This window comes from Bacillus sp. FSL R5-0576 (genome assembly GCF_038004765.1).
Classification (GTDB): domain Bacteria; phylum Bacillota; class Bacilli; order Bacillales; family Bacillaceae; genus Bacillus; species Bacillus subtilis.
In genome coordinates, this window is sequence record NZ_JBBORU010000001.1 from 1,862,718 (window position 1) to 1,920,388 (window position 57,671).

Below are 57,671 nucleotides of genomic sequence, written 5' to 3' on the forward strand. Positions count from 1 at the left end.
CTTAGCAAGATCTCCTGTTCGGTATAATCTGTCTCCCGGAAGATAAGGATTGGATACAAAACGGTCAGCGGTCAGCTCATCTCTGTTGAGATATCCCCGTGCCACACCTTCGCCGCCTATATACAGCTCCCCTGGAACTCCGATAGGCTGCAGATTCATATGAGCATCCATCACATAAGCCTGCAGAGTTGAAAGCGGCCGGCCGATATTGCTTTTATTTTTTGCAATGTCTGCTGCGGACAATTTTTTGAATGTTACATGGACTGTTGTTTCTGTAATACCGTACATATTAATCAAATCAGTGTGAGGATATTTTTCATTCCAGCTTTGAAGCAATCCGGGCTGTAAGGCTTCGCCGCCAAAAATCACGTAGCGGATGCTTAAATGATCTGTATGATTTTGATCTTCAAGCATCAAGCCGTAAAAAGCAGTCGGGGTCTGATTGAGTACAGTGACGCGCTCTTTTTTTAACAATAAACGGAATGCATAGGGGTCACGGGCTGTTTCTTTAGAGACCACGACTAATGTACCTCCGTTCAATAACGCACCGAACATCTCCCATACAGAGAAATCAAAGCAATAAGAATGAAATAACGTCCAGATGTCTTCATGGTTAAATTCAAAAGGCAGGTTTTGATGCTTCAAGAGACTGATCACATTGCGGTGCTCGACAATGACTCCCTTTGGCTGACCAGTCGTTCCAGATGTGTATATCACGTATGCGGGCTGATCCGTTACTATTTCTTGAATGTTTACATCAGCCGGAATTGAGTCGTTTTCACATTCATCGATATGCATAATATGCCCGGTGTAGTCTGCAGGTTTGTTTTGACCGCGCTCTGTCAGCAGCAGTTTTGCTCCGCTGTCATTGAGCATAAAGCTAATACGCTCCTGAGGATATTCAGGATCAATCGGCAAATAGGCCCCGCCAGCTTTTAAAATCGATAAAATGCCAATGATCATATCAGGTGACCGATCGAGCATCAGACCGACGATATCGCCAGTTCTGACCCCTTGTTTGATCAGCATAGCAGCTGCCCGCTCGGCTTTTTCATTCAGGTCTCGATACGTAAGCTGAGAATGGCCGCACACCACTGCGATATGCTCCGGATACTGAGCGGCTTGCTTTTCAAATAAGCTTACTATGTTTTCATTTCTCGGATAAGCCGCATACTGCCCCATTTTTTCAAGGAGCAACCTACGCTCTGCAGCAGGAAGCAATTGCACGTCCGAAATTCTCATCTCGGTATCCGCCATTACCCCTTTCACCAATTCAATAAAATAGGATGCCCACCGCGTAATGGTTTCTTCTTCAAAAAGAGCAGTGCTGTATTCAAAACGGCAGCGTATTCCACTCGGGTGCTCTTCAGCGTGTAATGTTAAATCGAATTTGGATATATCATGTTTAGGAGTGACAGACGAAATCGACAGACCAGGCACTTCGAACCGGAAATCTTCACTGCTGTGAAGCACAAGCATCGCATCGAACAGCGGGTTGCGATTTACCTCTCGATTTGTATCGAGCTTATCTGCCAGCTCCTCAAAAGGATAATCCTGATGCTCGTAAGCGGTCAGAGCCAGGTGGCGAATGTCCTGCAAATAGGAGCTGAACGTTTTGTGGCCCTCGGGCTTGCTTCGCATCGCCAATGTATTGACGAACATCCCGATGACGCGCTCCAGATCAGCGTGCGGTCTTCCGGCAGCAGGCGAACCGACAACAATATCCTCTTGCCCGCTTAGCTTAGATAACAAAATAGAATAGACAGCCAGAAGAATCATATACAATGTTGTTCCCGTTTCAGCCATTAAACGGTGCAGCTCATCAGCCGTGTCTTTATCAATGTTGACTTCAATTGTTCCACCGCTGAAATCAGGGAGACGCGGCCTTGTTTTATCAAGCGGTAATTCTAGTGTAGGAAGACTCCCGCCAAGCTGACCGAGCCAGTAGGCCTCCTGTTTTTTGTATAGCTCTTTCGGGTACTTCTCTTGCTGCCAAACAGCAAAATCCTTATAATGCAGGTTTAAAGCTGGCAACTCTTTTCCGCAATATAAGTCAGTAAATTCTTGGACAAGAGTGCTCATCGAGACACCGTCGGCAATAATATGGTGCATATCGAGCAGCAAAAAGCCGCGGTGATTGCCGATTGTAATGACACATGCTCTAAAAAGCGGACCGGATGATAGATCAAACGGTTTGATAAAGGTCTCGATTGCAGACTCAAGCATTTGTTCTGATTCCATTTCAAGCTCTTTTAGATCAAAAGCTATCTCTGGATAAATGATCTGTACAGGCTCGTCTCTGTCAAGCACAAAAACAGTCCGTAATGCTTCATGCCGATTCACAAGTTCTGTGAGAACGCTTCTCAACCGCTGGCGATTCAGATTTCCGCGTAATTCAAGTACAGCTGGCATGTTATAACCTGTGCTGGCATCTGCCAGCTGATGAAGAGCATATAATCGTTTTTGCGAGAAAGACAGCGGATAGACATCTCTTTGATCCGCAGGTTCAATCTGTGTAAAAGCGTGTTCTTTTAAGCTCATCAATTTGACCGCCATGCTTTCAACCGTCGGATAAGAAAACACCTCACTGAGCGGCAGCTCGACATTAAGCTTTTTATGTATTCTTGATACCAGTGCGGCCGCTTTTAAGGACTGTCCGCCTAACTGAAAGAAATCATCACGAATGCCGATGTGCTGTTTATTCAGCACATCTTCCCAAATATGTGCGAGATCAGCTTCGATTAAGGTTCGGGGCGCCATATATGTGACACTCGTATTGTTTTCTGGTTCAGGAAGCGCAAACCTGTCAAGCTTGCCGCTGGATGTTAATGGCATCCGGCTGATGTTGATAATACTTGCTGGGATCATATAGGACGGCAATGTCCCGGCAAGATGCTGATACAAATCTGGGAGGCTGTTTCCCTTTTCGGGAACGATATAAGCAATGAGCTCCTTTTCCTCAGCAGAAACATCACGGGCCAGTACCGCGGCTTCCTTTACCCCCGGTGCTTGTCGAAGAACTGTTTCAATCTCTCTCAGTTCAATACGGTAACCCCTAATTTTTACTTGATCATCAAAACGTCCAATATATTCAATCGTTCCATCAGGCAAAAAGCGGCCTGCATCACCTGTTCGGTATAAACGCTCCCCTTCAAGGAATGGATGATCGGAGAATGCTTTCTGTGTCAGCTCTTGCTGTTTGTAGTATCCTCTCGCAAGACCCACGCCGGAAATACACAGTTCACCCGCCGCGCCGATCGGCTGCATTTGATTTCCGTGCAAAACAAATACTTTTGTGTTTCTGATCGGGTGTCCGATCGTGATCCTCTCTTTTTCATTCAGATGCCGCAATATTGTTGTTGCCACACTGTTTTCTGTGGGCCCGTATTCATTTGCCAGTTCAGCAGAAGGACAAATTATTTGACTCAACTCAAGCAGATCAGGCGTGACCGCTTCACCCGCAAATGTCACAATACGAAGACTTTTTGCATCGTCAGCAGTCATCACTTCCAATAACACCCGGTACAGGGAAGGAACAATGATCATGTGGCTGACCTTATAACGGGCTATTTTTCGCTTAAGGGCCAGCACATCCTTCGCTTCGTCATCTGTTGTCAGCAGTACGCACGCACCAGATAAAAGCGGAGTAAATAAGCTCGTTACACAGCCGTCAAACACGTACGAAAACAAATGGAGGGATATATCCTGTTCGGTCATGCCATACTCTTCCCGTCTCCATTGCAATGTATTGGCAATACCGTGATGATCAACTAAAACCCCTTTAGGGCGCCCCGTCGTTCCCGAGGTATAGATCAAGTAGGCTAGGTCACCTGGCGGCATATTTGGAGCTTCTGTTTGGTAACTTTCTGTATGTTCTATCATTATTGTATTTCCTTCATAGGACGGAGGGATCAAGGAAATAAGGTCTTCTTCTATCAGCAATTGAGCCGCTTGACTGTCCTTCAGCAGGAAAGAAAGACGTTCTGCTGGAAAATGTGGATCAAGCGGCATATAAGCGCCGCCTGCTTTCCAAATCCCAAGCAGAGCTGCAGGCATTTCCATTGACCGGCCCATCATTACAGCAACGATATCTCCAGATCCAACGCCTTTTTCTATCAGAGCGTGCGCAATCTGATTGGCTCTTACTTGTAACTGGCGATAGGTCCAGCATTCGTCTCCCATTTTCAATGCAGCAGCTTCAGGTGTTTTGTGAGCTTGTTCCTCGAACAATTGGGGTATCGTTTTGTTCACATAAGGACGCTCAGTTTCGTTAAACAATTGGATAACCTGTTGCTCCTCCGGCGGCACGATATTGATGTCACTGACGGCAACATCGGGATTTGTCAAAATGCAATCCAGTGCTTGCTTTAGATGCCCCTGAATCCTCAGCATCTCCTCCCGCTCGTAAACGTCTGCGTTGTAGCTGAATTTGATATAAAATGATTCTCCCGGAACGATAACGATATTAAAGTCGTAATTGGTTTGTTCCGACATTGAAATGTCACTCAGCTTCAGAGCGCCTTCATCATTTTCACTCTCCACGCTTAACGCCTGATGAAGCTGTACAGGGTAATTTTCAAAAACAAAAATATGATCGATCAACCCTTGCTTCAATGGACTATGGTTTTGAATCTCATAAAGCGGATAATACCCATGCTGTTCAGATGATAAAATATCCTCCTGCACGGCTTTGACCAGCGAAGAAAACGTTATGCCTTCCGCAGATCGGATTCGCACTGGAACAGTATTGATAAACAAGCCGACCATTGATTCAATCCCGTCAATCGCTGACGGGCGTCCCGAAATGACGGAGCCAAAAACGGCATCATCTGCAGCATTATATCGATGGAGCAGCACGCCCCAAATACTCATAAACAGCGTGTTTAATGTCACTCCCCAGTTTTGGGCAGCCTCTGTCAGTTTCTCAACCATATCCGGCGCTAATGAAAAGCTGACCTGGTCGGCTTTATAATTCCCGTCTGCCGTGCGGCGCTTTATTCGGGGAATAGAAGCAGTATTGCCGTACTCCTTCAAATATTCGCTCCAGTAGGCAGCAGTCTCTTCTTGATCTTGTTCTCCGAGCCATTCAATATAACGGCTGTACGGCACCGTGCTGCCAAGCTGTACAGGTGAGTTATTTTTGAGCGAATCATACATGCTGAAAAACTCTTTAAGAATAATGCCGAGACACCACCCATCCATGATGATATGGTGATGTGTCCAGACACATGTATATTGGCTGTCTCCTCTATCAAAAAGGGCAAGACGCATTAAAGGATCTTTTTGCAAATCAAATCCTTTTTCCCGATCCTTAGTCATAAAAGCATCAATCAGCGTCTGCTGTTCTTGATCAGCCAGGCGAGAAATATCTTCTCTATATACTGTCAATTCACGGTTTGATAGAACTACCTGCTGCGGACCTGTAAGATCTGGTACTTCTTTAATGAAAATCGTTCTGAAAATATCATATCTAGAAACAAGAAGGTTTAAGCTCTTTTGAAACGAGTCGACGCATAGATTCCCTGTGATCGTAAACGAGGTCTGTTCGATATATGCTTTCGAGCTGAAATCCATTAGTGAATGAAACAGCATTCCTTCCTGCATGTGCGATAACGGATAAATATCTTGAATTTGTGCCGATTGTGCCATCAATTCCACACACCTTTTCAAAAGTTAAAGATCTTTCACCAGATCTTCGATGCTAGATAATGCAGACAACGTTAATTCTTTATTGCTGAAATCGCTCAATGTTTTTTCGCGTGCTTTTTTCTGCGAACAATGCTCAATCGTCTCGATAAGATGCCTGTGAAAACGATCCATAAAGCACTCAATTGAGTGTTTGCTGAACACTTGGGTGTATACCGCTTTTACGTGAAGCCGTCCGTCCGTAATGAGAGCATTGATGTCCAGCTCATACTCTCGTTCTCTCTCACCCGCTATTTCGTAACGGGGCTGGTAATATGATAATTGAAACGTTTCAACTTCCTTCTCTTCGCTAAATTGACCGAGATAATTAAAGCTGACCTCAGGCTCTTTATGCCGCAGTTCTCCTATGTGTGTTAACAATCCGTATCCAGTTCCTTTGTTCGGTACTCTTCTCAGCATATCTTTTGTCGTCTTAATTCGGTATGCGAGCTGATCCTCGAAAGGCTCGGGAATACCCATGTCTAGCAGAATAGGATAAATGGAAGTAAACCATCCAACTGTCCTTGAAATATCAATGTTTGGCACATGCCCTTCTCTGCCGTGTCCCTCAGTGCTGATCACGATTTGGTCATGCCCAGTCCATTCAGAAAGCGCCATTCCTAAAGCCGTAAGCAAAAGTTCGTTGGCATCAGTACCATAGGCTTGCTGGGTTTCCAACAGCAATTTTTCAGTCCAGTCCCCGGATAGTACAAACGCTGCTGCGTCGCTATTCATTTGGAGTCTGTCTGGCACATTTTCTATGTCCTTAGGAAGAAAAGCAGTGTGAGCGTCTAAAATCGTTTGCCAATACGTTTTCTCTGAAAGCAATTGGTTACTTTCAGCTATTTGGGTAAGACCATCGGCGTAGGATAAATAAGAATCCGTTTTTGGCGGTAATTGGATTTCTTTCTTTTCTAAAGCCTGTTGATATGCTGCAGCTAAATCCTCAAGCAGAATTCTCCAAGAAACGCCATCTATCACAAGATGATGAAGTGCAATCAGCAAATGATCCCCTTCTGCCGTTTTAAACAAACCTGCTTGCAGCAAAGGCCCTTTTTCTACATTCATTTTGCTTTGAATGACGGTTTCCTCAGCGGCAAGTTTTTCATCAAGGTGAGTCCTTTCCAGCGATGCTTTTGTCCAATCTGAAATATAAAGGCCAAACAGTTCATGATCCTTGTGATTGATTCCGCGATTAAACTGAATGACATGGCCGTTTTGGTCACGTTGGAAAATCATGCGAATGCCATCATGATGCTCGGTTATTTTACGCAGCGCTAGATGAAGCGCGTTAGCATTGAATCCTTTTTCACTGAAAAGCATGACGGACTGGTTGTAATGATAGTGAAAAGCATATACCTGTCCGAAAAATCTTCGCTGAATCGGGGTGAGTTCAGCTTCACCTTCCGCAGGCCCCTGATCCGCTTGAGATGCCAATGGTGTGATATGTCCGCATAGTTCCTGAATCGTTGAATAACGGAATAAGTCGCGTATTGTCATGCTCCAGCCTTCAGCTGCCAGACGTGCTGCCACTTGTAATGCTTTAATTGAGTCTCCGCCAAGCTCAAAAAAGGAATCGTGAATGCCGACTCGTGGTATGCTCAGTACATCTTCCCATATATACGCCATCGTTTTTTGTATGTCGTTAACTGGTGCGGTATATGGACGCGATAACACATTATTTGGAGCCGGCAAGGCATTTCTGTCCAGCTTTCCGTTTAGGGTCAGCGGCATGTTTTCTAAAGGAATCAGATGTGCAGGAATCATATACGCTGGCAGCTCCTTTGTTAAAGCAGCACGGAGAGCATTCGTATTGACGTCTGAAGGCACAATATATGCAGCCAAACCAGCCTGTCCATTCTTATCATGCTGAACGGCAACAGCAGCTTCTCTGACAAGCCCAGTTTGAAGCAGAACACTTTCAATTTCTTCTGTTTCAATTCTGTATCCATTTATCTTTACTTGATAATCCATTCGGCCAAGAAGCCGGATCGTTCCGTTTGGAAGCCAGCATGCTCGATCACCGGTTCTGTACAGCCTTTCTCCAGAGACAAATGGATTTTCTGTAAATTTCATTTGCGTTAAGTCAGGTTTATGATGATAGCCTTTCGCAACACCTGCCCCGCCGATGCACAGCTCGCCGGCAACACCGATCGGCTGAATTTGATCAGTCTGGCTGAGTACGTACATGTGTACATTCGGCAGCGGGCTGCCGATTGGCACGTTATCTCCCGTACACTCTCCACCCACACTGGTTTCATAGAAGCTCGAATCAATGGTTGCCTCTGTGACACCATAGCTATTAATGATGCGCATGCTTTGGCCAAAGCGATCTGTCAATGTTTTGAAATCTTGAGCTTTCACCATGTCGGAACCAAGAATCAGTATGTCTAAGTCAGGAAGCTTGAACTGGTTACGGTATACATACTCCATCACCGGGATAATGAGAGCCGGTGTCGACTCCATCACCGTGATTCTCTGAGAGTTCATGATTTTATATATTTCAGCAGGTTCCAGCCGTGTTTCATCTGGGCAAACGATTAGAGTCCCGCCGTTGGTCAATGTTCTCGCCAAATCTCCTGAGAAGACATCGAATGAAAAGCTCGCGATTTGAAGCAGTCTGACAGGCTTCCGATCCAGCTCATATATTTGACGCCAAGCAAGAGCAGCATGAGTAAAGTTCCGATAGGTGACAATGACGCCTTTAGGCGCACCCGTCGTTCCTGACGTATAAATGATATATACCGGCTCTTCAGGAGCAGGAGATAAGTTAAGGTTGCAGTTACTTTCTTCATAAGTGCTTTCATCGTCAAGGCAGATATGAGACATCTCAGATTCAGGCAAGTTTGAAATCAAATGCTTCAACTCCTGCTGTAAAAGAAGAATATCTGCCCCGCTATCACGAAGAATGTATTCAATACGAGCTTTTGGATAATGTGAATCGATTGGGATATACACTCCGCCAGCTTTCATCACTGCCAGCACGCCAACAATTGCATCGATGGACCGCTTGGCTAAAACAGCCACAGTTGGCTTCGGTCCTTTTCTGTTTTGCAATGTTCGTGCCAGACGATTGGCTCTTTCATTTAGAAGCCGATAGCTAATCTCTGTTTCGTTATCAATAACAGCTATATGTTCTGGAATTTCTTCAGCTTTCGCTTCAAATATGTGATGAAAAGGAACATCTTTTTGAGCAAATTCAACCTGAGTTTTGTTAAATCCAAAGACTATTTTTTGTTTTTCTTTATCACTAAGTATGTTTATTTGTGCAAGGCTTGTTTCAGGAGTTGAAAGTGCCGCATGCAGAAATTCGGTAAAATGATCGGCCCAGCGTTCAATTGTAGCTTTCAGGAATACTTCTGTACTGAATTCCATTTCACAGCAAATAGATCCATTTATTTCCGTAGCTATTAATGTGATATCAAATAAGGAAATGTGATGTGCGAAATTGGCAGGCCGGACTTTTATTTCTCTCAGATCTATGTCTTGTTTTTCCACATTTTGAAGGATAAACATCGCATCAAACACTGGATTCCGGCTCATATCCCGTGTCAATTCAAGCTTATCGACAAGTTCTTCGAACGGATAATCCTGGTGCTCAAAGGCTTCCAATGCTGTCTCACGCACTTCCTGCAAATACTGTGCGAATGGCTTCCCGCCCTCCGGGCGTGTCCGAAGCGCCAGCGTGTTCACAAACATGCCGAGTATCGGCTCAAGATCCTTGTGCGGCCGGCCGGCAATTGGCGAGCCGACGATGATATCTTCCTGTCCGCTTAAGCGTGACAAGAACGCGGTGTAAGCCGCAAGAAGCACCATGTACAGTGTGCTTCCGTTTTCTCGTGCCAGCTTGTGAAGGCCTGATGTAACCTCTGGTTCCAGCGTAAATGAGACCTTGTCACCCGCGAAGCTTCGCACCGGCGGGCGGACATGATCAGCCGGAAGATCCAGCACAGGCAGCTCGCCCTCGAGCTGCTTCAGCCAGTACGCCTCCTGCGTTTTGTACGCGTCTCCTGTTTTGAATCCTTCTTGCCATACGGCATAGTCTTTATATTGAATGCGCAGTGCCGGAAGCTTCCGATTATTGTACAGCTCGCCGAATTCCCGAATCAGAATGTTGACGGAAACACCGTCTGAAATGATGTGATGCATATCAACCAGCAACAGGTGCCGCTCATCTGATACCTTTACGATTTGGGCACGGAACAGCGGCGCTTGGCTGAGATCAAACGGTTTGATAAATGCGGCTGCGGCCTCCTCTTCGGTTCGTGCGCCGAGAACTGTAGTCTGTAACGTAAACGGCGCCTCGTCATGGATGCGCTGCACCGGATCGCCTCCTGCGTCCTGTTCGAAGGAGGTCCGAAGCGACTCGTGGCGCTTGATCAGCTCTTTGAAAGCTCTGTCCATCCTTTCAGGGTTGAGCTTCCCTTCGAGCTCTAACACAGCCGGCATATTGTAGCCTGTCCCTCCGTCCTCCAGCTGCTGAAGGACATAAATCCGCTTTTGGGCAGAGGAAACCGGATAGGTTTCCTGTTTTTCAGCGGGCTTAATCGCTTCATATGGACTGTCCGTTCCTTCACGGATAACGGTAGCCAGCCCTTCTACTGTCGGATGGGCAAACACCTCTTTTAGCGGCACCTGTACATCGAATTCTTTTGAGATCCGTGAGACAAGCGCCGTTGCTTTTAAGGAATGTCCCCCGCGGTCAAAAAAGTTGTCGTGAATCCCGACAGGGCCATTTTTCAGCACGTCCTCCCACAGCTGAGAAAGCTTCATCTCAGTCACGTTTCTCGGCGCCGTGTAGGTCTCCGCATCTGCCGCTCCGTCAGGAGCTGGCAGGGCGTTTCGGTCGAGCTTTCCGCTTGGCGTAACCGGCCACTGTTCCATCTCTATCATATAGGCTGGGACCATGTAGCCCGGCAACAGTCTCTCAAGCTGTGCCCGCACTTCGTTTCTTTGGAGCCCTTCTACATAAGCGCATAATTCCGGCTCGCCGCTGTCTGTCCGTACGGTAACGGCCGCCTCCCTTACGCCTTTTATGCTTCTTAGTGCCGTTTCAATTTCTCCCGGCTCAATCCGGTAGCCGCGGATTTTCACCTGATCATCCAACCGCCCGAGGAATTCAATATTCCCGTCAGGGAGCCAGCGCGCAACGTCTCCTGTTTTGTACATGCGTTCCCCCGGGTAAAACGGGTCTTCAAGAAAACGCTCCTCCGTTAATGCCGGCCGATTCAAATAACCTCTGGCAACACCCGCTCCGGCAATGTACAGTTCGCCGGCGACACCGGAAGGCTGTACGGCTAAATGCGGATCTAAAACATACAAACGCGCACCGGGTACGGGCTTCCCAATCGGAATCCGCAAGCGGTCCCTGTCCCGTTCTGGATCCAATACGTAAAATGCCGCGTCTACCGTTGCTTCTGTCGGCCCGTAGCCATGGATTAATGAGACCTGCGGCAATACAGAAGCAAAATGGGCTGCCGTACGCGGCGCAAGCGGTTCACCTCCGGCGAAAACACGCTTCAGGCTTGTCTCGTCACCGAGCGCTAACATTTCCGCTTGATCGAGAAAGCTGTTCAGCATAGCCGGAATAAAATGAGCCGTTGTCACGTTTTCCTGATGAATGGCTTGTACGATCAACGCGGGGTCGTTTTCCCAGCCGGGCGGAAGCAGATACGCCGAAGCACCGGAAAGAGTCCACCAAAACAGCTGCCAGACAGACGCATCAAAGGAAAAAGAGGTTTTCACCATGACAATGTCATCTTCCGAAAGCGGAAACTGGTGCTGCATGCCGGTCAGAAAAGAAACAGCCTGGCGGTGCTCAACGGCCACTCCTTTCGGCTGCCCGGTGGATCCCGACGTATAAATGACATAGGCGAGAGACCCGTCGCTAACAGAAGCAGACACATAACGTTTTACTTCTTCACGCTCAAGAGATGTCATGTCCACTTCAAGCATTTCGCCAGAAAAGTTCGGTGCGGAGCATCCCGGCTGTGTCAGCAAGAGCGATGCCCCGCTGTCTTTCAGCATGTAGCTCAGCCGCTCCTTTGGATACGCAGGATCAAGCGGCAAATACGCCCCGCCGGCCTTCAAGACAGCAAGGACAGCGATCAGCATGTCAGGTGAGCGTTCAGACAGGACACCGACGATACTTTCGTTTGTGACGCCGCGTGCCGTAAGGTGCGCAGCCAGCCGGCTGGCGTACATATCAAGCTCAGCGTATGTCAGCGAACCGCCTGAAAAGCGAATGGCCAGCCGCTCCGGTGTGAAAGCTGCCTGTCGCTCAAACAGCCCATGCAGGGTGAAAGCTTTAGGCGAAACAGCTTCCGTCTTGTTAAACTCATACAACAATTTTTGCTTTTCTCTTGTATTCGTCATATCTAATTCTCTTATAAAGCTGTGCGGATGTTGAAGGGCGTTTTCCAGTATGGTAAGCAGATGAGATTGTATTCGTTTAATATCCTCAAGAGAAAACAAGGTATTTTGATAGTCGAAATTTAATTGAATGGTTCCATTGTCTATCCGTTCTTGTATTTGAACTGAAAGCTCGTTCGCGGTGTATCCGCTGAAATAAAGCGCTGTTTCATAGTCAAAATCATCTGCATTATGCCACTGAAGTGGCTGATACTGCATAGATATACCGATAAGGTTGTGTAAATCCTTCTGTTCATTTCTTAATTCATTTACAAGCAAATTATAAGGAAACCGTTGATGACGCATAACAGAAAGCTGTTCCCTGCCTATTGTGCGGACAAAGGAAAGAAAATCTGTGTCAGGATCAACCGTTATTCTGATTGGAAGAGAACTAACGAACATGCCGAGCATTTCTTTTTCAGCCTTTGACCCTCTGTTGCCATAGTAGGTGCCAATGGCAAGATCTTTTTTAGAAGTGATTCGGCTGATGCATATGTAAAATGAAGCCATAAATAAGGAAATGATATTGATCTTGTGTGCTTCGCAAAAGATTCGAATCGTTTGCTCTAGATCAGGTGAAAGAATGATGGTGTCTCTGGATGCAGATGTGCTCTGTTTTTGTAAGGACGTCTGGTCGGCTAACGAGTGGTATTCCAACGGGTGCTCAAAGGTTTGCGTCCAAAATAAACGGTCCTTTACAAACCGCGGAGATTGTAGATATTGACTCTCTTTTTCGATGTAGCTCAAGTAAGAAGGTTCCGGCTGATCAGGTAAAGGATCTTTCTTTTTCATTTTTTGATAAAGATCTATAATTTGATTTCCCATCACATTTAAAGAGATTCCATCCATTATGATATGATGGAATTTCGCAAATAGCCAAACTTCATGAGAGTCAATTCTAAGGAGGTAAAATTGATAAAGAGGCGAGTTGAACAGTTTAAATGGAATGCTCGCTTGATCCTGAATCCATTGCTCTATTTCTATCATTTCAACATTTGAAAAATCAATTATTCTAAGTGGATAATATTTATATTCAGTAAGGTGCAATCGCGGCTCAAGCTCTTCTCCTTCTAACAGCTGAAATCTAATGGCGTCGTTGCGGGAGATGGAATGATTCAGCGCTCCCTCCAGAGTATCAAGCTTAATATTGCCTTTGAATTTCACACAGGCTGTGAGATTGCAAATGCTGGTATCTGGCTCCAGCAGTTCGGTAAACCACACTCTCCTTTGGGCATGGGTTAAAGAATAAGTATGTTCGCTCAACGGATTCCCTCCAGTTCTCATAATAAGAGGATAAGAAAAAGTAGAAAAAAGCAGAAAAATGTCAATAAAAGAAATTATATGACTATATAATCCATATATGCACTATATTAACGGATATTTTTTAAAGTACAATAAAAAACATTAAATTTTTATAACATTTTTTTGAATATAGTATTATTTCTTTATTTTTCGTTTCTTTTTTTATCAAATTTCCGGATATAAAGTGATAAAAGTATTGTTTTACATAAGGTCTTATACACTACTTTTTAATCGAACTAATTTTCTTTTGTGCATCATTCTTCTAATTGTTGGAAGGTTCGACAAAGCGTTATTACAGACATAAAAAAACCTGTTTTCTCTTGGAAAACAGGTCTGCCGCTATTATTGATTTGCCAAAATGACAGCGATTTGATCCTCAATATCTTTTCCATCCTCTTCATCAATCAATCCATTTAGAAGAATAGAGAAAACAAGTTTTTTTCCGCTCTTTGTTTCTGCGTACCCCGATAGAGAGCTTACCGTACTGAGCGATCCGGTTTTTGCTCTTACTTTTCCTTGTGCAGGAGTGTCTTTCATGCGGTTTCTCAGCGTTCCGCCCACCATTCTGTCAGGATTGCCCGCAACAGGTAAAGAATTTAGATAAGCCGCGAACCAACTCTGATCCTGAATGTCATATAACAGCTGTGAAAGTTGATCTGAGGATACAGCATCAATATGTGAGATTCCTGATCCGTCCCTTAAGACGAGTGATTTAGAATCAACACCAAATTCCGGAAGCGTACTGTTTAACACTTCGAGCCCCTTTTCCCAGCTCCCTTCTCCTTTTTTTACTTTCCCCATCTCTTTTACGAGCACTTCGGCATGTCCGTTATTACTTAATTTCATGAACGGCACAAAAAGTTTCGATAAAGGCATTGAGCGATGAGAGAGCAGCACATCTGAAGAACTAGGTGCTTCACCCGTCTTGATGTTCCCTTTCACAGTAATTCCTTGTTTTTTTAGTGACTGCTTAAATAAATCTAAGGCATATCCGGCAGGCTCCCAGACAGAAATCCATTCCTTTGTCTTGTTTGCGTCAACCGGTACGCTCCCTTCAATTGTAATCGTGTTTGTTCCATGCTCTCTTTCGATTGTGAGGTCTTTATCTGAACCGGCAGCAGTCGTTTCAGCATCGTTCTTTATCGTTATATAATCGGTTTTCGGAGAGACAGACACGGCAGGCTCTTCCCCTTCTTTTTGATTTGGGGTGACTTCAACAATCACAGTGCCTGCATCATAGTCTTCGTTTGGAGACGCTGTTAGAGCGGAGATTGGCGCGCCATAATATGTGTATTCATCGCTCCAAGGCATATCAGGTGATAATCGCATGTCATCATGCCACGTATCATCACCGATCAGATTGCCTTTAATTACTTTTACGCCGGAATGTTTCAATTTCTCAGCCATTTTGTCAAAATCAGATGGTAAAAGTGTCGGATCGCCTTTCCCTTTCAAATAAAGGTTACCATTCAGCTTTTTCCCTTTCAGTGTTCCATCCGTCCGGACCTCGGTTGTAAAAGAATAGTTCTCGCCAAGGACAGAAAGTGCCGCGGCCGCTGTTAAAAGCTTTAGAGAAGAGGCAGGCCTCATTCGGGTGTCTCCTGAATGTTCATATAGAACAGCACCTGTTTCCGCAGAGCGAACGGTGATGCCGGCCATTGCGCCTTCGAGGGCAGGATGATCAGCTAAAATCTTATCGATCTGCCCGGAAAGTGCATCTTGTTTTTCAGCGGCAAGCGCAGCCTGATGCATATAAGGCACCGAAGCAACGACGAAAAGCAGTAAAACAGCAACATAAAGCTTTATGCTTTTTTTCATTAATTTCCCCGCCTCTCTGCGCTTCATCATTGGCTATTGATGATTCAGTTCAATGGTGATACTGCTTTTAGCTGTTGTTTCTTCTCCCGGCTCCAGCACTTGTAAACCAGTGAGTGACGAAGGTAAATCAAGATTCACTGCGTTTGTCACCCATGTGTAAGGTTCAGGGCATAAATACCCTTGTTTTCCGTCCGCATTGTATACAACCCAATGTTTAAACTGTTCATCTGCCTTATAAATAATGCTGATATGTGCATGCTGATGATAAATGACTGCCTGGTTTTCTCCGCCCCTCTTCTGATAAGAAGATAAAAAGACATCATCCAGCTGCTTGTGGCGCAAATCCATTCCTTCATGCAAAGCTTCTTTATTCGGTACATCCATCAGTTTCCCGGTCGGCAGCAGGCGTTCATCCAACTCCCATTGCTGATCTGCTGTCAGGGAGAATAACGAGCTTTCTGCCGGAAACACAAATGTAGTATGATAACCAATTCCCCAAGGAAACGCTTCCTTTCCTTTGTTCATGACCGTCGCATGTTTAAATAGAGTATTCCCCTTTACCGTGTATGTCATCCGAACGACGGCATGGTGAGGAAATTGCTTATACACATGGGGGAGCTCAGAAAGATCAATTTCTGTTTCAACAATCACTTCTTCATCAGTTTTCTTCGCGGTCACTACGTTCCACTTTTCATGGTAAAGAAACCCATGAAGATGGTTGTGTTTATCCTTCTCGTTGATATCAAAATGATACGTTCTGCCCCGGAAACTGAATGTACCGTCACTTATGCGGTTAGGCGGGAACAGGATTGGAATGCCATACAATGTTGGTGTGTCGTGAAAACTTTCTGCTGTTTCCGGTTCACGCAAAAGCTGAACTTTTGTTGTGTTGTCCACGAGAGAAATAACGTTGCTCCCCCACTCAGGGACAACAATCATTTCTAGATGTTCGTTGCCCGCTTTGATGGCCGGCGTTCCCAAATACGTGATTTTCTCAATAAAGTTTGCCATGTTTACTCAACCTCTCCTTGATTCATTGCTAGTATAAGAATTCAATGTACTGTACCATATTTCCTCCATTTTATATTTTCCCCTATCAAATAAAAAAACACCGTTCAAACTTATGAACGGTGTGATTCGAAGGCTATTGGATGAGACGTGTGATTTGTTTCTTTTTCCAGACGAATTGATAATACCCATAAATCAACAGCAAGCTGACGGCAAACGCAGCTGGATAACCAACCCAGACGCCGAGTATTTCAAGCTTTGTATAGTGAGAAAGGACGAAAGCGACAGGCACCTCTACTCCCCAGATTGCAAAAATACTGATGACGGTCGGCCATAAAACCGTTCCGCTTGCCCGCATCGTTGCAGAAATAATTTGGGCATTTCCAAACAGCAAATAGCTCCACAATGTAATCATCAAAAGACGGTGCGCAATGTAAAGCGTCTCTTGCTCGGTTAAAAATAACGATAAAATCTGATGTGAAAAAACATAGATCAGAATGATCAGTACGCCGCCAATGATATAATTCAGCCAAATCCCCACGCGAATGACCTGCTTTAAGCGGTCAAACTCGTTCGCTCCGATCGATTGCGCAGCGAAAATAGAAACCGCAATACCAAGGCTGACGGCCGGCATCTGTACATAGCTGGCCACCTGGTTGACCACTCCGTATGCAGCTGTTGCATTAGAGCCGTAATGATTGACGAATGAAATAACCGCTATCTCTGATAATGAGACAAGAATCATATTGATGCTTGCTGGAACCCCAAGACGCAGCAGGAGAACCAGCAGTTCCTTATCCATTTTCAAATAACGACGCACTGTTTTATCAAATTGCAGCGGGTGTTTTCGCTTTCGTAAATACACCATTAACACGAGAAAAGTCGCAATCGTGGAAATGACAGTTGCATATGCCGAGCCGTATATGCCCAGTTTCGGAAAACCAAACATGCCAAGGATTAAGACAGGCAAAAGCGCAATGTTGATAACCGTGCTCACAATCAGCGTATAAAACGGTGTCTTGGAATCTCCTGTTCCGCGCAAAAAGGTAGTATAAGCAAAATATAAAAACATAAATGGCATAGCATAAAATAAAATACGTGCATAGTTAGCGCTGACATGAATGACATTTTCAGGTGTTCCCATTAAACGAAGAATATCGAGGGTGAAAATACTGCCGATGACGGCTAACACAACGCCTAATAAAAATGTAAACGTGAGCGTCGTCCCGACAACAGCCTTTAGCCGTTCCTCATTTTTCGCTCCGTAAGCTTGTCCGATCAGAATCGAACTTCCTGAACCGATCCCAATCGTAAATGAGATTAAAAGAAAAAATAACGGGAAAAAGGATGATACAGCTGCCACTGCATCAACACCGAGCCATCTGCCTACAGCCATCATCCCGACTAGCTGGCCGACTGATTGCAGCACATTGCTCAGCAGAAGCGGCACTAAAAAGAGTGACATCGACCGCCAAACTGATGGTTTGCTTTTCTTTTGAGTTACAAGAGGTTCTTGTGATGTTTCCATATTAAAGGACTCCTTTATTTGAAATCGTTTTTAAACATGCCCTCATTTTTTGACAAAAACAGGATATGTAACATGTTATTATTCATCACTGCACATATGAAACCCTTCCCGATTCTTCTAATTTTACACATCTTTTTAGCTTATGAAGAATAAACTAGCAAGTAATGGCGTATTTTTTGTGAGTAAAAGAATAAAAAATAATTTATGCAAAAGTATTGTAATCTATCCGTAACTATTGTAACATTTGTAACATAAGAGAAAGAGATTTTGAAGGAGAGAGCGATAATGAAAAAATGTCTTCTATTTCTAACAACCATTGCACTTATTCTGTCATTAAGCACAAATGCATTTGCGAAAAATACATCAGGCGATTTATCACAAAAACAAGCATTACAGTTGGCATTATCCGCTAGAGAACATTTTTGGAACACCATGAGCGGCCACAATCCGAAGGTGAAAAAAGCAGTTTGCCCATCAGGCACATTCGAGTATCAAAATCTTCAATATGTATACATGTGCAGTGATCTAGGCACTAAAGCAAAAGCGGTGAATTACTTAACTCCTATTTTTACAAAAACAGCAATCGAAAAAGGCTTTAAAGATTATCATTTCACTGTTTCTAAAGGAAAACTTGCTGTTCCAATCGGTGACGGAGACAATCTTTTGAATTGGAAAAAATCAACTGCTAAACTGGTCTCTAAAAAAGGCGGCACAATCACATACGAATTTACCGTCCCTACATTAGACGGATCCCCTTCTGCAAAACGGAAAGTGACATTCGTGAAAGAAAATAAAAAATGGAAAGTCAATCAATTTGACGCAGTTATATAAGAAAAACGCCCGGTATAAGCGGGCGTTTTTTATTTGGTTTGCATAAAGAAAGACAACAGGCGAAAAGTGCCTGTTGTCTTTTTGTGAATATAACGCTCTAGGAGAGATTCGAACTCCCGACCTGCAGTTTAGGAAACTGCTGCACTATCCGCTGTGCTACTAGAGCTTTTGGTATTTATATAGTAGCTCTGATGATCAATATTTTCAAACGATTTGTATTAAAGCCCTCCAAAAACCTTATATGCGGCTCTTGTCGTATCTTCATCAATACCGATATACCGCATTGTAATTGATGGTGATGAATGATTCAGTATTCTCTGCAGCTCGGCGATGTCTTTCGTTCGCTGATAAAAATGATAGCCAAACGTTTTCCGGAGTGTATGCGTCCCTATCTCCTCAAGGCCGCACGCCGCAGCGGCCTCTCTTAAAATTCTGTAGGCCTGAATGCGGGAAATCGGCTTCCTGGTCCGCACTGATTTAAAAAGATATTCGTTTTCCTTCATGTCTTTCGTATACTCGTATATTTCCTGTTTCAGCGATTCTAAAATAAGAATCTTTCTTTTCTTTTTCGTTTTGCTTTCAGTCGCCCATAAATGATCTTTATTTTGAACGTCCTTCACTTGCAGCGGCAGAATATCAGAAATGCGGAGCGCGCTGTTGATGCCGAAAATAAACAGAAAATAATCCCGATTGTTTTTGTTAAGCAAATACTGTTTGACTTCTTGGATTTTCTCTAGACTGCGAATTGGCTGTACAATATGCATCAAAAAACTCCTTAAAAACCGTTATGTAACGTTTTGAGGTCTATGTTACTATTATAGCTGAAAAACGTTGAATGTCAAAGTGCGGCGGCATTTATGTAACATAATATACATAGTGTTACATAAGCTTTTAAAAAAGCTTCTTCAAACCTTCACCCTATAAAATAAGCTTTAAAGCCTCTTATAAAGCTTTTAACCTCTTGGATACTTATCCCCCTGCCAATCATAAAAAAACCTCTTAAAACGAAATCTGAAGCTCCCAATTTTCAGGAGCTTCCGCAAAAAAACATACAAAAAAAGACACAATTTCAAATTGTGTCCTAATCCTCATCCTTTACATCAATATCTTCCGGGATTGGTTCATTTAATATTTCCTGCACAAGTGCTTTGTAATTCTCCAGCTGTTCAAGATGCGTTTTGAACTGCTCCTTATAAATCAAAAATTGCTCCCCGTCATGAACGGCTCTGATTTTCCCTTCGAGCACCAAGCTTTTAATATAATCCTCTGAAAGATTTGTATATTCTGCTGTTTCTTCAATCGTTAAATACATATAGCAGTCCCTTCTTAATCCGTATGCTGATTCTAATATAGCACATGGCTCATATCAATATAATCAATTTTGCACAGAAAAACGGCTTTATGCACTATATAATATACCATTTGTCACTTGTGAAAACGCTGTAATTTTTTTACGCTAAGATTGTAACAATACAGCTTCATATAGGAGGGAGAACATGAAAAGAACGTGGAACGTCTGTTTAACAGCTCTGCTTAGTGTTCTGTTAGTCGCTGGAAGTGTCCCTTTTCACGCGGAAGCTAAAAAACCGCCCAAAAGCTACGATGAGTACAAACAAGTAGATGTTGGAAAAGACGGCATGGTTGCGACCGCACATCCTCTTGCTTCTGAAATCGGTGCTGATGTGCTGAAAAAAGGAGGAAATGCTATTGACGCAGCGGTTGCCATTCAATTTGCACTCAATGTAACAGAGCCGATGATGTCAGGTATTGGCGGCGGCGGTTTTATGATGGTGTATGACGGAAAAACGAAGGATACAACGATAATCGACAGCCGTGAGCGTGCTCCAGCAGGCGCAACTCCTGATATGTTTCTGGACGAAAACGGAAAAGCAATACCTTTCTCTGAACGTGTAACAAAAGGTACTGCCGTTGGTGTTCCAGGCACTCTGAAAGGGCTGGAAGAAGCCTTGGATAAATGGGGAACCCGTTCGATGAAGCAATTAATTACCCCTTCTATTAAACTCGCTGAAAAAGGCTTTCCGATTGATTCTGTGTTGGCAGATGCCATTTCTGATTATCAGGAAAAACTTTCACGGACTGCCGCAAAAGATGTATTTTTACCAAATGGCGAACCGCTTAAAGAAGGAGATACCCTTATTCAAAAGGATTTGGCTAAAACATTTAAGCTTATTCGCTCCAAAGGCACTAACGCTTTTTATAAAGGAAAATTCGCCAAGACGCTTTCTGACACTGTCCAGGATTTCGGCGGATCAATGACAGAAAAAGATTTAGAAAATTACGACATTACAATTGATGAACCGATTTGGGGAGACTATCAAGGCTATCAAATCGCTACTACTCCTCCTCCAAGCTCCGGCGGTATTTTCTTATTGCAAATGCTGAAAATCCTTGATGATTTTAACCTTTCACAATACGATGTCCGCTCATGGGAAAAATATCAGCTGCTTGCTGAAACGATGCATTTGTCTTATGCCGACCGTGCGTCTTACGCAGGTGATCCCGAATTTGTAAATGTTCCTCTCAAAGGCTTGCTTCACCCCGATTATATTAAAGAACGCCAGCAATTAATCAACCTAGATCAAGTGAATAAAAAACCGAAAGCCGGTGACCCTTGGAAATACCAAGAAGGATCAGCAAACTATAAACAAGTTGAACAGCCGAAAGACAAAGTAGAAGGCCAAACAACCCACTTTACAGTTGCTGACCGTTGGGGAAATGTTGTTTCCTATACAACAACAATCGAACAGCTGTTCGGAACGGGTATTATGGTCCCTGATTACGGTGTCATCCTAAACAATGAATTAACGGATTTTGATGCGATACCAGGCGGAGCTAACGAAGTACAGCCAAACAAACGGCCTTTAAGCAGCATGACCCCGACGATTTTATTTAAGGATGACAAGCCTGTCCTCACTGTTGGATCTCCTGGCGGGGCGACAATTATTTCATCCGTTTTGCAAACCATTCTCTACCACATTGAATATGGTATGGAATTAAAAGCAGCTGTTGAAGAGCCGAGAATTTACACAAACAGCATGAGCTCTTACCGTTACGAAGACGGAGTTCCTAAAGATGTCCTCAGTAAGCTAAACGGGATGGGCCACAAATTCGGCACAAGTCCGGTGGATATCGGAAACGTGCAAAGCATATCGATCGACCATGAAAACGGCACCTTTAAAGGTGTAGCTGATTCAAGCAGAAACGGCGCGGCGATCGGCATTAATTTAAAACGTAAATAAATAAAAAAACTGTACTCGCTTCAAATGAGTACAGTTTTTTTATACACATCTTTAAAATAAAAACTGACAAACGTCTTTATTCTGCTAATGCAGTGTATCAGACCAGAAATCCAACACGTCTATCTTCATCTTTTCATTTCGTTTATCTCATCAAGAAATGTCTGAAACGCACTCGTAATAAAAAAGTCTTTCCTGTGTATAAAGACGATCTCCAAGTCTTGATATGCTGGCGGCAGTTTATGAATCCATACATTTGTACGATGCTCGGAGCCGTCAACAGCGGACTTTGGGAGCAGCGCCGTACCCATCCCGGCGGAAACACCTTTTATAATGGCCTCCAATGTGCCAAACTCTATGATTTTTGGATTGTGTAGGCCTGCTTCCTCTAGTAATCTTTTGACCCTGTCACGATGAGAACAGCCAGCCCCAAAAAAGAGCATCGGCTGCTGAAGCATGTCTTCTGCCGTCTCTTCTCGTGATGAAATCAAAACTAATTCATCATGGGAAACATGGAGTTGTCTAACTGCAGCGTGTTCAACCGGCCCATATACAAAAGCGCCATCAACTTTATGATCAAGAACCTGTTGAATCAAATGATGCGTATCCGCTGTGTTCACTGATAAATCCACTTCAGGAAAACGCCTGAGGAAGGATGCTGCATGCTCAGGCAGATGCGTTACCGCCGTCGTTTCCAGTGATCCGATCCGCAAAGGCCCTTTTGGTTGCCTGCTCATTCGGGTCGATTTTTCAGCTTTGTCTAACAGCGATAATACTTGATCTGCATATTGTAGAAGATTTTCTCCTGCAGCAGTCAGCTTCATCCCCCGATTCGTTCAATGAAACAGCCTGATATTCAAATCTTCCTCAAGCTTATGTACTCTTGCTGTCACATTCGACTGAACATAATTCAGCATTTGGGCTGCTTTCGTTATGCTTCCTTCGCGGGCAACAGCCTGAAAAATCTTTAAATCTCCGCTTTCCACGCGCTCTCACCTGCTTGCTATGATGAAAAGTGATATTGGCTATCATATTTGTTCATTTTACTCGAAGAAAACCGCTATGTAAAATATGTAAAGATATGAAAATACAATTCAATGAGGAGGCAGACAGCATGAAAGCTGTAATTCACAACGGAAAAGCCGGCCTTCAGGGGTTATCAGTCGAGGACGTTTCATCAACAAAGCCTGGATACGGAGAGGTAAAGGTTAAATTAAAATCCGCGGGCCTGAATCATCGTGACTTGTTTCTTATGAAAAACAAATCGGAACAAGATCCTCACATGATACTGGGTTCTGACGGCGCGGGTATCATCGAAGAGATTGGTGAAGGCGTGAAAAATGTTACTGTTCAGACAGAAGTAGTCATTTTCCCGACATTGAACTGGGATTTAACAGAGAATGTACCACCTGTACCTGAGATTCTGGGAGGTCCTTCGGACGGAACACTTGCTGAATATGTGATCATTCCTTCACAAAATGCAATCAAAAAACCTGCTTATTTATCTTGGGAAGAAGCGGGCGTTTTACCTTTATCCGCTTTAACTGCATATCGGGCTCTGTTTACAAAGGGGCAATTAAAAAAAGGCGAGCATCTATTGATACCCGGCATCGGCAGCGGTGTGGCAACCTATGCTTTATTTATGGCTAAGGCGATTGGGGCAACAGTAAGCGTGACCTCCCGCAGTGAGGAGAAAAGAAAAAAGGCGCTGCAATTAGGTGCTGATTACGCATTTGACAGCTACAGCAATTGGGATGAGCAGTTGCAGGGAAAAAAGGCGGATGTTGTTCTTGACAGCATAGAACCTGCTCTCTTTTCGGAATACTTCCGCCATCTAAAACCAAATGGCCGTATTGTCAGCTTTGGGGCAAGCTCAGGGGATAATCTCAGTTTTCCGGTGCGTTCTCTATTCTTTCCTCAGGTCAATGTTTTGGGAACCTCGATGGGAAGCGGTGAGGAATTTCAAGCTATGCTCGCTTTCATTGACAAACATAAGCTGCGCCCTGTAATTGACCGGATATATCCTTTAGAAAAAGCATGTGAAGCATATAAAAGAATGCAGGAAGGCAGACAGTTTGGAAACATCGGGATCATAATGGAATAAAAAAAGAAACCGGCTGGCAACAAGACCGGTTTCTCTTATATGATAATCCCCTTTATTTACGGAAGAACTGAACTCCCCATCAAATATCGATCCACTTCACGCGCCACTTCACGGCCTTCATTAATCGCCCATACGATTAAGCTTTGGCCTCTTCTTGCATCCCCTGCGGCGAATACACCATCGATATTTGTTTGATAATCCCCATATGCTGCACTGATTTTGTTATTTACTGAATCAACACCGAACTGTTTCAACAGCGGCTGTTCTGTGCCTTCAAAGCCGATAGCGATAAAGACAAGCTGAGCAGGCCATACTTTTTCCGTTCCAGGCAGCTCGCGGAACTCGTATTTTCCATGCTCATTTTTCACTTTTTCCATTTGGATAGTATGAAGCTCTTTCAGCTTTCCGTTTTTATCCGCAACCATTTTTGTCGTTTGAATGGAGTATTCTCTCGGATCTCTTCCGAATTTTGCTTCTGCTTCCTCGTATGCATATTCAAGCGTAAAGACGTGTGGCTGTTCAGGCCACATATTGTCATTCGTGCGGGCTGGCGGAAGTTTCGGGTGTTTGCCGAATTGGTGCACGCTTTTGGCTTTTTGACGCAGAGCAGTAGCCACACAGTCAGCTCCTGTATCTCCGCCTCCGATTACGATGACATCCTTCCCTTTGGCATCAATGAATTGCTTGTCTTTAAAATTAGAATCTAAATAGCTTTTTGTTGCAAGTGTCAGGTAGTCCATCGCGTAATGGACTCCTTTTGAGTCGCGTCCTTCAATTAAGAGGTCCCGCTGTTTTTGAGCGCCTGTGCATAGGATCACAGCATCAAATTGCTCCTTTAGCTCATCAGCTGTAATGTCAACACCGATTTCTGTGTTCGTGACAAAATCAATTCCTTCTTGCGTCAGCAATTTAATTCGGCGTTCTACAATGCCCTTCTCAAGCTTCATGTTTGGAATGCCGTATGTTAAAAGGCCGCCCGCTCTGTCTGAGCGCTCAAAAACAGTGACGGAATGTCCCGCTTGATTCAGCTGGTCAGCACTCGCCAGTCCGGCTGGGCCCGACCCGACGATAGCCACTTTTTTGCCTGTTCGTTTTTTTGGAATTCTAGGTTGAATCCAACCGTTCTCAAATCCTTTATCGATAATGGTCCGCTCGATGTTTTTAATTGATACGGCCGGATCTGAAATCGCTAAAGTGCATGATCCTTCACAAGGAGCGGGACATACCCGCCCTGTGAATTCAGGAAAGTTGTTTGTTTTCAACAGACGTTCCAATGCTTCCTTCCATCTGCCCCGGTAGACAAGATCATTCCATTCAGGAATTAAGTTGTAAATCGGACAGCCGGATGTAAATCCGTTAATGTCCGCACCGATCTGGCAAAACGGTGTACCGCAATCCATGCACCGCGCCCCTTGCCGTTTCGATGCTTCTTCTGAAAAAGGAGCAGAATATTCTTTCCAATCCTTTAAGCGAGTGAGAGGGTCCCGCTCCGCAGGTTTTTCTCTTTTGATCTCCATAAATCCAGTTGGTTTCCCCATGTTCCTCTCCCCTTCCTTACTGTACTACCGCTTGTTTTTGTCCCGAAGCTGCTGTATTCTGCTTTGGCTTCGTGTTGGCCTCAAAAGCGAACATGATAGCTTCTTCATCTGATAAACCTGCAGCTTTTTGCTCTTCGATGCTTGCGAGCATTTGTTTATAGTTTTTCGGAATGACTTTGACGAATTTTTTCACACTGTCTTCCCATTGATCAAGCAGATCTTCTGCTTTTTGGCTGTTTGTATACGCAGTATGTCTTTCAAGCATTGCTTTGATTTGCTGGATTTCTTTCTCATCCTCTAATGATTCAAATAAAATCATCTCAAGGTTGCATTTGCGTTTAAACGCCTTGACATCTTCGGCCAGTACATAAGCGATGCCGCCGGACATACCTGCCGCAAAGTTTTTGCCTACATCACCGAGAACGACAACGCTGCCGCCAGTCATGTATTCACAGCCGTGGTCGCCAATACCTTCTACAACTACGTTCACACCGCTGTTTCGAACGGCAAAGCGTTCACCAGCACGTCCGTTAATATATGCTTCTCCGCTTGTTGCACCGTAAAAAGCCACGTTGCCGATAATGACATTGTCATCCGAAGCAGAGTTGAATCCTTCTGGTGACTTGACGATGATTTTTCCGCCAGAAAGCCCTTTTCCGACGTAATCATTTGAGTCTCCGTCCAAATAAAGCGTCATCCCTTTAGGAACGAAAGCTCCAAAGCTTTGGCCGGCTGATCCGGTAAAGTGCAGCTTGATTGTATCTTCAGGAAGACCTTCTTCTCCGTAACGCTTTGAGATTTCACTGCCGGTTATCGTTCCGGCTACACGATTTGTATTATTGATTTCAATCGAAATATCAGCTTCTTTTCCAGATTCGATGGCTTCTTGTACAGCCGGGAGAATTGTTGTGATATCAAGCGATTGATCAATTTTATGATTTTGCGGAGATTGGAATGTCCGCACTCCTTCAGGCTGATAAAGAAGTGTAGACAAATCAAGCTGGCCTGCTTTCCAGTGCCCCTTCGCCCGTTCACTTACATGAAGTACATCAGTGCGGCCGATCATTTCATCAAATGACTTGAAGCCTAACGCAGCCATGTACTCACGAACTTCTTCAGCAATGAACATCATATAATTCACAATATGATCAGGATCTCCCATGAACTTTTTGCGAAGCTCTGGATTTTGTGTCGCTACACCGACAGGGCATGTATCCAAATGGCAGGCACGCATCATGACACAGCCGAGTACAACTAACGGAGCTGTTGCAAAACCAAATTCTTCGGCGCCGAGCAAGGCAGCCATCACAACGTCGCGGCCCGTCATAAGCTTTCCATCTGTTTCTAATACAACACGGTCACGAAGTCCGTTCAGCATTAATGTTTGATGTGCTTCTGCAAGGCCAAGCTCCCATGGAAGCCCTGTATGTTTAATACTGGTTTTCGGAGAAGCGCCTGTACCCCCGTCGTACCCGCTGATCACAATGACATCTGCAGTCGCTTTGGCAACACCTGCAGCAATTGTTCCTACACCTGCTTTTGACACCAGCTTTACGCTGATTCTTGCGTCACGGTTGGCATTTTTCAAATCGTGGATCAGCTGGGCTAAATCCTCAATCGAATAAATGTCATGGTGTGGCGGAGGTGAGATTAATCCGACACCTGGCGTTGACCCGCGGACATCGGCAACCCATGGATATACCTTGTTGCCAGGAAGCTGCCCGCCTTCACCCGGCTTAGCACCTTGAGCCATTTTAATCTGCAGCTCGTCAGCATTGACGAGGTAATGGCTTTTGACACCAAACCGTCCGGATGCAATTTGTTTGATCGCACTTCTTCTATCATCGCCGTTCTCATCTGGAACAAAGCGTTTGGGATCTTCTCCGCCTTCACCGCTGTTGCTTTTTCCTCCAAGACGGTTCATTGCGATTGCTAAAGCTTCGTGCGCTTCCTTACTCAAGGACCCGAATGACATCGCACCCGTTTTAAAACGTTTGACAATCGATTCAGCGGATTCAACCTCCTCCAACTTCAAAGGCTTGCGGTTTCCGTCAAATGCGAACAAGTTCCGCAAAAATCCGATGCGTTCTTCATCAGCCGCTTTTGTATACTGTTTAAACAGATTGTAATCATTTCTGCGGCACGCCCATTGCAAAGTATGAATCGTTTTCGGATTAAACGCATGATGCTCTCCGCCATTTCTCCATTGGAAGTCACTTCCCGGTTCAAGCGTTTTGCTGTAATCATCCTGATACGCTTCCCGGTGGCGGCGCTGTGCCTCTTCTGCAATTGTTTGTAAATCGATGCCGCCTAGCTGTGATGCAGTACCTGTGAAATAGCGGTCGATTACATCGCGGCTGATTCCTACCGCCTCAAAGATTTGGGCGCCTCTGTAGCTTTGCACAGTTGAAATTCCCATCTTGGACATCACTTTTACGACGCCCTCAGTAATGCTTTTTCCATATTTGCTGACCGCTTCTTCATAGCTGATATCCAAACGGCCTTCATCAATTTCCTGCTTGTAGGTCGCATAAGCGAGATAAGGGTTAATCGCATCTGCGCCATAACCGATTAACGCTGCAAAGTGATGCACTTCACGTGCTTCTCCCGATTCCACAATGATGCTGACCTTCGTACGCAGCCCTTTGCGGATTAAGTGCTGGTGCAGTGCGCTTACTGCCAGAAGCGGCGGAATTGGTGTCAGTCGTTCGTTCATCTTTTTGTCTGATAAAATTAACAAACTTACGCCTTGGCTGATGGCTTTCTCTGCCTGTGTGAACATGTCCTTTAATCCGCGTTCAAGATCCTCTGAAAACAGCACATCAATTTTTTGGCTTTTTAAATCAGGATGAACAATCGTTTTCAATGCGTAAAACTGTTCATTGGATAAAACAGGTGTATACAGTTTAATCCGGCGAACATTTCGTTCACTTGGATGAAGAAGATCGCCTTCCGCACCGAGCCAAGTCATCGTTGAAGTGACAAGCTGCTCACGAATCGCGTCGATTGGCGGGTTCGTTACTTGTGCAAACAGCTGTTTAAAGTAGTTAAACAGTGATTGCGCTCGGTCAGAAAGTACAGCAAGCGGAGCGTCATTCCCCATTGAACCAAGGGGATCTTTGCCTTCTTTAATAACAGGAATTAGATACTTTTGGATATCCTCATATGTGTATCCGAATGCCTTCTGGCGAGTAAGAAGATCACTAAATTGTTCTTCTTCTCTTGACTCCGGATCAGGATTTACTTGTACAAGCTCTTCTTCAAGCCATTTTTGATACGGATACTCAGTTGCAATTTGTGTTTTGACTTCCTCATCGGAGATAATACGGCCTTCTTCCAGGTCGATTAAAAGCATTTTCCCAGGCTCAAGGCGGTTTTTATATAAAACGTTCTCCTGTTCAACTTCAATAACGCCTACTTCAGATGAGAAAATAATATAATCATCTTTTGTGACATAATAACGGGCCGGACGGAGACCGTTCCGGTCAAGGATCGCCCCGATTTGTTTACCGTCAGTAAATGAAATGGCTGTCGGTCCGTCCCAAGGCTCCATCAGGGAGCTATGGTACTCGTAGAACGCCCTTTTTTCCTTGGACATATGCGTATTTTCCGTCCAAGGCTCTGGAATGAGCATCATTGCCGTATGTGCCGGTTTGCGTCCAGCCATCACAAAAAACTCAAATGCATTATCCAAAATGGAAGAGTCACTGCCATCAGCATTGAGAATCGGCAAAATCTTGTTTAAGTCCTCACCGAAGCTTTCAGAAACAAATTGCTGCTCACGTGCTCTCATCCAGTTAATATTTCCGCGAAGGGTGTTAATTTCACCGTTGTGAACCAAATAGCGGTTAGGATGCGCTCTTTCCCATGTAGGGAATGTATTGGTACTGAAGCGTGAATGAACAAGCGCAAAAGCAGAAACGAATGCTTCGTCTTGCAGATCAGAATAAAATGCATCAACCTGTTCAGGTGTTAAAAGGCCTTTGTAAACAATGGTCTGGCTTGAAAGACTGGCAAAATAAAAATCAAGACCTTCCGTTACTCCCCAATTTTCAGCCTGTTTACGAATGACATACAATTTTCGTTCAAAAGATAAATTGTCCTTTAGATCAGAATTTGCGCCGATAAATACCTGACGGACAAACGGACAGCTTTTTTGCGCCACTGTTCCGATTTTTCCGACATTTACAGGTACAGTTCTCCATCCAAGAACGACTTGGCCTTCTTGTTCAATCAGTGCATTGATTTGCTTTTCAATTTTTTTTCTTTCATCTTCTTTCTGAGAGAAAAAGACCATTCCTACCCCGTAACGTTCTTTTTCTGGCAGATTGATGTCTTTGCACTCTTTTCTAAAGAAAGCATCAGGGATTTGAACCAGTAAGCCGGCTCCGTCTCCTGTATCCGGATCACTGCCTTGCCCTCCTCTATGGTCTAGCTGGCAAAGCATCTTAAGTCCTTGTTTGACAATGTCGTGAGTCTGCTTGCCCTTTAAGTGTGCATATAGGCCGATTCCGCATGCATCATGTTCAAATTCAGGACGGTAGAGACCTTGAGCTTTTGGCATTTGATTGTACGTCATAATTCCTCTCCCCCGATCAATTTCCGATAATACCGGTCATAAAATCTAACAACTCTATAATCATTGTAGGTTTTCAAAACGATATAAACAATATATAATTTAGATCAAAAGAATCTCAAAATGAGATAGATGGATGTGAGACAAACATGGAGCTGCGCCAACTGCGTTATTTTATGGAGGTGGCTGAAAGAGAACACGTTTCAGAAGCCGCTGATCATTTGCATGTGGCCCAATCAGCAATCAGCAGACAAATTGCCAATCTTGAAGAAGAATTAAATGTGACCTTATTTGAGCGTGAAGGGAGAAATATCAAACTCACGCCAATCGGAAAAGAATTTTTGATTCATGTGAAAACGGCGATGAAAGCCATTGATTATGCGAAAGAGCAAATTGATGAGTATCTTGACCCGCATCGCGGAACGGTAAAGATCGGCTTTCCTACAAGCCTCGCCAGCCAGCTTTTGCCGACTGTCATTTCAGCGTTTAAAGAAGAATATCCGCACGTCGAATTTTTGCTGCGCCAAGGCTCCTATAAGTTTCTGATTGAAGCTGTCAGAAACCGCGATATTGATCTGGCCTTATTAGGACCGGTGCCGACGAATTTCTCTGACATAACGGGAAAAATATTATTTACTGAAAAAATTTACGCGCTTGTTCCATTAAATCATCCGCTTGCTAAACAAAAAACGGTTCATTTAATCGATTTGCGCAACGACCAATTTGTATTGTTCCCGGAAGGATTTGTACTTAGAGAGATGGCAATCGATACTTGCAAACAAGCAGGCTTTGCTCCTCTCGTTTCCACGGAGGGTGAGGATTTGGATGCGATCAAAGGGTTAGTGTCCGCAGGAATGGGCGTTACCCTTCTGCCTGAAAGTACTTTTGCTGAAACAACACCTCGTTTTACTGTGAAAATTCCAATTGAGTTCCCTCAAGTAAAACGGACTGTCGGAATCATTAAACCGAAAAATAGAGAGCTTGCGCCTTCCGCGAATGATTTTTATGAGTTTGTCATTCAATTTTTCTCTAAGCTGGAGCAGTATCAATAAAAAAATGAACCCGAGCTTCTATATAGAAGCTTCGGGTTTTTTTCTGCAAATTAATTTACAGGTAAAGAAAAATCCACATGGCAAACAAATGCTTCTTGATCAATTAGAGCTCTATTTGTCAGTTCCTTTTTCTTTTCCGGTTCTTGAAGCTGTACAGAAGAGTAATTGACGATTCCAAGGCCGATTTCCGTCCCTTTTGAATCCATCAGCCGAACAACTGAACCGCTTTTGAATTTCCCTTTAATCTTCTGTACACCGTCTAAGTATAAACTCGATTGGCCGTTTGTTATTTTTCGTGAACAATCATCTGATAAAATCATTTCACCTTCCGGACCGGAATTAAAAGCGATCCATTGCTCCTTTTGATTCAACGGAAGCGTTCCTTCTGCTTCAAAATAGGTGCCTTCCGCCTGTTCATGAACGGCGTGGTATAAAATATCGCCGGCATCTGCCTGACCTAGGAAACCTTTAATGCCAGACGCCATTACGATTTTAAACGCATCAAGCTTAGAACGCATGCCGCCGGTGCCAACGATGCTTCCAGTGTCACCTGCGCATGCTTCGATGTCAGGTGTTATTTCACTTACCCGCTGTATCCTTTTCGCTTCTGGATTTGTGCGCGGATTGCCGTCATATAATCCGTCTATATCTGATAAAATCACAAGCATATCTGCATCAATCAAACCTGCGACTTTTGCCGCGAGCGTATCATTGTCGCCAAACTTGAGCCGATTGACAGTAACTGTGTCATTCTCGTTTATGATCGGGATAATGCCGCGCTCGAGCAGTACATTCATTGTATTCCTGACATTGTTGTATCGATATTCATCAGAAAAATCGCTTCTCGTAATTAAAATTTGGGATGCGACATAGCCGTGTGCCAAGAACAGCTTTGAATAAGCCTCCATCAGCAATCCCTGGCCGATTGAAGCTGATGCTTGTTTTTCTGGAAGCTTCTCGGGCCTTTGGATAAATCCGAGCTTCCGATATCCTGCCGCCACTGCGCCTGAGGAAACCAAAATCACTTCATAACCGGCGTCTTTGAGTTTGACGACCTGGTCGACCAACGCTTCTAATTTTCGAATGCTGATTTCTCCGTGAAGGCTTGTTAATGAACTGCTTCCAATCTTCACAACGACTCTTTTCATGCTTGTATCAGGCGTCACTTTATCACTCCTGATAGCGGCGCTGCAGTTTTTTCGATATCTTCGCTGATTTCCTTTGAACGCTTAGCCGCATGCTTTATCGCTTGAGAAATCGCTTCTCCGCCGCCGCTTTTTTTCAAGGCTTGCAGCCCCGCTGCTGTCGTTCCGTTCGGTGACGTGATATTATCTCTTAAGATCTCAGGATGTTCTCCTGTTTCCATGAGCATTTTTGCGGCACCTAAAAGTGTCTGTGCGCCGATGCTTCGAGATAACTGTTTATCGAGGCCCGCTTCCTCGCCTGTCTTTTCAATGAATTCCATTAAATAATAAAAATACGCGGGGCCGCTGCCTGCAATTCCGGTGAATATATCCATTTGATTTTCTTGGATTGTATAGACTTCGCCCATGCATCCGAGCAATGCTTCGGCCAGCTTCTTCAAGTCTTCCGACACATATTTGCCAAGGGCAATAGCTGTTGCAGAAGCGCCAATCATACTGGAAGTGTTGGGCATCACTCTGACAACAGGCTGTTCATTAAGCAATGATTGTTCAATAAAAGAGGTGGTTATGCCGGCAAGGACCGACAATATTAATTGATGGGGTTGAATACGTGATTTTAGTGATGACAGAGCGTTTTCGGCGTCTTTTGGCTTCATTGCCAAAATGAGTACATCCATGTCTTCAATACATAGCTGGTTCGGCAAGGCGCCTTTGATTCCATATTGAAGTTCAAGTTCAGTTAATCGCTCTGTATTGCTGCGGTTTGTAACGCAGATGTTTTGTTTCGGGATTTTGTTGGCACGAACGATACCTGATATCATTCCTTCCGCCATAGATCCTGCTCCTATAAAGGCTACTTTCTTTTGATCAAAGATCGGTAACATCTCCTTTGTTCGCTTTTTTGTTCGCATTTTCACACGTTTAAAATGTTACCACGTGAGGAAATGATGTCAAGTTTGAAGGTCATCATTGATTTGTATTGTTTCTTTTCGACAAATATGTATAATGAAAAGCAGAAAACACCCGGTTCACACTGCTGCGCCGGGTGTTTGTTTCTATTAAAAATTATCTGAGAGAGCTTTTTCAATCAGTTTTTTACAGCGATCCAGCTCTACCTTCAGCTGTTTTTTATATAGCTTGGCGGCTTCGTAATCTTTAAATTGATAGAGGACGACTTCCTGGAGCTTAGCCCCTTCTTTTTTTACTTTAATTTGTTTTAGTATCCCGTCATCAAGAAGCTCATGCAAAGACCGGTATACTTCTGTATGATTTGGTTTAAAACCAATCTCTTTAAATTCAGACCGAAGTACTTCAAGCAGCTTTAACCCATAGAGTCTCTCTTGCTCTGTCATCGTTATCATATAAAGCTTCAAAAATGCGCGCTGTTTCACTAAAAAGCCTGTTGAACTCCTTTTTTCTTCTTTCATCATATGCACTCCTTCTTCTGTCACTGACAACACTATGTACTAAATATTCAATTTTCTTTTATTGTTTTCCTTCTTTATATTAAAGACTGATAGTCCAGTCATTTCATGTTTACTGATTATAGGTGTAGCGGAAAAAATAAATTTCGACTGAACATTTGGTACATAGTTTTCTTAGTTCTATTATAGCCTGCATTCACTGCTATCTTCAATTTAAACGATTGCCAGGGTTTACATATCTCATTTTACCGGTACGGATTTCATTCAAATAAAAAAACCTGTCGAAAGACAGGTTTTCATTTTTAAGGATTTGTTGACCATAATCCCGCTGTTTTGATGAAAATACGAGGATCTAATTTCAATTGTGCCACCATGTACTCAGCAAGATCCTCAGGCTGCATAACTTTTTCAGGATTACCGTCTGTTAAGTTCAATTCGATAGACATATCACTAGCGACAGTGCTCGGCGTTAACGCGCTGACTCTGATATTATGTTTTCTCACTTCTTGCATAAGAGACTCTGTTAACCCGAGAACGGCAAATTTAGAAGCGCTGTAAGCACTTGTTACAGCAGCTCCTCTTTGACCCGCTGTAGACGAAATATTAATGATGTCTCCGGCTTTGCGTTCGATCATTTCCGGAAGCACCGCGCGCGTGACATGGTACACACCCATTAGGTTGACTTGAATAATATTTTCCCACTCATCGGCTGACAGATCTAAGAAACCGCCAAATTTGCTGATGCCGGCATTATTAATGAGAATATCGATATCACCGAGCTGTTCCTTCACTTGAGCTACAGCTTGGTTAACCTGATCGGCATCTTTTACATCTGCAGCAGCAAATGCAGCTTTTACACCAAGCGCTTTGACTTCTTCAGCCACTTTTTCTACATTAGCGGAAGTCCGGCCAATTAACCCGATATTCACGCCTTCTTTGGCAAGCGCCAAAGCAGTAGCGCGGCCAATTCCTCTGCCTCCGCCTGTGATTAGTGCAGTTTTATGTTGTAAATTTTGCAATTGAAGCACCCTTTCTTTGTTTACATATGTACGATATCACATTATAAGTACAATACATCCAATACGCAAATCAAACGAACTGTGTAAATATCATTTCTTCTGATTAAAAAAACGGATACAGGGTAATGACATAAGAAAAGGAGTGAACATATGATTATAGTTTATATCAGTCTTGCAGTATTAGCAGTTTCTATTATCTTCTTAGGAGTTACCGTGATTCAAAACAAGAAAAAAATGGACCCTGCACTAAAGGAGCTTTCCTCTGTTACGCAGGCTATGCAAAAACAAATCGAAGGATTAAAAACAGAAACAGAGCTGCTGACGCAAAAACAAAAGAAGATTCAGCAGGATGTCCAAATGAAAAAATCCGCGTTTCAGCAGACCGCAGCTGAAGTAAAAGAAGTTCCTAAAGCCGTTAAAGAGGTGTGGCAGGCTGGCCATTTAAATAGCAGGTCATGATGAATGATATCCCGTTGTTTCGATCAGAATGGACAATGGGATATCATTTTTTGAGGAGGCTTTCGCATGATTGTAAACCGCAGCTGCTTAAAGGAGTTCGCAGAAAAACTACATTCTCTTCCCTCTTCACTTACAAAGTCGGATTTACTTATTTCTCCATTTCATCTCCATCAAGAAAATGAACTTGACATCTACTATTCACCTCATAATGAATATATCAATCGGACTGCTACGATTGTGATTGCCGGGATCACGCCGGGTTTTTCCCAGATGAAAACAGCGTACGAAACAGCCGTCGAAAGTCTGCGGCAAGGCCGCACTCTTAAGCAAATGGCGGTAGATACAAAAATAGCAGCGGGTTTCTCCGGGTCGATGAGACATAACCTTATCACCATGCTGGATTTATGCGGGCTGCCGCAAGCTTTCGGCATTCAAAGCGCCGCAAAGCTTTTTGGAGAATTACGGCATATGCTCCATACAACTTCCGTTATTAAATATCCTGTCTTTATCCAGCAAAAAAACTATACCGGATACAAACCGGCTATCACTCATTCTCCTATCCTAAGCACTTATGCTTTTGGACACTTCCCTGCGGAGCTTAACCATGTGACGGGACCAGCTCTTCTCATTCCGTTAGGAAAAGCGGCCGAAACAGTATGTGAAACATTGATCAGACAGCACAGCCTCCAGAATTTGATTTGCCTTAACGGCTTTCCCCATCCATCAGGCGCGAACGGCCATCGTTTGAAACAATTCAGCAAAAACAAAGAGCAACTAGAAACACAAATTCGTTCCTTTGCTGCATTGGTTGATTTCGCTATAGAAAAGAGGAAATAAAAGGGATATGATAAACAAAAACACAAACGTGGGGAGTGGTTGAATGTTTCCTATATTAGAAACGGATCGGCTTATACTTAGGCAAATCACAGATCAGGATGCGGAAGCCATTTTTGCTTGTTTCTCAAACGATGAGGTGACACGCTATTATGGGCTTGAAAACATGGAATCTATAAAACAGGCCATTTCAATGATTCAAACGTTTGCTGCCCTCTATCAAGAAAAACGCGGTATACGGTGGGGAATTGAAAGACGGGACACGAAAGAACTGATCGGAACAATTGGCTTTCACGCTCTGGCCCAAAAGCATAGGCGCGCGGAAATCGGTTATGAAATCATCCCGGAGCATTGGCGAAACGGATTTGCATCAGAAGTGCTTTCAAAGGTCGTATCTTACGGATTTTCTGCCCTTGGACTGACGCGTATTGGCGCAGTTGTATTTACCGCTAATGAAGCATCAAATCGTCTGCTTCTAAAAATGGGGTATCAAAAAGAAGGTGTTTTAAGACAGTACATGTATCAAAATGGTACTCCATATGATACAAATGTGTACTCTATTGTAAAACCAAGAGAATGACGGCATTCTCTTGGTCTGTGCGCACATCCCCTTTCCTTTAAAAAGATAAAAAACGCCCTCAAACAGGGCGCTTTCTAATTAAGATGCATATTGAGGAGATGATTCCTCCTTAACTGCTTTTTCCTCAGGTATATGAATACATTTCGTCAAGACCGCACTTGCAAGGTAAAGGACCGCAAAGATCCAGACGACGCCTTGCGCGCCGACGAGACCGATGAACAGCCAAGCGAGTGCAGGGCCGACAAACGCTGATAAACCTGCAGCCAAATTCAATACAGACATGGCTGCCCCTTTATCTTTTCCTGCCACCGTCGGCACAATTGCACCAATCGGCACATAGCCTGCCAGCAAACCGCCCCAAATAAAGCCGATCACGCTGACAACCGCTAAGCTTCCGCCGGAGAAAACAGGTGCGTAGTATAATAAGAGGGTGAAAATGCCGCAGCCGACTCCGCCGAACCAAATAACAGTATTTTTCCAGCCGAATTTATCGCCGACAATACCAAAGATAAGGTTAAACACAATGTTCCCCAGAAAAATCGTTCCCCAAATTTGCAGCCACACATTGGTTGAGATTCCATGCTGGGCCATGTGCATCGGCAAAAAGACTGGAAAACCATATGTACCAATGCTGTTGATGATTCTGATGATTCCGCCTGTAAGCACGCGCGGATTTGTAAATAAAATCGTAACCCCTTTTAAAAGCTCCTCGGCTGTTTCTGATCTTTTTCTTTTCTTCTTTTCAAAACGGTCTTTATTGATAAACAATGCAAAGAATGCACCGAGACATACCCAGAAAATAGAGCTCCAAAGCGTATTCAAATAACCGAACGCTTTGATCGCGTAGCTTGAGTACCAAGCGCCGAACACAAACATGCCGAGGCAATATGCAATCCAAAACCAGCCGACAGCAGTGCTCAGTTTGCTTTGCGGTGTTCTGTAAATGACCCATGTCAAGAAAGAATAAGCAAAAAGCGGGTAACCTAACCCTTTTACGAAGTAAGTCACATACATCACTGGCAGGTTCAGCTGTTCAAATCCAAATACGATAAAAGCAGCTGTACCGATCACATAAAACAACAGCCCCATAAACATCGTTCGTTTTGCGCCAAATGCTTCGAGACATACACCCGAAAACCAGGAAGCTATGGCAAGCGCAATTCCGTATATACTAAAAATAGAAGCGGACTGCTGAACGGTGAGCCCGTTTTCGATCAAAAAAGGACTGAGCCAGCCTTGTTCAAGGCCATCTCCCATCATAAACAAAACAACCCCTAAAAATCCCCAGGCAAGCCGCTTCGGTATTCCTATTTTATCCAACATGTCTGTCTCCTCCTTAGATGCTCATATCAATCAATTACCGTATTACCTTATTAAAGTTGAAAATTAAATGATTCCTCAAAACAGCAGAAATGCCGCCTTAAATTAATACTTTGCTTTCTGAACCTGAAAAAAAGCGCTGTGTTTGCTTCCATTTCTCATATAAAGCCAATTCTGTCTGACAGTCCTTCGGTTCAATCACCTGGACATTTGCTGACATCTCCTCCGTTAATTGAAAGGTTTCATTGCAAATGACTGCAGCACCAACGACAGATGCCTGATGATATCCCTCTTGGACATAGACCTTTTTTTGAAGAAGATCCGCGATATATTGAGTGAGCACTTTGCTTTGGAATCCCCCTCCGCACACCCAAACATAGTCACGTTCAAACGGAGTAACCTCTGTTAAAATGTCAAAGTTCCATTTGATTGAAAATGCGATTTCTTCTAGCGCTGCACGTACAAAATGTGCCCTCTTTAAATGTGCTGACAGCGGGGCATCAAAAAGAAAACCGCCTCTCGTTAATGCATTCTTTTCAGCCGATAAATAAGAGCCGAGAGCCGCTACACATGCATGGTCTTCTTTTGCAAGTGCAGAAATCTCCTCCTCCATGACGTCGTACGTTTCATTCGGATAAAAAATCTGTTTTAATTTTTGATAATTCAAGCCGGTAATTCCCGGATTCGTTTCCACAAGCCAATGCCCTTGATCTGTATGACAGTTCAGCCAGGCTTTATGTTTTGTGTCGCCATGATCCGCACTAATTTTGGTTATTGGCGTTGTTGTCCCTGATACAATGACAATGTCCTCAAGTCCAGCTCCGGTGCTTTTGACAGCCAGCTGTGTATCCCCGCCCCCTGCTATAACCTTAGCATTTATTGAAAGGCCTAATTCGGATGCATATTCATTTGCTATCGTTCCAATTGCTGTTCCCGCTCTTACAAGAGGCGGAAGGATAGATGGAGAAAAGCCGAAAATGTCGCACATCTCTTCTGACCAAGTGTTTTGCTTCACATCAAATAGCAGGGTTTCTGTTGCCTGTGATGGTTCATATGTTAATATTCCGCTCAGTTGGTACGTCACCCAATCACTGATGCTTGTAAAGCTTGCAGTCTTTTCCCATAAAGAGGGCTGGCGCTGTTTTAATCCATAAAGCTTGAGCGCAGAAAAAAGTGCGGTTGGCAGGCGGCCTGTGCGGCTGTATATCTCTTCCCGATCGGGAATGCCCGCCTCCCACTCTCGGCCGCGATTATCGATGTTCGGCAGCCCGAGAAAAGGATTGCCGTTTTGATCAATCAAAACAATCCCCTGTCTTTGGCTCGTCGATGTCAAACCAATGATGTCAATATCACGCGAACGGGATAGCGCACGTTTTGCCAAATCCATCACCTGCTTCCACAGCACCTGAGGAGAAAAATAACGGCTGTCCGGGTAAAGCGTCTCTGTGGAATACTCGATGTCCTCCCGTTCAACTGTTAGAACACTGCCAGTTACACTCACGACCGCTACCCTCGCATTGCCTGTGCCAATATCAAAAACGAGATAGCCTTTTTGTTTTTTCATTCTCTTAGCCTCCTTTCTTATACCCCTGTTTTCAGTGCGTCCTTGTTATACATTGTCGGAATATTAAGAGTTTTTTCACCCTTCCACTTTTTGAGGGCGTTATTCAGTATCGTCACGTGATGATCCTCCACTTCAAATGTTGCTCCAGCGAGATGCGGTGTTGCCAGAACATTAGGCAATGAAATCAATTCATAATCTGATTCCTCTGGAGGTTCATGATAAAAAACGTCTAATATCGCACCTCTGACTTTATGTTCTTTTAATACAGATAAAAGATCTTCACGGTTTACAACAACTGCTCTTGAAGTATTGACGAAAATCGCACTCTGTTTCATCAGATCAAAATACTTCCGATCAATAAGTCCAAGTGTTTCCTCAGTACGAGGCAGATGTACAGAAACGATATCACTGTCTGAAAACACCGTTTTAAGAGATACTTTTTCATACAGCGGATGATCGTCTTGAATGTATGGATCGTAATACTTTATTTTACAGTCAAACGCAGTCAGCAGTTTTGCAATCCTTTGGCCAACCGCCCCGAACCCAATCATGCCAACCGTTTTTCCTGATAATTCATTTCCTTTAAATTTGACATAAGCCTGTAGGTAATCCCTGTCCCACTTTCCATCCTTCAGCCATTGATTCGAGACGCTGGTATGGCGGAGAAAGGTAATCACATTTCCAATAAACATTTCAGCAACGGCTTGTGCATTCCGCCCTGGTGTATAAAAAACAGGTATGCCTCTTTTTGAGGCAGCTGCCACATCCACATTGGAGGGCATTCCCCTGCAAACACCGACAAATGAAAGTTCGGGAACAGAAGCAAATACGCTGCCTGTTACCTGATCAAGCTCAGTAATCAAGCCTGTCGCATTTGTTGCTTTTAGCAGCTGAATGAGTTCATCTTCCCGATATGCCCGGCCTTGTTCCTTCCAAGATTGATAAGCAACTGAGCCAAACAAGTTTTCTAGCTCTTTTCGTCCTTCTTCGTTGTACGGTGCTGTAACCAAAACCGTCATGGTGCAAAACATCCTTTTCATCGTATTTTTCATAAAAAAAATCTCTTTCCGAAGATGGAAAGAGATTCATATATAGGCGCGCTCTGTTACAGGCAGACGCCGGTATAAACCTTGCTTTCCTATCTTTCAAGCTGACGCTTGCTGGAATTGGCACAATAATGTTGCCGAGGTTTCATAGGGCCAGTCCCTCCACCTCTCTGGATAGAAAATGTTGAGTATGTAATTTTCAGAATAAAGAATACGTTTATCATAAAGAAGTCTCAGATTGATGTCAATCTCTTTTTTCAGAATTGACGTTATGATCCGAAATGTTATAATTCTTACAAAATATCTAACTAGAGAGAGGAACTGGGCCATGAAATCTTTTGCCACACAACAAAACGGCATTTTCAAATCCGTTTGCTCGCTGGACTGCCCGGATCAGTGCGGATTGTTAATACATAAAAAAGACGGGAAGATCGTAAAAGTGCAAGGAGACCCTGATCATCCTGTCACAGCCGGAAACATATGCAACAAAGTCCGGAATATGACGGAGCGCATATATGATGAAAAGCGGCTGACTACACCGCTCAAACGAACAGGTGCTAAAGGCCAAGCGATATTTGAACCGATTTCTTGGGAAGAGGCAATCGATACGATCACCTCCCGCTGGAAACAGCTGATTGATGAAGAGGGAGCTGAAAGCATACTTCCTTACAGCTTTTACGGAAATATGGGGAAATTGACAGCTGAAGGAATGGACCGCCGCTTTTTTTACCGCATGGGGTCAAGCCAGCTTGAACGGACGATTTGCAGCAAAGCGGGATCTGAAGGCTATAAATATACAATGGGCATAAGCGCGGGAATCGATCCTGAGGAAACCATTCATACAAAACTATTTATTTTTTGGGGAATCAACGCGGTCAGCACAAATATGCACCAAATTACGATTGCCCAAAAAGCGCGAAAACAAGGTGCCAAAATTGTCGTGATCGATGTGCATAAAAATCAAACAGGACGTCTCGCAGATTGGTTTATTCCGATAAAGCCGGGAACCGACAGTGCACTTGCTCTTGGCATCATGCACATTTTATTTAAAGAAAACCTTCATGATGAAGCATTTCTGTCTGAGTACACGATTGGCTATGAAGAGCTCCGTGAACACGTGAAACAATATGATCCTGAAAAGGTATCGACGATCACCGGTATCAGTACCGAAGATATTTACCGACTGGCAAAAATGTACGGGGAAACCTCCCCTTCTTTTATCAGAATCGGAAACGGACCCCAGCATCACGATAACGGCGGGATGATTGTAAGGACGATTGCCTGTCTTCCGGCGATCACCGGCCAATGGCTGCACACAGGGGGCGGCGCAATTAAGCATAACAGCGGAATTTTAGAATATAACACAAATGCCTTGCAGCGGCCCGACTTATTGAAAGGGCGCACCCCGAGGTCGTTTAATATGAATCAGCTTGGCAAGGTGCTTTTGGAAACAGACCCGCCGATTCGCTCTCTATTTATTTACGGAACGAACCCTGCCGTCGTCGCACCCGAAGCAAACAAAGTCAGACAGGGCTTGCTGCGGGAAGACTTGTTTACTGTGGTTCATGATTTGTTTTTAACGGAAACGGCGGCATATGCGGACATTGTACTGCCTGCAACATCCGCTTTTGAAAATACTGATTTTTACACCTCCTACTGGCACCATTACATTCAGCTTCAGCAGCCGGTGATTGAGAGATATGGGGAAAGCAAGTCTAACACTGAGGTTTTCCGATTACTGGCTGAAGCCATGGGATTCACAGACCAGGAGCTTAAAGATTCAGATGAAGTATTAATCCGCCAGGCGCTTGACCATCCAGATAATCCGCATTTGGCAGAGATTGATTACGATGCACTCACTAAGCATTCATTTATGAAAGCAAAACGCGAAAAGCCGCTGTTTCCGGGCGAACTTCCAACGCCAAGCGGAAAAATAGAATTATATTCAGAAAAAATGAAACAAGACGGCTTCCCTGCTTTACCGACATATACACCTCTTGTAACCGATAATGAACATCCGTTTATGTATGTTCCGGGGCCAAACCATAATTTCTTAAACTCAACATTTTCCAATAATGAAAAACACATCAAGCTTGAAAAGACGCCAAAGCTCTTTATCAACACAAAAGATGCTGAAGAACACGGAATCGTTGATGGGGCACCTGTACGAATTTGGAACAGCCGAGGAGAATGCCAGCTGACCGCTGCAGTTGGAGAACAAGTGCTGCCAGGTGTCGTTGTCAGCCAAGGATTATGGGCGGATGAACAAGGAAAAAAACAGCTTGTAAACGCGCTAACCCCAGACCGATTGTCCGATATGGGCGGCGGCGCCACCTTTTTTTCAGGCCGTGTACAGATTGAAAAGGTTTGAAAAATAATGAAACCCGGAGTATGCCAAGCCCGTATAACATAACATTGACATAATGGAGGCATACACATGGACGTTTTTTTAGGAATTGGTATTGCTTTGGCAGGATATTTTATCGGTGAAGGCTTAAAGCAGATGAACCATACAAAAGGTAGTGAACAAAATGATATCTTGCTTATAAAAGAACGGGATATTTACTTTTACATCGGACTTTTTTTAGGAATAACAACGACTGAAGCAAAACAGTTAGCTGGAGACATGGCAGACCTGCCTTACATTGAAATAAACGGAAAAAAATATGTCCAGAAACATATGTTAAAAGATTGGACATTCACATTAGTTGAAAAACATCAGGGTGAATAAAACAAATCTGAGGAGAGCGAGATTCATTGTCACGCTCTCCTCTGTTTAGCTGTATGGATTGACCGCCACCAAAACTTTGTTCGATAAGCGCTGATAAAACGATAAACCACCATCTATGTTCTTTCCTCAAACAGCTCGAGATGCCCGTTCCACAACAATAGTTTGTATATTCCATTGATGACGTGATGATCTTGATGAACGTATGTATCGTAAAACACTTAGAAAACCTATTCGGTTTGAATGTGTGCTCTCATTATGTCCCCATACTGCGCCTTTATCCGCGGAGGGTTTTTAAAAAAATATGAAACCTAAAGCTTTTAGATTCAGGCAGCAATGTTAGTGCAATACCCTTTATTTTTATTGACCTCCATATATCTCCGATTGGTAAAACTACGTTAGCCTGATTTGCTTTATACGCCGGAAGCTGTTCGTTTATAAAGGATCAGAGAATCCCATAACCAGTAAATCACTGCAGCCGCAATACTTAACATATAATAAAAATACGATTGCAATGTCCATGCTATTGACGCAGGTTCATTGATAACAAAAAACAAGAAAGCTGCGATAAAAGCAACCACACTGTAAATCAATAGGTACATGACATTGAATGTTCTCGCTTTTTTCTGCAACTTCATTTGGAGCGGAACAGCAAAAAGGCCATACACCACAAAACCGTATAATAAAGCAATTGCAGCCGTAAACAATGCAATTATCATATCGCCATACATAACAAAAGAATAAAATCCTAAAAACAAACCAAATGTAAGGCTGGATAGCCCTAATGTCATTAAATAATATGATGCAATTTTTTTCATTTTTTCACCCCCTTGTTTGATTTATTCACAGTGCTGTTAGTATAAATTCACAACCTTTGTATTTCTTTTATCGAGATGTCTTCCCCAACGTGCTATACGCAATGCGCTGATAAAAGGTTTCAAAAATGACGTTCTTTTATTAGATAATACGCTGGCATGAAAACGCCTCTCCTGATTGGCGAAAGCGCGAATGAAAAAAGTGAATGAATACCTGATCAACAGACAAAATAAGAAGAGTTGATATTCAACACTTTTCGTAAAGGAGTGAAACCAATGAGTAAAAAGGGAATTCAAAATTCAAGTATTGAACAAATGAGAAATGACCATGAGACTGAAACAGCTTTTAAAGCAGATGATCCCAAAAAACATGGTTCTGATCCTAAAAGAACGAAATAAGTTCTTACCCCCACTAAAATATCAATAATCTGGAGGAAGTAAAGTGACTCAAAAAAACGGTGCAGACAGACCTGATGATTATAAAAGATTTTCTTCATTAGACAAGGAATATGATTTTCAGCAATCTATAAGCAGCAATACTAAGACAGAAAGTGTAAACACTGAAACACAAACTCATAACAAAGAAAACAAAAATGACACAACAGATGTTGCCGGGAAATACTTTGAGCCCTCAGATTATAAAGGAAGCACGCAATTAGAAAAAGGATTAGCTGAAACTCATGAACAGGTCAGTGATGACTATTTTGAAGGGACGATCGATCAAAATTTGGACTAGCCATACAAACAGAGCTAACTTAAAAGGTCAGTTAGCTCTGTTTTTAGAAACAACCACAGTAAAAGAGCCAACCCCCACCGAATAGGATGGGGGTTGCACGTAAGTAGCCTGTTTAATATTTAAAACGATTAATGACTTTTTGAAGTTCTTCTGCCAACTGAGATAGAGATTCTGCGGCATAGGAGATTTCCCCCATTGAATGAAGCTGTTCCTGTGATGAATTTGCAACCGCTTCTGTATTAGCAGACGTTTCTTTTGTTCCAGCGGCCAATGTATGAACTGTGTGCTGAATCACTTCAACGCCTGATGTAAGCTGTTGAGTTGCCGCTGCGACTTCTTGTATTTGAGAAGTGACCTGTTCCACAAGGTTCAGTATTTCATTGAAATTTCCTGTTGCCTCTTGAGAAAGAACAATACCTGAGCTCACATTTTCTTGAACAACCTTAATATTGTTTACCGTTTCTATCGATTCATTTTGGATGGTCGCTACCACCGATTGGATGTGGTTTGCAGATTTATTTGTTTCATCCGCCAACTTCCGAACTTCTTCTGCCACCACAGCAAATCCTTTTCCTTGCTCTCCGGCTCTGGCCGCCTCGATCGCTGCATTTAGTGCCAACAAATTTGTCTGCTCTGAAATCGTCGTGATAAGCGAAGAGATATCGCTGATTTCTGCTGTGCTCGCTACCAATGTTTGCAATCCATTGCCGGCTGAATCTACAGATTTATCAATGAATTTCATCTGATCTAACATCTTGTTGACGGACTTAGAGCCTATTTCAGCCTTGTCTCTCATCGAAGAAGAAAGATCCGCTATGTTCCCTGTATTTGAAGCGACTGATGATATACTGTCTAATAATTCAGTGATGGATTCTGCGCTCTTTTCTGTCATTGAGCTTTGCTTCACATTGCTGTCGGCAGCCATCTGCATGGCTCGGGAAATATGTTCAGATGTTGATTTCGATTCTTCCGCGCTTGCCGATAATTCTTCGGAGGAAGCGGCGACTTGTTCAGATGAGCTGCTGATCTGCTTCACAATTTGAGTTAATGAATGAGTAAAAGAATTAAACGATTGGGCAAGCTGGCCAAATTCATCTTTATTTTTCACAATGACTTTTTTGGTTAAATCAGCGTCGCCGTGTGCAATTTCATCCAGCTGCTTATTTATGCTTCTTAGGGGCACCATTATAGACTTTAACAGCATTATGCTTAAAACAACGCCTAATATAACTGATATCCCGGTGACAATGATGATGAGCCATTGACTCATTTTCCCATTGCCCTGTATTTCATCCTTTAGATCCTCTACCTCTTGATCCAGGCGATCAGACAGCTTATTGACAGCCGGATCTACGACTTCTTTTCTTAATGTTCTTTCTTCTCCAAAATGGATGGTTTCTGCTTTTTTAGGATTTGAAGAGTAGGCTGTTACTACCTGCTGATTCAAAGCTCTATACTGAGTAAAACTTGTCTTAATGTCTTCAATATTGGATTGATACTTCTCTTCATCAATCAAGTCATTAACCCGGTCAAGGCTCTTTAAGACATCGTCTGCTTTTTCCTTCATACCCTCGTCGTATTCTTTGTCTCCTCCGGTAATCAAGAAGCCTCTTTCATCATTTGATAACCCGGTCAATTCATATTGGATGTGTTTTATCTCTTTTTGGAATTCCATTTTGTCTTTAAGTTCTTCATTCTTTTTCACAGTAGAAGAAATCATAAATACTGAGGAGCCTCCAATTCCAATAATTGAAACAACTAATATTGATATAATCCCCAGCAATTTTGTTTTCACTTTCATGTGTCGTTTTCCCTTTCCGCACAATGTAATGGCTGAAATAAAATATGTTCAAGCGCGTTTAAATCCAATTCGCTTACGCCCATGTCCAAAATATCGACACGGGTTATCAAGTTTTATAGTGATATTCTCATATGAATAAGCAAATTCTTTACGTCTCTGAACTTACAGAAAAACGTAAGTCACTCTTTTCGTTTTTCTAAAAAAGGCTTTTCCCATCTCAAATTGGCTGAACAGGCTGTTTTCTCGAAAATATAATGACAATACGCAGCATACATTTAAGGAGCGATACACTAAAATGGGAATCATCAATGGTAAAGAATTCATTGACCGATTGAATAAACTAGAAAACGAAATATGGTATGATGGCGAAAAAATAAAGGGTAACATTTCTGAGCATCCTGCATTTAAAGGAATAATCAAAACAAAAAGCTCACTTTATGAATTGCAAACAAAGGATGAGTTAATACATGAAATGACTTATTGCCTTCCTGGAGATCATAATCGAATCGGCCTTTCCTATCTCCAGCCTAAAACCAAAAATGATTTGAAAAAAAGAAGGACCATGATTGAACATTGGGCTAGACATACTCACGGAATGATGGGGAGAAGTCCGGATTACATGAATACGGTTATGATGAGCTTTGCTTCGTCAGCGGAGCTTCTAAAAGATAAAGAGAATTGCTTTCCTGAACATATACTAGATATGTATGAACAAGCTGCTAAGCATGACCTTTCTTTTACCCATACATTCATTACTCCGCAAGTGAACCGGTCACAGTCCTATTTTGGGCTAAGTGAAAAACCGATATCTGCTAAAGTCATTGATAGAACCGAAAAAGGTTTAATGATTCATGGCGCACGACTGCTTGCAACACAAGGCGGGTTGACCGATGAAATCTTGGTTTTTTCAGCGCCTAAATATTTCTTTGAAACAGATGAAGCTTATGCTTTTTCAATCCCTTCTAATACAAAAGGCGTAAAATTCATCACAAGAGAATCATTTGTATTAAGCGACTCTTCCTTTAATCATCCCTTAAGCTCAAGGTATGAAGAAATGGATTCAATTGTGGTTTTTGATCATGTGTTAGTGCCGTGGAATCGTGTGTTTTTTTACGATAATGTGGAAGCAGCTAAAGATTTTATGACAAAAAGCTCCTTTCATGCCTTTACCTTTCACCAGGTTGTCATTAGGCAAATGATAAAAATTGAATTTCTATTAGGTGTTGCACAGCTTCTTGTCGACACCATTAATGTTTCCGAATATCAGCACATCCAAGAAAAGCTCTCAGAAATCATTGTGGGATTGGAAACAATCAAAGCGCTCATTGACAAATCAGAAAATGATGCTCAGTTAGATGAATTCGGCTATATGCGCCCCTGTTTAATTCCTCTTCAAGTCATCAGTACGATCATTCCTAAGCTATATCCTCGATTTACTGAAATCATACAATTAATTGGAGCTAGCGGAATGGTGACACTGCCTACCGAAAATGCATTTGACTCAGAGATACGGGAAGATCTTGACCAATATCTTCAAGCAACCAATACAAATGCTGAAGAACGTGTGAAAATTTTCCGTTTGGCATGGGATTTAACAATGAGTTCATTCGGAACTAGACAAACTCACTACGAAAGATATTTTTTCGGAGATCCTATTCGGATTTCAAGCAGGCTGTATACCAGTTATCCAAAGCAGGAGCAGTTGAACATGATTAAAACATTTTTACATGTAGATGCAGAACAATGAAAAAACAGCGGGAAAAGATCCGCTGTTTCGTATTTTTTATTCAGGAAACTGAACATGGCCCGGTACAGTATAGGCTTTGGACGTTCCGCTTTCAGGCAGCTTTGGAATGGTGTCTTTCACAACTTTTCCGCGGATGTCAGTCATTCTGACTTTGAGAGAGCCTGTCCCTAAATTCGTACTCACAAAATGGTTATAGTCCATTTTCTCCATGTTGATCCACTTACCATCCTTTTCATATTCCATTTTCATAACAGGATACTTGTGATTTCTGACTTGGATTGCTGCCCACCACCTGCTGCTGCCTTCTTTGATCCGGTAGGTGAAATTGCCGGTGATTGGGGCTTTGACAACACGCCATTTAATATTGATTTTTCCGTCTTTCATATTGCCGATTTTACGGAAGGCATTAGGTGACAGATCAAGAGCTCCCCGAGCGCCTTCGGGATAAAGATCAGTAACATATACGGTTGTTTTCCCTTTTGGCCCTTCAACTTCCAAATAAGAGCCGGCAAGTGCTGCTTTTACTCCTCCGTAATTGAGATCCGCCGGATTTATTGCAGTAATCTCCATATCGGAAGGAATGGGATCCAGCAGGAAAGCTCCTCCTGAATAACCTGACCCTGTATACGTTGCATAACCTTCATGCAGGTCGTCATATGCTGCCGAAGCTTGCGGGGAAAAACAGAAGATCGTCAACAAAACCATACCAACAAATGCACTCATGATCTTTTTCATATTTGGTCCTCCTCAAACCAGACTTCAAATGAGAATCATTATCATTATAAGACTCAATCCATCTGGTTTGAAAGAGGAAATAGATTCATAGATGATTTTAAGGCAAATTCACTATCATTCATATATCAAATGTAGGTACTTATGAAAAAGCCAATACAAATGAACGAATGTGCACTTCAGCCGAATGTCTTATTTTCCCCTCTCAAAATTCGCATTACAATAACGAAATGAAACAGGCTGTTGGCCTGATAACAGCTACACAGGAAAAGCTATTTTTCCCCGCTCAGTTTCAACTTAGCTGTCATCATAATGCCAAATATCAGCACAATCGGAACCCAAATAATGAAGTGATAAAAATCAGGCTCAGCCAGAGCAACAATAATAGCCCCCACACAATACAAAATAATAGCCAGTGCTCTTAACACAGTATCTCTTAAGAAAGTCTTCTTCTGCATCTTAAAAAACAATCGGCCGGATATATCCTCTAAAAGAGAAGCCAAAGTGCCGGTCAACACAGTTGAAGAAATACCTGCGATCCCCAGTTTTTTTGCTGCTGTAGTTTGAATCCCCATAGAAATGCTCATGAGTATAATTAGAATGTGCACAGGAACAAAAGCCCGGTAATAAGAAAGACAAGCAAAGACAAACAAAATGAATGCTTCAAGTGCGAGGGCTTTTGTCACAGCAGAAGGCCAAAGGGTATTTTCCGCCTTTCCGACCATCAATGTGGCAATGATCACGCCGCATATAAATCCGATTAGCGCAGTCAAGGAATTAAAAACAGTGACCTGAATGGATTTGCCGATAGCTAACCCCAATAATACAATGTTTCCAGTCATATTAGCTGTGAACACATGTCCCAGGCTTAAATACCCGATTACATCCACGATTCCAGCTGTTAAACATAAAAGTGATAGCAAGGTGTTTCGATAAGCTGCTGCAGTCAACGGTGTATCAATCCTTTCTTCTATTTTAATTGTTAGTATGTCTTTTGGCGCAATCTGTATTTTTTAAGTAACCCAACATTAATTAGGAAGATAGAACCTATCATTCCTTTCCATTAACTGTAATAATAATCCCCGCAAGGAAATGATTAAAATTGAAAGGAAGCATATTGTGATGAAACGACTTTGTTTATGGTTCACCGTCTTTAGTTTGTTTTTGGTTCTCTTGCCTGGAAAAGCATTAGGTGCAGCCGATTTTCCGAACACCTCAACAAATGGCCTTTTAGGTTTTGCCGGAAATGCCAAAAATGAAAAAGGCATTTCTAAAACGGGCACAACGGGTGGAAAAAACGGGCAGATTGTTTACATTCAAAGCGTAAATGATTTAAAAACCCACCTAGGAGGATCCACTCCGAAAATTTTAGTGCTTCAAAATGATCTTTCCGCATCTGCGAAAACAACAGTTACCATTGGCTCAAATAAAACACTCGTGGGCTCTTACGCGAAAAAAACGCTGAAAAATATTTATTTAACAACTTCATCAGCTTCTGGAAATGTCATTTTTCAAAATTTAACGTTTGAACACAGTCCGCAGATTAACGGAAATAATGATATCCAGCTTTATTTAGATTCCGGTATGAACTATTGGATTGATCACGTCACATTCTCAGGTCATAGCTATAGTGCAAGCGGAAGTGATTTGGACAAACTCCTGTATATCGGAAAATCCGCAGATTATATCACGATCAGCAACTCAAAATTTGCGAATCATAAATACGGTTTGATTTTAGGATACCCGGATGATTCTCAGCATCAATATGACGGCTACCCTCACATGACAATCGCCAATAATTATTTTGAGAACTTGTATGTTAGAGGCCCAGGTCTGATGAGATACGGTTACTTTCATGTTAAAAACAATTACAGCAACAATTTTAACCAGGCGATTACAATTGCTACAAAAGCAAAAATATATTCCGAATATAATTACTTTGGGAAAGGCAGTGAAAAAGGCGGCATCCTTGACGACAAGGGCACTGGTTATTTCAAAGACATAGGCAGCTATCCATCACTCAACAAGCAAACCTCTCCGCTGACTTCTTGGAACCCCGGGTCAAACTATAGCTATCGTGTCCAAACGCCGGAATATACAAAAGAATTTGTCACGAAATATGCCGGATCACAAAGTACAACTCTGGTATTTGGCTACTGATATAAAAGAGGCCCTGCGTTAAAAACGCTGTGCCTCATTTTATACTTATAGGCTATTTTTAAGCGATCCTTGTAACTCCTTCAAGATCCAGCGTCGGTCAAACTAAAAAGCATATGTTTTTTTCTACATAACTTCTTAAATGGCTTTCTTATTATACCAGTTTATCGCAAGTAAAAAGACATCATTGTTCTGAACCTGTATTAAATGAACGTTCGTCCCACAAACTATTCAAAAACCCCTAAAAAGGATGATGGATATGTGCGGCAGGTTTACTTTGTACTCTGCATTTGATGATATTATTGACCAGTTTGACATCGATCAATTTTTTCCTAAAGGTGAATACCAGCCAAGCTATAATGTCGCACCATCACAAAACATCCTTGCAATCATCAATGATGGATCAAATAATCGCTTAGGCAAGCTTAGATGGGGACTTATTCCACCTTGGGCAAAAGATGAAAAGATCGGTTATAAAATGATCAATGCTCGAGCCGAAACAATTACCGAGAAACCGGCCTTTCGAAGACCGCTTGTCAGCAAACGCTGCATCATACCAGCAGACAGTTTTTATGAATGGAAACGGCTTGATTCCAAAACCAAAATCCCAATGCGGATCAAATTGAAATCATCTGCTCTTTTTGCGTTTGCTGGCTTATATGAAAAGTGGAGCACACATCAAGGAGATCCTCTTTATACCTGCACCATCATAACAACTGAGCCTAATGAGTTCATGAAAGATATACACGACCGAATGCCGGTTATATTGGCCCATGATCATGAAAAGGAGTGGCTTAACCCCAAAAATACAAGCCCTGATTATCTGCAAAGTTTGCTGCTGCCTTATGATGCTGATGACATGGAAGCATACCAGGTTTCATCATTAGTAAATTCACCCAAAAATAATTCAGCTGAGCTTCTTGATGCAGAAAATCATATGTAGTGATTGAAATTCTCTAGCAAGAACTTGTCAAATAGCTTTGTTCCTTAGGTGCCAATCCCTCTAGTAATTATGAATATTTAGTACATAGATCAATTAGTTATTTTTAGCATCAGTTTGAAATAATTTTATTATGTAAACTTAAATAAGCAATGTTATCCCTTTCATATAAAATAGTTTACATTTTTATAAAATCGCTTCACTTTTCTATTTTGTCAGCAAAAAAACTGAACCACATTAAACTTATGAAACCTGCCGCACCTGTGATTGCAAATATGATATAAGCCCATAGAGGTAAATCCATACACTTTCCCTCCTAAGAATTAAATGAAATTTCTTTCATCTTACATGAAGGTCTTCTTTCTTTTGTTTATCCAGTGTAATACTTAATAATATGTTGATGAATGCAGCTGGAAAATATATAAATCCCACTCCAAGAATGCCTAGTATCGTACTTAAACTTACTATGTAATTCTTTGTCATCGTTTGACTGTCAATCAATATTAGAAGTGAAATCAATCCAGCTAAAACACCTATAAACCAAGCATCGCCAACAGCATAAGAATCATCCAGCATCCCTAACCATCGCCCCAATATAGAGCTCCCAATGGCAGTCAAACTGGATAAAAATATGAGTGCTTTCATTTCTTGTCCTCCTTTAAAGCCAATCAAACTGGTAGAAATCGGCCATTGAATTTCCATTAGCGGGTGGTTATCATTTCCACATTAACATTTTAAAGCTCATTACAATACGATTCAAGCAGAAAAACCCTACATAACGTATATATAGGGATTTGATAAAACACAGGCCAACACCCAGCTCTAGTTACTTTAAGACCACTGTATGATCGGTTCAGTCTTTACGTACCGGGATATTTCACAACAGGCACTTTCTTCTTACGCAGAGAATCAAGCATGACTGATCCAGCATTCAAGTTGCTTTGCACTAATTCTTTAGGCGTCAATGCCATCCACTGATTGAGTGACACATCTGCATAGCGGTCACTTTTGAACATTTCTAAAAACCATAATGTTTCTGTACCAGTGTTTTGTATATAGTGTCCAGCATTAGAAGGCACGTATCCAACGTCGCCTGCTCTATAATCAAATGTGCGGGCAGTCCCATTTCCGATAAATACCGTCATTCGTCCCTGTCCTGTTAGATAATATTGCCACTCATCGCTATTGGGATGCCAATGAAGCTCTCTCATCGCGCCAGGCTCAATCTGAACAAGTGCAGCGGCTATCGTTTTTGAAATTGGGAAGTTAGAAGAATCCACAATTCGTACACTCCCCCCTGGCATTTGAATTGGGGGTTGATTTAACAACTCGTGTTTAAAGGTCATGGGGACTTTTCCATATGGTGACTGAATGTCTTCACTGGCGACTGATCCCGGCACATTCCCTTGGTAGATATAGACTTGCTCAGACGGAAGAGAGTTGAAAGCATTCTCCGGGACACCGAAATTTGCAGACAGAACGTCTTTTGGTGTGTGTGCAAGCCAATCTGAAATGGTTAACGTTGAAAACTCAGAAAAGTTTCCATCATCGAATACGAGCAGAAACTCGCAGAGTTCCAATCCCTGTATGGAATGCGGAATTCCTGCTGGGAAGTACCAAAGGTCGCCGGGACCAACATCAGCAATGAAATTTCGTCCGTCTTGGTCAACAGCGGTGATACGTGCCCGTCCCAAAAGCATATAAGCCCACTCCGCTTGCTTATGCCAATGAAGCTCGCGGACGCCTCCCGCAGTTAAGCTCATGTTTACACCTGCAATCGCAGTCGAAATCGGAAGCTGTCTTACGGTGATTTCTCTTGACCAGCCGCCGTGATCTAATTTCATAGGAGCATCAGAGAATGAAAATCTCAAGTTAGGAATCATACCCTCATCTGTAACAGGCGGCACAAGTATATTCGGATTTTGAATATCCCGCATTATATTTCGCGGGCCTGCATCAATAGCTCCAGCTCCATCACTTCGAATAGGCTGTGGCACGTTTCTGTCTTCATGATTGATTGGTTGTTGTTCCAACAGCATGCACCTCGTTTTAGAAAATGAACAAGATTTTATTTCAGCCTATGCAGAATCTTAGATTGCTGTGCCTAGGAATCCGCAAATAAAAAAGTGACCACGAATGTGTCACAAATACATCAAATAAGCTATTTTTTATACCATGGCTTCTTATGTAATTTGATTTCTTCTGTCTGTTTTTTCTGGCCTGTCCTCCACTCCACTTTCACTAATACATCATGTCCTATCACTTCATCTTCAGGCATATAATCAAAGGTGGCAATATGGTCCTCCATGCGTCCCCCACCCGGCATTTCATCACCTGTGTACTCTGATAAGTCGTACTCATCTACGTTATCATCTTGATACTTTTCGCCATCAACATACAGAGTAATTCTTTCAACAACAGTCCTCTTTTCGTCCTTCTTACTCCCCTGCCAATACAGATTTAGAAAATAATTGGGTCCAATTGAAGTTTTGTCTGATTTTTCAAGGTTAGACATCCACAGTCCGTTTTTCCCGTTGCCCTCATATTTCACTTTGTTTCCTGACACCATTGCAAATAATGTGGTGATACAGATGATCAAGAATCCAGCAATGATCAATAGCCATTTCTTAATATTGTTCTTTTTTCTCATGTTTTTCCCCACTTTCCTAACTCGTTAGTAGGAAAATATGATCAAAATGTTACTGAAAAGAAAATAAAAAAGAAACAGATGGCTGTTTAAACTTTTGACTTAAATTAAAGCGCTCTCTAAAGACAAGATTAAAACTTTTAACAGCTCTTAAATGCATTTTTTGTTTCATTGAGTCAATAACCTTAAAATGGGCTTTTTATTTTTATAACTGAATTGACTGAAATTGAACTCTAAAAATTTCGAAATTAGAGTTTTTTAATAATGAACGGGCTGCACTTGTTTAGGTGTCACTGTCATTATCAGTAAACATATTATGCTGAAATACGCAGTCAGTCACAAAGTCTCTATTCGTATTCAATAAAGACTTTGTGATCATCGACAACCATTTCACTCCCATCGGATAATGTATCCAAAAGGCCTCCTCTGGTTCTTCTCTATAGTCATAAATCACAGTCACTTTGACATTTGACTCAGCTATGATTGGTTTTCCAACAATTATTTTCGTTTTTTCCTCAGGCAAAGTAAGAGATCGAATCATCAAAGCCATTCCATCTTTACTGTCTAATTAACGCCATCTTCAGTGAATTTAAAGGTCTGTTTTAAATTGCGTCCTTCTTGCCCCTTCTGTGTCCAAATAATCACAACCTCTAATTCAGAGGCCTTATCTGCCAGCATAAAATGATTGAACTTCAGCGGTGAGCCATCATTTAAACTTTCAGCTAACATTTTAGAATCTTCTTTTGGTTTGTCACAATTTTCATCGAGGCATCCAAAAAGTGAAAATCTTGTGATTGAATCAGGATCATTTCTATACAATTGCACATCCACTGTAGCTGCTTTTTCCCCTATATTTTTGACTTCCAAGGAATATACTTGATATTCTCCTTTTTGAGGTCTCGCAAATTCCTTTACATTTTTTGCTTCACTTACTTTTACTGACCACTGTTCTGTTTTTTGTGTAATAGGCAACACCGTAAAAGTCAGGGCATGCGCTTTTGATTGGCAAAACGTAAACCCAACTGCTGTAAAAACAATTACAGAAAATAATACCCTTTTCACTTCATTTATCCCTCCTTCCTTTCACTGGCCGCTCCTTAAAGAATTGATTTTGAGCAATCTACAAGCTCTCTTAACCAAAACCTTACCTGAGGTTTTGTCTTTACTGCTCTGCATTTATTTCTTTCGGTATCCGAGATGGAGCTTTGGGGATTTTTCTCAATTTGCTGTTTATCACATCAGAAGAGTATAGCGTAATAATCATACTTCCCCCATACCTTTTTGCCCGAATTAAGATTGGTTGGTTATATTGGTTTTGAAAGCGAAAGTCAGGACCTCCCCAGCTTACCGTCGCATCCCGTCCGGGCGGTACATATGGTACACTTCTAGTATGAGAATAGCGCTGAACGATCTGCAGTCCTGCACGATCGACTGCATTAAATAGAGTTGAGGACACCTGACAAATTCCTCCTCCTACACCTTCAGACAACTCCCCTTTTACAATAATGGGTGCACTTTTATATCCTTTGTTCCGAGTTCTCATTCCCACAACTTGGTTAAACGAAAACGTCTCATTAGGGAAAACAACGTGATTGTCGATTGCTTTTGCAGAAAGAGAAATATTGTGTGAACGGCTTTTATTGCTTGAGTTAAAATACGTCACGTACTGACCAAGCTGCTGCGTACTGATGTGAGCTAGCAGCTCGCTGTCAACTTTCGGATAAATGTTCATTTCCGGCACTTCTATCTTGGAGGGACCTTGGCCATAAAAATACGCATAAAACTTTTCCATAAACGCCTGTTGATACAGTTTGTAGCCAACCCTGCCCGGGACGATGCTTCCATGATCGTTAAGGACAGCATTTATCGGCTCACGGTACACTTTCTGATCAAGCTGTTTGATGAATTTACTGTATTTTTCATAGTCAACCATTGGAGTGCCGGGAAGAGGCATTGTAAAGTCTTCACGGTTAACAGTGGCAATCGTCCGTCCTTGCTGTGTGACCGTTAAACTGTCCTGCGGCTCACTCGGCTGAGCCAATAAAAAAAGACCAGTGATCAAAATTTGTATCATAAGTCGGTTTACCTCCCGATCATTAGTATGAACAGCCGCTTATCCTTTGATGTATTTCTTCCCATCGTTTGTTTGAATCTTTAGACGTTGATAAAAGCCTTCATAAAAGAGCTTAGCTTTATGTTCACACCGATCCCTGAGCTCTAAGGCACACGGTTCATTCAGTCGACAAGTTTGAAGTAGTTCAGCATCTCCCAGTGATGAGGGATGCTTTTTTGTCTTGTCAAAAATGAAAAGGGTCTCCTATAACAACAATAAATCAATCCATTTCAATATTTTTTTATTGAGAAACGATAAATTTTTTGTTACATTCAATTAGACAACAAATAAATGAGGTGCTTGTTATGAATCGAATGTCGACAATTTTTTTAAAGATAGCTTTGGTTCTTATTGGAATTCCAATTCTTGCTTTATGCATTTTTTTAGTGCCTAAGATAGCCAACTATTCAGCGGATATATTTCCAAATATCGCTTATATAAAATATCTCGTTTTCATCTATTTGTATGTAACGGCGATACCTTTTTACTTTGCTCTTTATCAAGCGTTCAAACTTTTAAGCTATATTGACAAAAACAAAGCTTTCTCGGGTTTGTCTGTAAGAGCTTTGAAGAATATAAAATACTGCGCAGTCACTATCAGTATCTTTTACGCAGCAGGCATGCCTGTCTTTTATCTGATGGCCGAGATAGACGACGCCCCGGGTATCATTGTGATCGGATTGATTATTATTTTTGCTTCAATGGTGATTGCGGTCTTTGCTGCTGTTCTTCAAAAACTGTTAAAAGAAGCGAT

The 57,671-nt window shown here is 42.7% G+C and carries 40 protein-coding genes, 1 tRNA gene, 4 pseudogenes and 1 riboswitch (2 of these 46 cut by a window edge); of the genes and pseudogenes, 15 read left to right on the forward strand and 30 right to left on the reverse strand.

The window, feature by feature from the left end:
- The 5 genes from ppsB to NX903_RS09295 form a co-directional block, all read right to left on the reverse strand.
- A protein-coding gene (ppsB, locus tag NX903_RS09275) for a plipastatin non-ribosomal peptide synthetase PpsB (RefSeq protein WP_086343905.1) crosses the window boundary here: on the reverse strand, positions 1-5,649 show its 5' portion. The gene continues 2,034 nt to the left of window position 1, outside the view; 5,649 of the gene's 7,683 nt are visible here — the first part of the coding sequence; its start codon is at positions 5,647-5,649; its stop codon lies off the left edge, out of view.
- Positions 5,650-5,673: 24 nt separating this feature from the next.
- Positions 5,674-13,359, reverse strand: a complete 7,686-nt coding sequence (ppsA, locus tag NX903_RS09280) for a plipastatin non-ribosomal peptide synthetase PpsA (protein ID WP_341109613.1) — start codon at positions 13,357-13,359, stop codon at positions 5,674-5,676.
- A gap of 381 nt (positions 13,360-13,740) precedes the next feature.
- On the reverse strand, positions 13,741-15,216 hold the full coding sequence (gene dacB, locus NX903_RS09285) for a D-alanyl-D-alanine carboxypeptidase/D-alanyl-D-alanine endopeptidase (RefSeq protein ID WP_086343908.1): 1,476 nt from the start codon (positions 15,214-15,216) through the stop codon (positions 13,741-13,743).
- A gap of 33 nt (positions 15,217-15,249) precedes the next feature.
- A complete protein-coding gene (gene galM / locus NX903_RS09290) occupies positions 15,250-16,227 on the reverse strand; it encodes an aldose 1-epimerase (protein WP_086343909.1) in 978 nt (325 codons plus the stop codon).
- A gap of 133 nt (positions 16,228-16,360) precedes the next feature.
- Complete coding sequence (locus tag NX903_RS09295; protein WP_004399508.1) at positions 16,361-17,752, reverse strand: MATE family efflux transporter; 1,392 nt, start codon at positions 17,750-17,752, stop codon at positions 16,361-16,363.
- 285 nt (positions 17,753-18,037) lie between these two features.
- On the opposite strand from NX903_RS09295, the gene iseA reads away from it, so the two are divergent.
- A complete protein-coding gene (iseA, locus tag NX903_RS09300; RefSeq protein WP_014479968.1) occupies positions 18,038-18,583 on the forward strand; it encodes a DL-endopeptidase inhibitor IseA in 546 nt (181 codons plus the stop codon).
- A 93-nt stretch (positions 18,584-18,676) separates the two neighbouring features.
- On the opposite strand, the gene NX903_RS09305 is transcribed toward iseA, so the two are convergent.
- The 3 genes from NX903_RS09305 to NX903_RS09315 form a co-directional block, all read right to left on the reverse strand.
- A tRNA-Arg gene (locus NX903_RS09305) sits at positions 18,677-18,749 on the reverse strand.
- 52 nt (positions 18,750-18,801) lie between these two features.
- Entirely contained in the window at positions 18,802-19,347 is a 546-nt protein-coding gene (locus NX903_RS09310; RefSeq protein WP_086343910.1) for a site-specific integrase, read from the reverse strand.
- Positions 19,348-19,664: 317 nt separating this feature from the next.
- The gene (locus tag NX903_RS09315; RefSeq protein WP_003231472.1) at positions 19,665-19,895 is read right to left on the reverse strand and encodes an excisionase family DNA-binding protein; all 231 of its coding nucleotides are present in this window, start codon (positions 19,893-19,895) and stop codon (positions 19,665-19,667) included.
- 184 nt (positions 19,896-20,079) lie between these two features.
- Here NX903_RS09315 and ggt point away from each other — a divergent pair, with 184 nt between their 5' ends.
- Positions 20,080-21,843 carry a gamma-glutamyltransferase gene (gene ggt / locus NX903_RS09320; RefSeq protein WP_024573328.1) on the forward strand — a complete coding sequence of 588 codons (1,764 nt, stop codon included), beginning with the start codon at positions 20,080-20,082 and terminating at the stop codon, positions 21,841-21,843.
- Positions 21,844-21,968: 125 nt separating this feature from the next.
- Here the strand turns inward: ggt and yofA are convergent.
- Positions 21,969-22,826 (reverse strand): annotated as a pseudogene (gene yofA, locus NX903_RS09325) (LysR family transcriptional regulator YofA).
- A 128-nt stretch (positions 22,827-22,954) separates the two neighbouring features.
- On the opposite strand from yofA, the gene NX903_RS09330 reads away from it, so the two are divergent.
- Positions 22,955-23,944 carry a zinc-binding dehydrogenase gene (locus NX903_RS09330; protein WP_086343911.1) on the forward strand — a complete coding sequence of 330 codons (990 nt, stop codon included), beginning with the start codon at positions 22,955-22,957 and terminating at the stop codon, positions 23,942-23,944.
- Between the two features lie 56 nt (positions 23,945-24,000).
- Here the strand turns inward: NX903_RS09330 and gltD are convergent, their stop codons facing one another.
- Positions 24,001-25,482 (reverse strand): glutamate synthase small subunit, encoded by a 1,482-nt coding sequence (gene gltD, locus NX903_RS09335; RefSeq protein WP_014479972.1) that lies wholly within the window; start codon positions 25,480-25,482, stop codon positions 24,001-24,003.
- A 16-nt stretch (positions 25,483-25,498) separates the two neighbouring features.
- Complete coding sequence (gltB, locus tag NX903_RS09340) at positions 25,499-30,061, reverse strand: glutamate synthase large subunit (RefSeq protein ID WP_086343912.1); 4,563 nt, start codon at positions 30,059-30,061, stop codon at positions 25,499-25,501.
- Positions 30,062-30,207: 146 nt separating this feature from the next.
- On the opposite strand from gltB, the gene gltC reads away from it, so the two are divergent.
- On the forward strand, positions 30,208-31,110 hold the full coding sequence (gene gltC, locus NX903_RS09345; protein WP_004399246.1) for a glutamate biosynthesis transcriptional regulator GltC: 903 nt from the start codon (positions 30,208-30,210) through the stop codon (positions 31,108-31,110).
- 50 nt (positions 31,111-31,160) lie between these two features.
- Here gltC and proB read toward each other — a convergent pair whose 3' ends face one another.
- The 4 genes from proB to NX903_RS09365 form a co-directional block, all read right to left on the reverse strand.
- Positions 31,161-32,276: a glutamate 5-kinase gene (gene proB / locus NX903_RS09350; protein WP_042975927.1), complete on the reverse strand. Its 1,116-nt coding sequence runs from the start codon at positions 32,274-32,276 to the stop codon at positions 31,161-31,163.
- Entirely contained in the window at positions 32,273-33,166 is an 894-nt protein-coding gene (gene proC / locus NX903_RS09355; protein WP_010886524.1) for a pyrroline-5-carboxylate reductase, read from the reverse strand. The genes proB and proC overlap by 4 nt, the downstream gene beginning before the upstream one ends.
- A 147-nt stretch (positions 33,167-33,313) precedes the next feature.
- A complete protein-coding gene (rtp, locus tag NX903_RS09360; protein WP_003220337.1) occupies positions 33,314-33,682 on the reverse strand; it encodes a replication termination protein in 369 nt (122 codons plus the stop codon).
- Between the two features lie 299 nt (positions 33,683-33,981).
- On the reverse strand, positions 33,982-34,698 hold the full coding sequence (locus NX903_RS09365; protein ID WP_015483302.1) for a 3-ketoacyl-ACP reductase: 717 nt from the start codon (positions 34,696-34,698) through the stop codon (positions 33,982-33,984).
- A 150-nt stretch (positions 34,699-34,848) separates the two neighbouring features.
- Between NX903_RS09365 and NX903_RS09370 the strand changes: the two genes are divergently transcribed.
- From NX903_RS09370 to NX903_RS09380, 3 genes are all read left to right on the forward strand, one after another.
- Positions 34,849-35,157, forward strand: coding sequence for a DUF948 domain-containing protein (locus NX903_RS09370; protein WP_021481395.1), 309 nt, complete (start codon positions 34,849-34,851; stop codon positions 35,155-35,157).
- Between the two features lie 66 nt (positions 35,158-35,223).
- Complete coding sequence (locus NX903_RS09375; RefSeq protein WP_086343913.1) at positions 35,224-35,994, forward strand: hypothetical protein; 771 nt, start codon at positions 35,224-35,226, stop codon at positions 35,992-35,994.
- Between the two features lie 43 nt (positions 35,995-36,037).
- Complete coding sequence (locus NX903_RS09380; protein WP_086343914.1) at positions 36,038-36,571, forward strand: GNAT family N-acetyltransferase; 534 nt, start codon at positions 36,038-36,040, stop codon at positions 36,569-36,571.
- 78 nt (positions 36,572-36,649) lie between these two features.
- Here the strand turns inward: NX903_RS09380 and NX903_RS09385 are convergent, their stop codons facing one another.
- From NX903_RS09385 to NX903_RS09395, 3 genes are all read right to left on the reverse strand, one after another.
- Entirely contained in the window at positions 36,650-37,894 is a 1,245-nt protein-coding gene (locus NX903_RS09385; RefSeq protein WP_041335442.1) for an MFS transporter, read from the reverse strand.
- Between the two features lie 97 nt (positions 37,895-37,991).
- Entirely contained in the window at positions 37,992-39,455 is a 1,464-nt protein-coding gene (locus NX903_RS09390; protein ID WP_086343915.1) for an FGGY-family carbohydrate kinase, read from the reverse strand.
- A gap of 17 nt (positions 39,456-39,472) precedes the next feature.
- On the reverse strand, positions 39,473-40,507 hold the full coding sequence (locus NX903_RS09395) for a 2-hydroxyacid dehydrogenase (RefSeq protein ID WP_086343916.1): 1,035 nt from the start codon (positions 40,505-40,507) through the stop codon (positions 39,473-39,475).
- 83 nt (positions 40,508-40,590) lie between these two features.
- Positions 40,591-40,682: riboswitch (SAM riboswitch) on the reverse strand.
- A 147-nt stretch (positions 40,683-40,829) separates the two neighbouring features.
- Between NX903_RS09395 and NX903_RS09400 the strand changes: the two genes are divergently transcribed.
- Both NX903_RS09400 and NX903_RS09405 read left to right on the forward strand, forming a co-directional pair.
- Entirely contained in the window at positions 40,830-42,872 is a 2,043-nt protein-coding gene (locus NX903_RS09400; protein WP_086343917.1) for a molybdopterin oxidoreductase family protein, read from the forward strand.
- A 66-nt stretch (positions 42,873-42,938) separates the two neighbouring features.
- The gene (locus NX903_RS09405; protein WP_015251960.1) at positions 42,939-43,232 is read left to right on the forward strand and encodes a hypothetical protein; all 294 of its coding nucleotides are present in this window, start codon (positions 42,939-42,941) and stop codon (positions 43,230-43,232) included.
- A 410-nt stretch (positions 43,233-43,642) separates the two neighbouring features.
- Here NX903_RS09405 and NX903_RS09410 read toward each other — a convergent pair whose 3' ends face one another.
- On the reverse strand, positions 43,643-44,047 hold the full coding sequence (locus NX903_RS09410) for a UPF0715 family protein (RefSeq protein ID WP_015714052.1): 405 nt from the start codon (positions 44,045-44,047) through the stop codon (positions 43,643-43,645).
- Between the two features lie 87 nt (positions 44,048-44,134).
- A pseudogene (locus NX903_RS09415) lies at positions 44,135-44,252 on the reverse strand (hypothetical protein); the annotation flags it as partial.
- Positions 44,253-44,320: 68 nt separating this feature from the next.
- Between NX903_RS09415 and NX903_RS09420 the strand changes: the two are divergent.
- On the forward strand, positions 44,321-44,443 hold the full coding sequence (locus tag NX903_RS09420; protein WP_014477000.1) for a hypothetical protein: 123 nt from the start codon (positions 44,321-44,323) through the stop codon (positions 44,441-44,443).
- A gap of 43 nt (positions 44,444-44,486) precedes the next feature.
- Positions 44,487-44,780 (forward strand): YozQ family protein, encoded by a 294-nt coding sequence (locus NX903_RS09425; protein ID WP_015251959.1) that lies wholly within the window; start codon positions 44,487-44,489, stop codon positions 44,778-44,780.
- Positions 44,781-44,892: 112 nt separating this feature from the next.
- Here NX903_RS09425 and NX903_RS09430 read toward each other — a convergent pair whose 3' ends face one another.
- Positions 44,893-46,581, reverse strand: a complete 1,689-nt coding sequence (locus NX903_RS09430) for a methyl-accepting chemotaxis protein (protein WP_086343918.1) — start codon at positions 46,579-46,581, stop codon at positions 44,893-44,895.
- A gap of 295 nt (positions 46,582-46,876) precedes the next feature.
- Here NX903_RS09430 and hpaB point away from each other — a divergent pair, with 295 nt between their 5' ends.
- Positions 46,877-48,328 (forward strand): 4-hydroxyphenylacetate 3-monooxygenase, oxygenase component, encoded by a 1,452-nt coding sequence (gene hpaB, locus NX903_RS09435; protein ID WP_086343919.1) that lies wholly within the window; start codon positions 46,877-46,879, stop codon positions 48,326-48,328.
- A gap of 36 nt (positions 48,329-48,364) precedes the next feature.
- On the opposite strand, the gene exlX is transcribed toward hpaB, so the two are convergent.
- Complete coding sequence (gene exlX, locus NX903_RS09440) at positions 48,365-49,063, reverse strand: expansin ExlX (RefSeq protein WP_003231419.1); 699 nt, start codon at positions 49,061-49,063, stop codon at positions 48,365-48,367.
- A 269-nt stretch (positions 49,064-49,332) separates the two neighbouring features.
- Positions 49,333-50,010 carry a YoaK family protein gene (locus NX903_RS09445; RefSeq protein WP_144486653.1) on the reverse strand — a complete coding sequence of 226 codons (678 nt, stop codon included), beginning with the start codon at positions 50,008-50,010 and terminating at the stop codon, positions 49,333-49,335.
- Positions 50,011-50,182: 172 nt separating this feature from the next.
- Here NX903_RS09445 and NX903_RS09450 point away from each other — a divergent pair, with 172 nt between their 5' ends.
- Positions 50,183-51,220 (forward strand): polysaccharide lyase family 1 protein, encoded by a 1,038-nt coding sequence (locus NX903_RS09450; RefSeq protein WP_024571748.1) that lies wholly within the window; start codon positions 50,183-50,185, stop codon positions 51,218-51,220.
- Between the two features lie 256 nt (positions 51,221-51,476).
- The gene (locus NX903_RS09455) at positions 51,477-52,160 is read left to right on the forward strand and encodes an SOS response-associated peptidase (protein ID WP_038829978.1); all 684 of its coding nucleotides are present in this window, start codon (positions 51,477-51,479) and stop codon (positions 52,158-52,160) included.
- 336 nt (positions 52,161-52,496) lie between these two features.
- Here NX903_RS09455 and NX903_RS09460 read toward each other — a convergent pair whose 3' ends face one another.
- The 7 genes and pseudogenes from NX903_RS09460 to NX903_RS09490 all read right to left on the reverse strand — a co-directional run bounded on the left by NX903_RS09460 (position 52,497) and on the right by NX903_RS09490 (position 56,878).
- On the reverse strand, positions 52,497-52,802 hold the full coding sequence (locus NX903_RS09460) for a membrane protein (RefSeq protein WP_004399414.1): 306 nt from the start codon (positions 52,800-52,802) through the stop codon (positions 52,497-52,499).
- Positions 52,803-53,017: 215 nt separating this feature from the next.
- Positions 53,018-54,196: an oxalate decarboxylase gene (oxdD, locus tag NX903_RS09465; protein WP_086343920.1), complete on the reverse strand. Its 1,179-nt coding sequence runs from the start codon at positions 54,194-54,196 to the stop codon at positions 53,018-53,020.
- A gap of 122 nt (positions 54,197-54,318) precedes the next feature.
- Positions 54,319-54,807, reverse strand: a complete 489-nt coding sequence (locus tag NX903_RS09470) for a DUF4944 domain-containing protein (RefSeq protein ID WP_086343921.1) — start codon at positions 54,805-54,807, stop codon at positions 54,319-54,321.
- 24 nt (positions 54,808-54,831) lie between these two features.
- A pseudogene (locus tag NX903_RS09475) lies at positions 54,832-54,976 on the reverse strand (hypothetical protein).
- A 33-nt stretch (positions 54,977-55,009) separates the two neighbouring features.
- Positions 55,010-55,264, reverse strand: a pseudogene (locus NX903_RS09480) (hypothetical protein).
- Between the two features lie 104 nt (positions 55,265-55,368).
- Positions 55,369-55,866, reverse strand: a complete 498-nt coding sequence (locus NX903_RS09485; RefSeq protein WP_024571432.1) for a hypothetical protein — start codon at positions 55,864-55,866, stop codon at positions 55,369-55,371.
- A 100-nt stretch (positions 55,867-55,966) separates the two neighbouring features.
- Positions 55,967-56,878, reverse strand: a complete 912-nt coding sequence (locus tag NX903_RS09490) for a VanW family protein (protein WP_015714063.1) — start codon at positions 56,876-56,878, stop codon at positions 55,967-55,969.
- 344 nt (positions 56,879-57,222) lie between these two features.
- Between NX903_RS09490 and NX903_RS09495 the strand changes: the two genes are divergently transcribed.
- Positions 57,223-57,671 carry the 5' portion of a DUF2975 domain-containing protein gene (locus NX903_RS09495; RefSeq protein ID WP_077671332.1) on the forward strand. It continues 34 nt past the right edge of the window, so only the first 449 of its 483 coding nucleotides appear in the window; the start codon lies at positions 57,223-57,225; its stop codon lies off the right edge, out of view.

Coding starts and splice junctions, on each gene's coding strand:
- gltD (WP_014479972.1), bottom strand. CDS start 25,482: ATGGGGAAACCAACTGGATTTATGGAGATCAAAAGAGAAAAACCTGCG.
- NX903_RS09315 (WP_003231472.1), bottom strand. CDS start 19,895: ATGTATTTAACGATTGAAGAAACAGCAGAATATACAAATCTTTCAGAG.
- dacB (WP_086343908.1), bottom strand. CDS start 15,216: ATGAAAAAAAGCATAAAGCTTTATGTTGCTGTTTTACTGCTTTTCGTC.
- exlX (WP_003231419.1), bottom strand. CDS start 49,063: ATGAAAAAGATCATGAGTGCATTTGTTGGTATGGTTTTGTTGACGATC.
- iseA (WP_014479968.1), top strand. CDS start 18,038: ATGAAAAAATGTCTTCTATTTCTAACAACCATTGCACTTATTCTGTCA.
- NX903_RS09330 (WP_086343911.1), top strand. CDS start 22,955: ATGAAAGCTGTAATTCACAACGGAAAAGCCGGCCTTCAGGGGTTATCA.
- NX903_RS09490 (WP_015714063.1), bottom strand. CDS start 56,878: ATGATACAAATTTTGATCACTGGTCTTTTTTTATTGGCTCAGCCGAGT.
- galM (WP_086343909.1), bottom strand. CDS start 16,227: ATGGCAAACTTTATTGAGAAAATCACGTATTTGGGAACGCCGGCCATC.
- NX903_RS09390 (WP_086343915.1), bottom strand. CDS start 39,455: ATGAAAAAACAAAAAGGCTATCTCGTTTTTGATATTGGCACAGGCAAT.
- NX903_RS09420 (WP_014477000.1), top strand. CDS start 44,321: ATGAGTAAAAAGGGAATTCAAAATTCAAGTATTGAACAAATGAGAAAT.
- NX903_RS09450 (WP_024571748.1), top strand. CDS start 50,183: ATGAAACGACTTTGTTTATGGTTCACCGTCTTTAGTTTGTTTTTGGTT.
- NX903_RS09295 (WP_004399508.1), bottom strand. CDS start 17,752: ATGGAAACATCACAAGAACCTCTTGTAACTCAAAAGAAAAGCAAACCA.
- ggt (WP_024573328.1), top strand. CDS start 20,080: ATGAAAAGAACGTGGAACGTCTGTTTAACAGCTCTGCTTAGTGTTCTG.
- NX903_RS09370 (WP_021481395.1), top strand. CDS start 34,849: ATGATTATAGTTTATATCAGTCTTGCAGTATTAGCAGTTTCTATTATC.
- NX903_RS09395 (WP_086343916.1), bottom strand. CDS start 40,507: ATGAAAAATACGATGAAAAGGATGTTTTGCACCATGACGGTTTTGGTT.
- NX903_RS09375 (WP_086343913.1), top strand. CDS start 35,224: ATGATTGTAAACCGCAGCTGCTTAAAGGAGTTCGCAGAAAAACTACAT.
- oxdD (WP_086343920.1), bottom strand. CDS start 54,196: ATGCTGTTGGAACAACAACCAATCAATCATGAAGACAGAAACGTGCCA.
- rtp (WP_003220337.1), bottom strand. CDS start 33,682: ATGAAAGAAGAAAAAAGGAGTTCAACAGGCTTTTTAGTGAAACAGCGC.
- gltB (WP_086343912.1), bottom strand. CDS start 30,061: ATGACGTACAATCAAATGCCAAAAGCTCAAGGTCTCTACCGTCCTGAA.
- NX903_RS09460 (WP_004399414.1), bottom strand. CDS start 52,802: ATGAAAGCACTCATATTTTTATCCAGTTTGACTGCCATTGGGAGCTCT.
- NX903_RS09470 (WP_086343921.1), bottom strand. CDS start 54,807: ATGAGAAAAAAGAACAATATTAAGAAATGGCTATTGATCATTGCTGGA.
- NX903_RS09385 (WP_041335442.1), bottom strand. CDS start 37,894: ATGTTGGATAAAATAGGAATACCGAAGCGGCTTGCCTGGGGATTTTTA.
- NX903_RS09310 (WP_086343910.1), bottom strand. CDS start 19,347: ATGCATATTGTACAGCCAATTCGCAGTCTAGAGAAAATCCAAGAAGTC.
- proC (WP_010886524.1), bottom strand. CDS start 33,166: ATGCGAACAAAAAAGCGAACAAAGGAGATGTTACCGATCTTTGATCAA.
- NX903_RS09400 (WP_086343917.1), top strand. CDS start 40,830: ATGAAATCTTTTGCCACACAACAAAACGGCATTTTCAAATCCGTTTGC.
- NX903_RS09430 (WP_086343918.1), bottom strand. CDS start 46,581: ATGAAAGTGAAAACAAAATTGCTGGGGATTATATCAATATTAGTTGTT.
- NX903_RS09380 (WP_086343914.1), top strand. CDS start 36,038: ATGTTTCCTATATTAGAAACGGATCGGCTTATACTTAGGCAAATCACA.
- NX903_RS09455 (WP_038829978.1), top strand. CDS start 51,477: ATGTGCGGCAGGTTTACTTTGTACTCTGCATTTGATGATATTATTGAC.
- NX903_RS09405 (WP_015251960.1), top strand. CDS start 42,939: ATGGACGTTTTTTTAGGAATTGGTATTGCTTTGGCAGGATATTTTATC.
- gltC (WP_004399246.1), top strand. CDS start 30,208: ATGGAGCTGCGCCAACTGCGTTATTTTATGGAGGTGGCTGAAAGAGAA.
- NX903_RS09410 (WP_015714052.1), bottom strand. CDS start 44,047: ATGAAAAAAATTGCATCATATTATTTAATGACATTAGGGCTATCCAGC.
- hpaB (WP_086343919.1), top strand. CDS start 46,877: ATGGGAATCATCAATGGTAAAGAATTCATTGACCGATTGAATAAACTA.